Origin of the sequence: Methylobacterium aquaticum, from assembly GCF_016804325.1 — a bacterium.
Lineage (GTDB): Bacteria > Pseudomonadota > Alphaproteobacteria > Rhizobiales > Beijerinckiaceae > Methylobacterium > Methylobacterium aquaticum_C.
In genome coordinates this window covers 6,292,453-6,347,500 of record NZ_CP043627.1, presented here as the reverse complement: position 1 = coordinate 6,347,500, position 55,048 = coordinate 6,292,453, and the positions used below count along the sequence as shown (strand labels likewise).

45 protein-coding genes and 4 pseudogenes (2 of these 49 running past the window's edge) are annotated in these 55,048 nt (G+C 70.2%); 18 read left to right on the top strand and 31 right to left on the bottom strand.

Going from position 1 to position 55,048, the window contains the following annotated elements:
- Positions 1–1,143, bottom strand: the 5' portion of a protein-coding gene (locus F1D61_RS29245) for an amino acid permease (protein ID WP_203155549.1). The gene continues 327 nt to the left of window position 1, outside the view; the window shows 1,143 of its 1,470 coding nt (coding positions 1–1,143); its start codon is at positions 1,141–1,143; its stop codon lies beyond the left edge, outside the window.
- 209 nt (positions 1,144–1,352) lie between these two features.
- Between F1D61_RS29245 and F1D61_RS29240 the strand changes: the two genes are divergently transcribed.
- Positions 1,353–1,643 (top strand): ribbon-helix-helix domain-containing protein, encoded by a 291-nt coding sequence (locus tag F1D61_RS29240; RefSeq protein ID WP_203155548.1) that lies wholly within the window; start codon positions 1,353–1,355, stop codon positions 1,641–1,643.
- A 230-nt stretch (positions 1,644–1,873) separates the two neighbouring features.
- Here F1D61_RS29240 and F1D61_RS29235 read toward each other — a convergent pair whose 3' ends face one another.
- A complete protein-coding gene (locus tag F1D61_RS29235; RefSeq protein ID WP_203155547.1) occupies positions 1,874–3,511 on the bottom strand; it encodes a GMC family oxidoreductase in 1,638 nt (545 codons plus the stop codon).
- Positions 3,512–3,615: 104 nt separating this feature from the next.
- On the opposite strand from F1D61_RS29235, the gene F1D61_RS29230 reads away from it, so the two are divergent.
- The 4 genes from F1D61_RS29230 (at position 3,616) to F1D61_RS29215 (ending at position 8,529) form a co-directional block, all read left to right on the top strand.
- Positions 3,616–5,154: a tannase/feruloyl esterase family alpha/beta hydrolase gene (locus F1D61_RS29230; RefSeq protein WP_203155546.1), complete on the top strand. Its 1,539-nt coding sequence runs from the start codon at positions 3,616–3,618 to the stop codon at positions 5,152–5,154.
- 137 nt (positions 5,155–5,291) lie between these two features.
- A complete protein-coding gene (locus F1D61_RS29225) occupies positions 5,292–5,531 on the top strand; it encodes a hypothetical protein (protein WP_203155545.1) in 240 nt (79 codons plus the stop codon).
- A gap of 80 nt (positions 5,532–5,611) precedes the next feature.
- Positions 5,612–7,333: a sensor domain-containing diguanylate cyclase gene (locus tag F1D61_RS29220; RefSeq protein WP_203155544.1), complete on the top strand. Its 1,722-nt coding sequence runs from the start codon at positions 5,612–5,614 to the stop codon at positions 7,331–7,333.
- Between the two features lie 419 nt (positions 7,334–7,752).
- On the top strand, positions 7,753–8,529 hold the full coding sequence (locus F1D61_RS29215) for an SDR family oxidoreductase (RefSeq protein ID WP_203155543.1): 777 nt from the start codon (positions 7,753–7,755) through the stop codon (positions 8,527–8,529).
- A 63-nt stretch (positions 8,530–8,592) separates the two neighbouring features.
- Here the strand turns inward: F1D61_RS29215 and F1D61_RS29210 are convergent, their stop codons facing one another.
- Positions 8,593–8,784: a hypothetical protein gene (locus F1D61_RS29210; protein WP_203155542.1), complete on the bottom strand. Its 192-nt coding sequence runs from the start codon at positions 8,782–8,784 to the stop codon at positions 8,593–8,595.
- Between the two features lie 305 nt (positions 8,785–9,089).
- On the opposite strand from F1D61_RS29210, the gene F1D61_RS29205 reads away from it, so the two are divergent.
- The 3 genes from F1D61_RS29205 (at position 9,090) to F1D61_RS29195 (ending at position 11,927) form a co-directional block, all read left to right on the top strand.
- Positions 9,090–10,007: a 50S ribosomal protein L11 methyltransferase gene (locus tag F1D61_RS29205; RefSeq protein WP_203155541.1), complete on the top strand. Its 918-nt coding sequence runs from the start codon at positions 9,090–9,092 to the stop codon at positions 10,005–10,007.
- Positions 10,008–10,185: 178 nt separating this feature from the next.
- Positions 10,186–11,358, top strand: a complete 1,173-nt coding sequence (locus tag F1D61_RS29200; RefSeq protein ID WP_203155540.1) for a zinc-dependent alcohol dehydrogenase — start codon at positions 10,186–10,188, stop codon at positions 11,356–11,358.
- Between the two features lie 26 nt (positions 11,359–11,384).
- Positions 11,385–11,927, top strand: coding sequence for a cyclase dehydrase (locus F1D61_RS29195; protein ID WP_203155539.1), 543 nt, complete (start codon positions 11,385–11,387; stop codon positions 11,925–11,927).
- Positions 11,928–12,327: 400 nt separating this feature from the next.
- Here F1D61_RS29195 and F1D61_RS29190 read toward each other — a convergent pair whose 3' ends face one another.
- Positions 12,328–12,492 carry a hypothetical protein gene (locus tag F1D61_RS29190; protein WP_203155538.1) on the bottom strand — a complete coding sequence of 55 codons (165 nt, stop codon included), beginning with the start codon at positions 12,490–12,492 and terminating at the stop codon, positions 12,328–12,330.
- A 330-nt stretch (positions 12,493–12,822) separates the two neighbouring features.
- Between F1D61_RS29190 and F1D61_RS29185 the strand changes: the two genes are divergently transcribed.
- A complete protein-coding gene (locus F1D61_RS29185) occupies positions 12,823–13,722 on the top strand; it encodes a hypothetical protein (RefSeq protein ID WP_246775600.1) in 900 nt (299 codons plus the stop codon).
- Between the two features lie 21 nt (positions 13,723–13,743).
- On the opposite strand, the pseudogene F1D61_RS29180 reads toward F1D61_RS29185, so the two are convergent.
- Positions 13,744–15,365, bottom strand: a pseudogene (locus F1D61_RS29180) (hybrid sensor histidine kinase/response regulator).
- A gap of 389 nt (positions 15,366–15,754) precedes the next feature.
- Here F1D61_RS29180 and F1D61_RS29175 point away from each other — a divergent pair.
- Positions 15,755–16,282 (top strand): peroxiredoxin, encoded by a 528-nt coding sequence (locus F1D61_RS29175; RefSeq protein ID WP_203155537.1) that lies wholly within the window; start codon positions 15,755–15,757, stop codon positions 16,280–16,282.
- Positions 16,283–16,323: 41 nt separating this feature from the next.
- On the opposite strand, the gene lpxB is transcribed toward F1D61_RS29175, so the two are convergent.
- The 14 genes from lpxB to F1D61_RS29105 all read right to left on the bottom strand — a co-directional run bounded on the left by lpxB (position 16,324) and on the right by F1D61_RS29105 (position 32,173).
- Complete coding sequence (lpxB, locus tag F1D61_RS29170; protein ID WP_246775599.1) at positions 16,324–17,547, bottom strand: lipid-A-disaccharide synthase; 1,224 nt, start codon at positions 17,545–17,547, stop codon at positions 16,324–16,326.
- Entirely contained in the window at positions 17,544–18,512 is a 969-nt protein-coding gene (locus F1D61_RS29165; RefSeq protein WP_203155536.1) for an LpxI family protein, read from the bottom strand. Before F1D61_RS29165 ends, lpxB begins: the two co-directional genes overlap by 4 nt.
- Positions 18,513–18,539: 27 nt before the next feature.
- A complete protein-coding gene (gene lpxA, locus F1D61_RS29160; protein ID WP_203155535.1) occupies positions 18,540–19,358 on the bottom strand; it encodes an acyl-ACP--UDP-N-acetylglucosamine O-acyltransferase in 819 nt (272 codons plus the stop codon).
- A complete protein-coding gene (gene fabZ, locus F1D61_RS29155; RefSeq protein WP_395413591.1) occupies positions 19,355–19,810 on the bottom strand; it encodes a 3-hydroxyacyl-ACP dehydratase FabZ in 456 nt (151 codons plus the stop codon). Before fabZ ends, lpxA begins: the two co-directional genes overlap by 4 nt.
- 138 nt (positions 19,811–19,948) lie before the next feature.
- Positions 19,949–21,004 (bottom strand): UDP-3-O-(3-hydroxymyristoyl)glucosamine N-acyltransferase, encoded by a 1,056-nt coding sequence (lpxD, locus tag F1D61_RS29150; protein WP_203155534.1) that lies wholly within the window; start codon positions 21,002–21,004, stop codon positions 19,949–19,951.
- 183 nt (positions 21,005–21,187) lie between these two features.
- Entirely contained in the window at positions 21,188–23,731 is a 2,544-nt protein-coding gene (gene bamA, locus F1D61_RS29145; protein WP_203155533.1) for an outer membrane protein assembly factor BamA, read from the bottom strand.
- A gap of 377 nt (positions 23,732–24,108) precedes the next feature.
- Positions 24,109–25,269 (bottom strand): RIP metalloprotease RseP, encoded by a 1,161-nt coding sequence (rseP, locus tag F1D61_RS29140; RefSeq protein WP_203155532.1) that lies wholly within the window; start codon positions 25,267–25,269, stop codon positions 24,109–24,111.
- A gap of 157 nt (positions 25,270–25,426) precedes the next feature.
- On the bottom strand, positions 25,427–26,590 hold the full coding sequence (gene dxr, locus F1D61_RS29135; RefSeq protein ID WP_203155531.1) for a 1-deoxy-D-xylulose-5-phosphate reductoisomerase: 1,164 nt from the start codon (positions 26,588–26,590) through the stop codon (positions 25,427–25,429).
- On the bottom strand, positions 26,587–27,450 hold the full coding sequence (locus F1D61_RS29130) for a phosphatidate cytidylyltransferase (RefSeq protein ID WP_203155530.1): 864 nt from the start codon (positions 27,448–27,450) through the stop codon (positions 26,587–26,589). Before F1D61_RS29130 ends, dxr begins: the two co-directional genes overlap by 4 nt.
- Positions 27,450–28,157 (bottom strand): isoprenyl transferase, encoded by a 708-nt coding sequence (locus F1D61_RS29125; protein WP_246776016.1) that lies wholly within the window; start codon positions 28,155–28,157, stop codon positions 27,450–27,452. Before F1D61_RS29125 ends, F1D61_RS29130 begins: the two co-directional genes overlap by 1 nt.
- A 189-nt stretch (positions 28,158–28,346) precedes the next feature.
- A complete protein-coding gene (frr, locus tag F1D61_RS29120; RefSeq protein WP_203155529.1) occupies positions 28,347–28,913 on the bottom strand; it encodes a ribosome recycling factor in 567 nt (188 codons plus the stop codon).
- A 171-nt stretch (positions 28,914–29,084) separates the two neighbouring features.
- Positions 29,085–29,843 carry a UMP kinase gene (gene pyrH / locus F1D61_RS29115; RefSeq protein WP_203155528.1) on the bottom strand — a complete coding sequence of 253 codons (759 nt, stop codon included), beginning with the start codon at positions 29,841–29,843 and terminating at the stop codon, positions 29,085–29,087.
- A gap of 205 nt (positions 29,844–30,048) precedes the next feature.
- Positions 30,049–30,972, bottom strand: coding sequence for a translation elongation factor Ts (gene tsf / locus F1D61_RS29110; RefSeq protein WP_203155527.1), 924 nt, complete (start codon positions 30,970–30,972; stop codon positions 30,049–30,051).
- Between the two features lie 151 nt (positions 30,973–31,123).
- A complete protein-coding gene (locus tag F1D61_RS29105; RefSeq protein ID WP_203155526.1) occupies positions 31,124–32,173 on the bottom strand; it encodes a 30S ribosomal protein S2 in 1,050 nt (349 codons plus the stop codon).
- A gap of 725 nt (positions 32,174–32,898) precedes the next feature.
- Here F1D61_RS29105 and F1D61_RS29100 point away from each other — a divergent pair.
- Positions 32,899–33,636, top strand: a complete 738-nt coding sequence (locus tag F1D61_RS29100) for an FkbM family methyltransferase (protein ID WP_246775597.1) — start codon at positions 32,899–32,901, stop codon at positions 33,634–33,636.
- 119 nt (positions 33,637–33,755) lie between these two features.
- On the opposite strand, the gene F1D61_RS29095 is transcribed toward F1D61_RS29100, so the two are convergent.
- The 6 genes and pseudogenes from F1D61_RS29095 to ispG form a co-directional block, all read right to left on the bottom strand.
- A protein-coding gene (locus F1D61_RS29095) for an IS630 family transposase (protein ID WP_203152705.1) occupies positions 33,756–34,837 on the bottom strand; the annotation gives its coding sequence in 2 pieces (ribosomal slippage) (positions 33,756–34,345 and positions 34,345–34,837; 1,083 coding nt in all).
- Between the two features lie 90 nt (positions 34,838–34,927).
- The gene (cynS, locus tag F1D61_RS29090) at positions 34,928–35,455 is read right to left on the bottom strand and encodes a cyanase (RefSeq protein WP_203159333.1); all 528 of its coding nucleotides are present in this window, start codon (positions 35,453–35,455) and stop codon (positions 34,928–34,930) included.
- Positions 35,456–35,500: 45 nt separating this feature from the next.
- A complete protein-coding gene (locus tag F1D61_RS29085; protein ID WP_203155524.1) occupies positions 35,501–35,707 on the bottom strand; it encodes a hypothetical protein in 207 nt (68 codons plus the stop codon).
- Positions 35,708–35,786: 79 nt separating this feature from the next.
- A pseudogene (gene coaBC, locus F1D61_RS29080) lies at positions 35,787–37,006 on the bottom strand (bifunctional phosphopantothenoylcysteine decarboxylase/phosphopantothenate--cysteine ligase CoaBC).
- Between the two features lie 6 nt (positions 37,007–37,012).
- Positions 37,013–38,982 (bottom strand): annotated as a pseudogene (locus F1D61_RS29075) (potassium transporter Kup).
- 192 nt (positions 38,983–39,174) lie between these two features.
- Positions 39,175–40,500, bottom strand: coding sequence for a flavodoxin-dependent (E)-4-hydroxy-3-methylbut-2-enyl-diphosphate synthase (gene ispG, locus F1D61_RS29070; RefSeq protein WP_203155523.1), 1,326 nt, complete (start codon positions 40,498–40,500; stop codon positions 39,175–39,177).
- 330 nt (positions 40,501–40,830) lie between these two features.
- Between ispG and F1D61_RS29065 the strand changes: the two genes are divergently transcribed.
- The 4 genes from F1D61_RS29065 to F1D61_RS29050 all read left to right on the top strand — a co-directional run bounded on the left by F1D61_RS29065 (position 40,831) and on the right by F1D61_RS29050 (position 45,403).
- A complete protein-coding gene (locus F1D61_RS29065) occupies positions 40,831–41,973 on the top strand; it encodes a patatin-like phospholipase family protein (RefSeq protein ID WP_432443185.1) in 1,143 nt (380 codons plus the stop codon).
- A 495-nt stretch (positions 41,974–42,468) separates the two neighbouring features.
- Entirely contained in the window at positions 42,469–43,695 is a 1,227-nt protein-coding gene (locus F1D61_RS29060; protein WP_203155521.1) for an ABC transporter substrate-binding protein, read from the top strand.
- A gap of 310 nt (positions 43,696–44,005) precedes the next feature.
- Complete coding sequence (locus F1D61_RS29055) at positions 44,006–44,833, top strand: aldo/keto reductase (RefSeq protein WP_203155520.1); 828 nt, start codon at positions 44,006–44,008, stop codon at positions 44,831–44,833.
- 51 nt (positions 44,834–44,884) lie between these two features.
- Entirely contained in the window at positions 44,885–45,403 is a 519-nt protein-coding gene (locus F1D61_RS29050) for an acyl-CoA thioesterase (RefSeq protein WP_203155519.1), read from the top strand.
- Positions 45,404–45,601: 198 nt separating this feature from the next.
- On the opposite strand, the gene F1D61_RS29045 is transcribed toward F1D61_RS29050, so the two are convergent.
- Positions 45,602–45,745: a hypothetical protein gene (locus F1D61_RS29045; RefSeq protein WP_203155518.1), complete on the bottom strand. Its 144-nt coding sequence runs from the start codon at positions 45,743–45,745 to the stop codon at positions 45,602–45,604.
- A 139-nt stretch (positions 45,746–45,884) separates the two neighbouring features.
- Here F1D61_RS29045 and dusA point away from each other — a divergent pair, with 139 nt between their 5' ends.
- Positions 45,885–46,907 (top strand): tRNA dihydrouridine(20/20a) synthase DusA, encoded by a 1,023-nt coding sequence (gene dusA, locus F1D61_RS29040; protein ID WP_203155517.1) that lies wholly within the window; start codon positions 45,885–45,887, stop codon positions 46,905–46,907.
- Between the two features lie 90 nt (positions 46,908–46,997).
- A pseudogene (gene glgX, locus F1D61_RS29035) lies at positions 46,998–49,102 on the top strand (glycogen debranching protein GlgX).
- Positions 49,103–49,295: 193 nt separating this feature from the next.
- Here glgX and F1D61_RS29030 read toward each other — a convergent pair.
- From F1D61_RS29030 to F1D61_RS29020, 3 genes are read right to left on the bottom strand one after another with little or no spacing between them, the layout of a single operon-like run.
- Entirely contained in the window at positions 49,296–51,521 is a 2,226-nt protein-coding gene (locus F1D61_RS29030) for a xanthine dehydrogenase family protein molybdopterin-binding subunit (RefSeq protein WP_203155516.1), read from the bottom strand.
- Between the two features lie 22 nt (positions 51,522–51,543).
- The gene (locus tag F1D61_RS29025) at positions 51,544–52,512 is read right to left on the bottom strand and encodes an FAD binding domain-containing protein (protein WP_203155514.1); all 969 of its coding nucleotides are present in this window, start codon (positions 52,510–52,512) and stop codon (positions 51,544–51,546) included.
- Positions 52,513–52,523: 11 nt separating this feature from the next.
- Positions 52,524–53,198, bottom strand: a complete 675-nt coding sequence (locus F1D61_RS29020; protein WP_203155512.1) for a 2Fe-2S iron-sulfur cluster-binding protein — start codon at positions 53,196–53,198, stop codon at positions 52,524–52,526.
- Between the two features lie 363 nt (positions 53,199–53,561).
- Between F1D61_RS29020 and F1D61_RS35475 the strand changes: the two genes are divergently transcribed.
- Positions 53,562–54,116: a BrnT family toxin gene (locus F1D61_RS35475; protein ID WP_246775594.1), complete on the top strand. Its 555-nt coding sequence runs from the start codon at positions 53,562–53,564 to the stop codon at positions 54,114–54,116.
- Between the two features lie 7 nt (positions 54,117–54,123).
- Here the strand turns inward: F1D61_RS35475 and F1D61_RS29005 are convergent, their stop codons facing one another.
- Together F1D61_RS29005 and F1D61_RS29000 are read right to left on the bottom strand one after the other, a co-directional pair.
- The gene (locus tag F1D61_RS29005) at positions 54,124–54,834 is read right to left on the bottom strand and encodes an urease accessory protein UreF (RefSeq protein ID WP_432443184.1); all 711 of its coding nucleotides are present in this window, start codon (positions 54,832–54,834) and stop codon (positions 54,124–54,126) included.
- Positions 54,803–55,048, bottom strand: the end of a protein-coding gene (locus tag F1D61_RS29000) for an urease accessory protein UreE (RefSeq protein ID WP_203155506.1). It continues 255 nt past the right edge of the window; 246 of the gene's 501 nt are visible here — the last part of the coding sequence; its start codon lies off the right edge, out of view; the stop codon is at positions 54,803–54,805. The genes F1D61_RS29005 and F1D61_RS29000 overlap by 32 nt, the downstream gene beginning before the upstream one ends.

Genomic DNA, 55,048 nt, shown 5'->3' with positions numbered 1-55,048 from the left:
GAACAGGTTCGAGCGGTACGGTGTGCGCCAGGTCGGGTGGATCGCGGCGAAGAATTTCGGCAGCAGGCCGTCATTGGCCATCGAGAAGAACACCCGTGACTGGCCGTAGAGCAGCACCAGCATCACGGTGGTGAAGCCCGCGATGACGCCGAGCGTCACCAGGGTCTGGAGCCAGGGGAAGGGGGTCTGCTTGATGGCGGTGGCGACGGGAGCGGCGTCGCCCTTCATGGAGGCGTAGGGGACGAGGCCGGTGAGCACCGCCGCGAAGGCGATGTAGAGCACGGTGCAGATCGCGAGCGAACCGAGGATGCCGATCATCATGGTGCGCTGCGGGTTCTTCACCTCCTGCGCCGCCGTCGAGACCGCGTCGAAGCCGATATAGGCGAAGAACACCACGCCGGCCGCCCGCATGATGCCGCTCCAGCCGTATTCGCCGAAGGTGCCGGTATTGTCCGGGATGAACGGGACGTAGTTCTGCGCCTTGACGTAGAACAGGCCGACCCCGACCACCGCCAGCACCACCGCGACCTTCACCACGACGATCACGCTGTTGACCCGGGTCGATTCGCGCACGCCGCGCATCAGCAGCAGCGAGATCAGGCACAGGATCAGCACCGCCGGCAGGTTGACGAGGCCGTGGACGGTCGAGCCGTCGGCGAGCTGCACCGTCTCGAACGGCGAGTGCAGGAGCCGCGGCGGCAGCGTGATGCCCCAATCCTGCAGCAGCGTCGCGACGTATTTCGACCAGCTCACCGACACGGTGGCGGCGCCGACCGCGTATTCGAGCACCAGGTCCCACCCGATGATCCAGGCGACGAACTCGCCCATCGTGGCATAGGCGTAGGTGTAGGCGCTGCCCGAGACCGGGATCATGCTGGCGAGCTCGCTGTAGCACATGCCGGCGAGCGCGCAGCCGATGGCCGCGATGGCGAACGAGATCACCACCGCCGGCCCGGCATTCTCCGCCGCCGCGATGCCGGTGAGCGAGAACAGCCCGGCGCCGATGATCGCCCCGATGCCGAGCCCGACCAGGCTCCAGGGCCCCAGCGTCCGCTCCAGGCCGTGGCCGCCCTCCGCGTCCTGTCGCAGGCGTTCGATCGGCTTCGTCCGCATCAGCCCGTCCGCTGTGCTCTCCCGTGCCATGGCGTGTCCTCCTCGGATCGTTAGGGAGGAGAACGCAGCGCCACCGCCAAGGCTGCACCGTGACGCAGGAGAAGACGAGACATGGACGTCGGTCGTCGTGCCGGATGATGATTGTACGACGATTCCCTTGCCCGCGACGCATCGGCTGCTTGCCCAGCCGCCTCCCGCTTCACTATCCTTCGGGCAACGAACGTGAGGAGGACGCCCCCATGTGCCGGATCTTCGCCGAGCAGACGCCGGAGCGCTACGCCTACGAGACGCGCTCGCTGCGGATCGGCGGGCACTGCACCTCCCTGCGCCTCGAGACCGCGTTCTGGACCATCCTGGAGGAGATCGCCCGCCAGGAGGGGCTCAGCGTCGCGAAGTTCGCCACCAAGCTGCACGACGAGGTGCTGGAGCGGCATGGCGAGGTGCGCAACTTCGCATCGCTCCTGCGCTGCTCCTGCCTGATCTACGTGTCCGAGGGGAGCCGGGCCCCGGTCCTGATGGCGGCGGAGTAGACGAGGCGGGCTTTGATACCAATAGCCCAAGATGCTGACGCATCGGGCCATTGAACCATCTCGAATTGTCTATGCCAAGCCAGAGGCTTGACGAAAATTCGAGAACGGAACCAAAGGTCGTTTCCAACGACCGTTGGTATCAATCGGCCGGCCGACGCCAAGCCCGCCTGGTTCGTCGTCCCGTGGCGGATCGTCGTCGCAAAACCGGCTGCCGGTTTTGCGAAATCCGCTCAGACGGCATCCTCCAGGATCATCGCCGCGCCCTTCTCGGCCAGCATGATCGTCGGCGAGTTGGTGTTGCCCGAGGTGATGCGCGGCATCGCCGAGGCGTCGGCGACCCGCAAGCACCGGATCCCGCGCACGCGCAAACGCGCATCGAGCACCGCGCCGGCATCGTGGTCGGCCCCCATCCGGGCGGTGCCGACGGGGTGGAAGATCGTGGTGCCGAGATCGCCCGCGGCCTTGAGCAGGTCGGCGTCCCCCGCGATTCCCGGACCCGGCAGGTGCTCCTCGGGGCGGTAGCGGGCGAGCGGCGCCTGGGCGACGATGCGGCGGGTGAGCTTGAGCGAATCGACCGCGACGCGCCGGTCCTCCTCGGTCGAGAGATAGTTCGGCCGGATTTCCGGCGGGGCCATCGGGTCGGGGCTCGCGGCATGCACGCTGCCGCGGCTCGACGGGCGCAGGTTGCAGACGCTCGCCGTGAAGGCCCCGAACGGGTGCAGGCCCTCGCCCCACTTGTCGAGGGAGAGCGGCTGGAAGTGGTATTCGAGGTTGGCGGTGGCGTAGTCGGGCGAGGAGCGGGTGAACACCCCGACCTGGCTCGGCGCCATGGTGAGCGGCCCGGTGCGAAACAGCGCGTATTCGACGCCCATCCAGCCGCGCTTGATCAGGTTCGCGTAGGTGAGATTGAGGGTCGGGACCCCCGTCACCTTGTAGACCGGCCGGATCTGCAGGTGGTCCTGCAGGTTCTCGCCGACGCCCGGCGCGTGATGGGCGACCTCCACCCCCAGATCCCGGAGCCGCGCCCCGTCGCCGATGCCGGACAGTTCGAGGAGCTTCGGGGTCGCGACGGCGCCGGCCGAGAGCACCACCTCGCCGTTCGCCCGGGCGAGGTAGCGCTGCCCGCCGCGCTCGAACAGCACGCCGACGGCGCGGCCGCCCTCGACCACCACCCGCTCGACATGGATTCCGGTCTCGAGCCGCAGGTTCGGGCGGTTGAGCGCCGGTTTCAGGAAGCCGCGGGCCGCGCTCCAGCGCCGGCCGCGGCGCTGGTTGACCTGGAAGTACGACGAGCCCTCGTTGTCGCCGGTGTTGAAATCCGGGATCTTCGGGATACCCGCGGCCTCCGCGGCATCGCGGATCGCGTCGAGGATCGCCCAGCGGATCCGCGGCGGCTCGACCCGCCACTCGCCGCCGGAGCGGTGGAAGCCGTTCGGCGGCGCGATGTGGTCCTCGTGCTTGAGGAAATAGGGCAGCACGTCGTCCCAGCCCCAGCCGTCGAGGCCGAGCTGGCGCCAGCCGTCGTAATCGGCGGCCTGGCCGCGCATGTAGATCATCGCGTTGATGGCCGAGGAGCCGCCGATGACCTTGCCGCGGGGATAGGCGAGCTGGCGCCCGTTCAGGCCGGCCTCGGCCTGGGTGGTGAACAGCCAGTCGGCCCGCTTGTTGCCGATGGCGAAGAGGTAGCCGGCCGGGATGTGGAACCAGATCCAGTTGTCGCGCCCGCCCGCCTCCAGCACCAGCACGCGCCGCCGCGGATCGGCCGAGAGCCGGTTGGCGAGCACGCAGCCCGCCGAGCCCGCCCCGACCACGACGAAGTCGTAGGTGCCGAAATCCTGAAGGTCGTTGCCGGCGCCGCTGCCTGCCATCCGCGTGTCCTGCCCTGATCTCTCGTTCCGGCCGGTTTAGCGCATTCCGCTGGCGACGGCGCAAGAGGTTGCGGTTAAGCTCCCCGAAAAGCCGGGAGGGGACGATGGCGCGCAAATGGGGGATCCTGGTCGGCCTGGGTACCGGCCTGATGGCGGGGCCGGCTCTGGCCGGCGAGTGCGGCGCGCTCGCCAACCTCAGGATCGAGGCGGTGAACCTCCACTCCGCCGCCGAGGTGCCGGCTGCCGGCGACCTGCCGGCCTATTGCCGGGTGCTCGGCACGGTGCGGCCGGCGATCAGCTTCGAGGTGCGGCTGCCGCTCCAGAACTGGAACGGGAAGTATTACGGCACCGGCTGCGGCGGCTTCTGCGGGACCCTGCTGTCGGATGCGCCCGGCTTCACCAACGCGATGAATTACGGCCTGCGCCGGGGCTACGCGGCCTCGACGATGGACGGGGGCCATTGGGGCACCGGCTCGGCCGACGGGCGCTGGGCCGCCGGCGACCTCGTCGCCCGGATGGATTGGGGCCAGCGCGCGGTGACCGAGACGGCGCGGGCCAGCAAGGTGCTGGTCAAGGCCTTCTACGACCGGCCGCAGGCGAAATCCTACTTCGCCGGCTGCTCCACCGGCGGCCGCATGGCGGCGATGGAGGCGCTGAAATACCCCAAGGACTTCGACGGGATCATCAGCGGGGCGCCGGCCCTCGACTATACCGGCCTCGTCGCCACCACCTTCGCCTGGGTGACGAAGGCGAATACCGGGGCCGACGGCAAGCCGATCCTGACCACGCCCCGGGCGAGGCTGGTGACGGAGGCGGTGGCGGCGGCCTGCGGGGCGAAGGAGGCCGGGGGGTTCGTCGCCGATCCGCGGCAATGCAACTTCAAGCCGTCGTCCCTGCGCTGCACCGGCGACACGTCGGACAAGTGCTTGAGCGAGGCGGAGGTCGGCGTGCTGGAGAAGTGGTATGCCGGCCCGACCGATGCGGCCGGCCGCCCACTCTATCCGGGCGGCATTCCCCTCGGCTCCGAGGCGCATTGGCCGCGCTGGCTCACGGGACTGGGCAACGCGCCTGCGATCCTGCCGCTCTTCTCCGCCGACTTCCTGCGCTACATGGCGTTCTGGCCCTCGCCGGGGCCGGCCTATCGGGTGACGGATTTCGATTTTTCCGCCGATCCGGCCCGGATGGCGCCGCAGGCGCAGGTCTACAACGCCGCCACCTACGATCCCGCCGCCGGGGCCGTGCGGCCGGTCGCCGACCTGTCGGCGTTCCGCGACGCGGGCGGCAAGCTCCTGATCTATCACGGCTGGGGCGACCCGCTGGTCACGCCGTTCATGAGCGTCGCCTTCTACGAGGCTCTGGCCAAGGGGACGGGCGGTCTCGATGCCCTGGCCGGGACCGCGCGCCTGTTCATGGTGCCGGGTATGGACCATTGCGGCATCGGCACCGACGGGCCGGGCATCTCGGACACCGGCATCGATCCGTTGACGGCCCTGGAGCGCTGGGTCGAGGCCGGCGAGGCGCCGCGCGAGCTCGTCGCGACCAAGCGCGATGCCGGCGGCGCGGTGTCCTGGTCGCGCCCGGTCTGCGCCTATCCGCAGGTCCCGCGCTCCGAGGGGGCCGGCCTCACCTGCGCGGCGCCCTGAGGGCACCCCGACCGGCCTCGGCCGGTCGGCCTAGGGCGATTGTGTCTGCATCGATGAGGGAATTCCTCTAAAGTGTAACGTGTTAGCAATTGTTCAGGGCCGCTTTCGTGGCATCTGTGCCGCAGGGAGTGGCAGGCATGACCGACGACGCACGACCCCGGGTCCTCTCGATCACCAGTGTCACCGCCGTCAGCACGATCGATGGCGGCGATACCCTGGCGGCCGAAGTGAGCGGGCCCGATGGCGGCACGGTCTTCCTGCTGATTCCCCTCGGCGCGGCCGGTGCCCTCATCACCCAGCTCACCGATGCGGCCGAGCGCGGGGCGCAGGAGCGGCGCCTCCACAGCCAGGGGCGCCGCCCGGATACGGACGCGTGATCGTTCGAATGCGAGCGGTCGGCTGAACCGATCGTTTCATCGGACAGGCGAGAACGGACCCCCGGTCGCGGAGGTCCATCGTGTCGTTCAGGAATCGGCTCCGCTTCGAGCACCGGCTCGCCGCGCTGGTCGGCTTGCTCTGCCTCGCCCTGGTGGGGGCGACGGTGGGCGGGGCGATCTGGCTCGAGCGGCGAAGCGCCCTCCGGCTGGCCGAGGACCGTCTCGCCCGCCTCGCCGACGGCATGGCGGGGAGCCTCGACACCACCCTGCGCGAGCGGTTCCGCGAGATCCAGGTCGTCGCCGGCCTCGCCCCCCTGCGCGAGCGCTGGACCACCGATCCCGCCGCCACCCGCGGCATCCTGACCGCCATGCGGACCACGGCACCGGATTACGCCTGGCTCGGCTTCGTCGCGCCCGACGGCCGCGTGCGGGCCGGCACGGAGGGGATGCTCGAAGGGGTGGCGGTGAGCGGGCGGACCTGGTTCGAGATCGGGCTGACCCGGCCCAATGTCGGCGACGTGCACGAGGCGGTGCTGCTGAGCCGGCTCCTCGTGCGCGCCGAGCCCGAGCCCCTGCGCCTCGTCGATCTGGCGGCGCCGGTGCGCGATGCCGGCGGCGCCGTCATCGGGGTGCTGGGCGGCCACCTGAGCTGGGATTGGGCGAGCCGGGTCCGCCGCCGGCTCCTCGACGAGGGCCGGCCCGGCACCGACCTGTGGGTGCTCGACCGCAACGGGCGCGTGATCCTCGGGCCGCGCCTCGGCGCGGAGCCGTTCGGGCCGGCGCGGCTCGGTGCCATGACCGAGGCGGGGAGGGGCGTCTTCGCGGCCGAGATCGCCGGGGAGACGCGGCTGGCAGGCTTCGCCTCGGCGGCGACGGGCGAGCGGAGCGGGGTCGCCGGCGGCGATCCCGGTCTCGGCTGGATCGTGGTGGCGACGCTGCCCGAGGCGCAAGCCCTCGCGCCGGTGCAGCCGTCCCTCCGGGCGCTGCTCGGCCTCGGCGCCGCGGTCGCCCTGCTCGGCATCGCGCTCGCGTGGTCGCTCGGGCGCCGCGCCGCGGCCCCGCTCCGGCAACTGACCGCGGCCCTGGACCGGATCGGCCCCGACGCCGACGCCACGAGCCTGCCGCGGCTCGACGGGGCGCGGGAATTCGGTGCCCTCTCGGCGGCCCTGCACGCGCTTCTGCGGCGGATCGGCACCGCCGAGCGCGAGCTCAGCGACGCGACGCTCCGCTCGACCAGCGTCGCCGCCTCCTACCGGCGCCAGATCGAGGATCTGCGCCAGGTCGCCGGCACCGACATGCTCACCGGGCTCCGCAACCGGCGCGGCTTCGTCAAGCCGGCGGCGGAGGCCTTCGCGCAGGCGAGAGGCGGCCGCTGCGGTGTCGCCGTGCTGGTCGTCGACGTCGACCACTTCAAGCGCGTCAACGACCGGTATGGCCACGATGCCGGCGACGCGGTGATCCGTCATGTCGGCACGCTGCTGGCGGAGGCCGTGCGCGGCACCGACACCGTGGCCCGCTTCGGCGGCGAGGAATTCGTGGTGCTGCTCGTCGGCCTCGACGGGGCCGAGGCGGCGCAGATCGCCGAACGCCTCTGCGTCAAGGTCCGGGCCGCGGAGATCGCCCATGGCGGCCGCATCGTCGCGGTCACGGTCAGCATCGGGGTGGCGACGGTGTCGGTGCGCGACCCGGACATCCAGGCGGCGATCGCCCGGGCCGACGCCGCCCTCTACGACGCCAAGGCGCGTGGGCGCGACCGGGTCGGCATCGCGGTGGCGCGCGAGGAGGCCGGGCGGGCGGCGTGAGCCTGCGGGACCGATCGGTCCACGGGGAACCCGATCACGCCAAGCTCCGTTGTTACTCCATGAGAGTATTCACGGAGTCATGGAGGCGACAATGATGAAGGGCGGACTGCTCTGGCTGATCGGAATTCCGATCCCGATCATCCTGATCCTGTTCTTCTTGGGCTATCTCCACTGACGGAATTGGCGAGCGATGGCCGGCGGCGGCGCAGCGACGGTGCGAAAGCCGGGGCTGCGCCGCTTTCGTGCGTCCGCTGGGACGATCCTTCCTCCACCGGGCGATCGGCCTCCGGCACCCGATCGTCCCGCGTCGCTCTTGCGCGGTGCCGTCGTCGCTTGGCAGACACGGGCGGCGGACGGTTCCCCCGGATTCGGGCCAACCCCATCCCGGCAGGGCGCCGCCGCATGGGAGGAGAGACGACATGGCACAGGATCTGGCCGGCAAGATCGCCTGGGTGACGGGGGCGGGCAGCGGCATCGGCGAGGCGGCGGCCCTCGCGCTGGCGGGAGCGGGCGCCAAGGTCGTGCTGACCGGGCGCCGGGAGGAGCCGCTGCGGGCGCTCGCCGAGCGCATCGCCGCATCCGGCGGCGAGGCCGCGGTCGAGCCCGGCGACGTCACCGATGCGGCGCGCATCACGGCCATCGTCGAGGGCATCGCGTCGCGGTTCGGCCGGCTCGACGTGCTGGTGAGCAATGCCGGCAGCAACGTGCGCGAGCGGCGCTGGGACGCCCTGTCGCCGGAGGGCGCGCAGAGCGTGATCCAGGCCAACCTGTCGAGCGCCTTCTACGCCTCGCTGGCGGTGCTGCCGCTGATGCGTCGCCAGGGCGACGGCGTGCTGATCCACACCGCCTCCTGGGCCGGGCGCTACGTCAGCCCGGTGAGCGGGCCGGCCTACACGGCGGCCAAGCACGCGGTGGTGGCGATGAGCCACAGCATCAACATGGAGGAATGCGTCAACGGCATCCGCTCCACGGTCCTGTGCCCGGCCGAGGTCGCGACCCCGATCCTCGACAAGCGCCCGGTGCCGGTGACGCCCGAGGACCGCGCCCGCATGCTCCAGCCCGACGACATGGCGGCGCTGATCCTGTTCGTGGCGACGCGCCCCGGCCACGTCTGCCTCAACGAGGTGGTTATCAGCCCGACCTGGAACCGCGGCTACGTGCCGGATGCCCGCCTGGGCTCGCGCCTGGGCGCGTAGCAACGGCGGCGCGATGGCTCCGGGAGATCGCGTGGCGATCGCCCGAAGCCATGGAAGGCCGGTTCAGGCGCCCTGCGCGCCGGCCTTCTCAGCCTCGGCCTGCAATTGCAGCTCGCTCCGGTGGAGCCGGCTGAGCAGCATGAGCATGCGGCCCGGCAGGGCCGTATCCTCGGCGGTGAGCGGCGCCGCGCGGCGCCGGATCGCGGTGTCCCGCGACGAAGTGGTGGTGTCCCGCGAGGCGGGAGGTTCCCGCACGGGAGTCTGAGCCGGATCGGCACCGGATCCATCCGGCCGAACCTGCTCGCGAACTCGGGCACGCATTGGTCGATCCTTTAACGGCCGGCTTCTGGCGACCGGCGCCGCTATGAACGCCGACCGGCTGCGCCGGTTCCGTAGGGACCGGCAAGGTTTCCCTCACGGCACCTCGCTGCTGCGCCGATGCCACACCGGACGGAACCGGCGCGACTCGTGCAGCGAACGAGGCGTGGCGCGGCGAGAGAGATGCCGCGCCGGCGTGACGGGGCGGTGACGGCGGGCGGCGCGGATGCTATTGGCGCGACATGCTCGAAGGCCTGCCGCCCCACCGCCCGACCCACGTGCTGCGACTCGACACGAACGAGCGTGCCGCCCGTGCCATGACCGACCTGATCGGCGAGGTCTTCGACCCGACCGAGACCGCGGTCGCGGCCTTCGAGGCCGAGGACGGCAAGACCTGGCACCTCGAGGCCTATTTCTCGGAGGAGCCGGACGAAGAGGCGGTGCGCGAGCTGATCCGCCCGATCCTCGGCGACGCCGCCGACGAGGCGACCTTCGCGGCGATCGACCAGCAGGACTGGGTCCGCGCCTCCCTCGAAGGCCTGAAGCCGGTGCGGGCCGGGCGCATCCTGGTCCACGGCTCGCACGACCGGGGCCGGGTGCAGCCGAACGACCTGCCGATCGAGATCGAGGCGGCGCTCGCCTTCGGCACCGGCCACCACGGCACCACGCTCGGCTGCCTCCTCGCCCTCGTCGACGAGGTGAAACGGCGCCGGCCGCACCGGGTCCTCGACGTCGGCACCGGCACCGGCATCCTCGGGCTCGCCGCCGCGCGCCTGCTCCACACCAGGGTCATCGCCGGCGACCTCGACCCGGAGGCGGTGGCGACCGCCCGCACCAACGCGGCCTTCAACGGGCTCGCCAACCTGATGGCCTTCTACGAGGCGCCGGGCCTGCGCCATCCGCTCGCCCGCGTCGCCCGCGGCTACGACCTCGTCTTCGCCAACATCCTGGCCCGGCCGCTGCGGGGGCTCGCCCCCAGCCTCGCCCGCGCGGTGGCGACGGACGGCACCCTGGTGCTGTCGGGCCTGATCCCCCGCGACGTGCCGGGCGTGCTCTCGGCCTACGCCGCACAGGGTTTTCGCCTGCGCCGCCGCCGGCTGATCGAGGGCTGGGTCACCCTGGAACTGCGCCGCGGTGGGGCTGCGCCCAGGCCGTGCTGAAGGCGCGCGCCTCGCTGACACGTGCCGTGTTAGATCCTGCGGAACAGCGCCAACTTTGATCGGTTGTTCGGGCATGCCGCTTACCGGTAGGGGGTATTAGTACCCGAGCCGGGGTGGCCCGTGCGCGGACGGCCAATTCCGGCTCTTCCGCGGCACCCGCCTCGGAGACCGATCTGCCATGAAGGCCCTCGTCTGGCACGGCACCGCGGATATCCGCTGCGACACGGTCCCCGATCCGACGATCGAGGATGGGCGCGACGCGATCATCAAGGTGACCTCCTGCGCCATCTGCGGCTCCGACCTGCACCTCTACGACCACTTTATGCCGGGCATGAAGTCGGGCGACATCATGGGCCACGAGACCATGGGCGAGGTGGTCGAGGTCGGCCGGGAAAACAAGAGCCTCAAGGTCGGCGACCGGATCGTGGTGCCGTTCACCATCATCTGCGGCCAGTGCGAGCAGTGCAGGCGCGGCAATTTCTCGGTCTGCGAGCGCACCAACCGCAACAAGGCGCTCGCCGAGACCGCCTTCGGCCACACCACCGCGGGCCTGTTCGGCTACACCCACCTCACCGGCGGCTATGCCGGCGGCCAGGCCGAGTACCTGCGGGTGCCCTTCGCCGACGCGACCCACATCAAGGTGCCGGGCGGCATCCCGGACGAGAAGCTCCTGTTTCTCTCCGACATCTTCCCGACCGGCTGGCAGGCGGCGGTGCAGTGCGACATCCAGCCGGACGACACGGTGGCGATCTGGGGCTGCGGCCCGGTCGGCCAGATGGCGATCCGCTCGGCGATCCTGCTCGGCGCCAGGCGCGTCATCGCCATCGACCGGGTGCCGGAGCGCCTGACCATGGCCCGGGCCGGTGGCGCCGAGACGATCAACCTCGATGAGGAATCGAACGTCGTCGCCCGGCTCAACGACATGACGGACGGCAAGGGGCCGGAGAAGTGCATCGATTCGGTCGGGATGGAGGCGCACGCCACCTCCTCGCTCGACGCGATCTACGACCGCGCCAAGCAGGCGGTGATGCTGGAGAGCGACCGGCCGCACGTCCTGCGCCAGATGATCATGGCCTGCCGCCCGGCCGGGGTGCTGTCGATCCCCGGCGTCTATGGCGGCCTGATCGACAAGGTGCCGTTCGGTGCGGCGATGAACAAGGGCCTGACCTTCCGGATGGGCCAGACCCACGTCAACCGCTGGAGCGACGACCTGCTGCGGCGGATCGAGGAGGGGCAGATCGACCCGTCCTTCGTCATCACCCACACGGTGGGTCTGGAGCAGGGGCCGGAGATGTACCGGACGTTCCGGGACAAGCAGGACGGCTGCATCAAGGTGATGATCCGGCCATGACTCACCCCAGCACCCGCGAGGCAGCCATGACGCGCACGGTGAATCCCCGCTCCCGCTCGGCGCACGATGCGCTGGCCCGCGGCCTCGGCTGGTTCTCGATCGGCCTCGGGCTTGCCGAGATCCTGGCGCCCCGGGCGCTCTGCCGGGCGCTGGGTCTTGAGGGCCGCGAGGCCCTGGTCCAGGCCTACGGCGCCCGCGAGGTCGCGACCGGGGCGGCGATCCTGATGAGCCACGATCCGACGCCGTGGATCTGGGGCCGGGTCGCGGGCGACGCCCTCGACCTCGCCACCCTGGCGACCGGCTTCGAGGGCGACAACCCCCGCGCCGGCACCCTGGCGCTCGCCACCGCCGCGGTGGCGGGCGTGACGCTCGCCGACATCGTCTGCGTCCAGGGCCTCACGGCGGATAAGCGCCTGCCGCCGCCGGGGACCTACGAGTACCACAACCGCAGCGGCTATCCCGGCGGCCTCGCCGCCGCCCACGGCGCCGCCCGCGATTTCGCGGTGCCGCGGGATTTTCGGATCCCGGACGCCCTGCGTCCCTGGCAGGATGGGCGGCCGGTGGGGTGAGGGCATCGTCGAAACGGGGCCTGCTCGGCTGATCTCTCCAATGATCAAACCCACCATGTCTTTCCGGGGTCGCGAAAGCGGGGCCCGGAGTGACACGGTCGGCCTGACATCTGTAAAAAAACAATCAACCAGATTTTCAGAGAAGATCGGTATCACGACCTTGTCTTTCATCCCACTTTCGACCTCATCCTGAGGTGTTGGCCGATTAAAAATCGGCTGACTTCGAAGGAGGGCTCCAGAGATCGCAGCGAGATCTGGAGCCCTCCTGCGAGGCTCCTTTCAGTCGCACCTCTGGATGAGGGTGTGAATGGGACGAGCCTCGACCGAGACGAACAGGGTCTGGGACAAAAAAGAAAGGGCCGCCTCTCGGCAGCCCTCCCGCTCCGGTCCGTCCCGAAGCCTACTCTTTGTCGCCGCGGTGGATGCCCTTGTCGCGGTTCTCCTTCAGGCGGCCGTCATCCGAATGCTGCACGGTGCCCTGGTTCGGGGCGTCCGGGTTCTTATGGTTATGGCGGCCAGTGTCATCAGTATTGTGCGACTGAGACTGCTGCTTCTTGTCGGCCATATCCGTATCTCCCGTGATCTGCGGCGTGCCGCGGTGAGTGTTTCGATAACATATGATCGGGGTGCGGGTTCCTGGCCGAATCGGAGGACTGTGAAAGATCGGACGCGACATTTCGTCATTTCCTAAACGATGTCACAGGGGACTGGACGAACCGCGATCCTGAGCCAAAGCCGGCACCTCCGGGTCGGGGCGGAGCGAGACTCCGCCGAGCGGGCCGATGGCGTCCGTCGTGGGGCGACGCCCTTCGATCCCGACCGCCGCGGAGCTGTTGACGAGCGAAATGGTCGCGCCTATCAGTTATAGCACAAGCTATAATGATGAGCCGTTGCGATGTGCCGTGTCCTGTCCCCGCTTCTCGCCGGCATCGTCCTGGCCTGCTTCGCGACCGGGGAGGGGGCCGCGCCCGCCCGGGCCCAATCTCTCCCCACCGCCGCCGAGAACCTGACCCCCGGCGATCTCGACAGCGAGCACCTGTTCGGCTTCGCCGAGGGCAGCGACCTCGGCGTGCCCGGGGAGGTGGAGCTGGAATGGGAAACGAGCGGCCGGCTCGGCAAACGCCTCGGCCGCTTCCTCGCCGTCGACAGCGGGCTTGCCCTGAAGATGCCGCTGACCGGCGACTTCCGTCTCGCGCCGGGCGTCACCTTCAACGCCTCCGATATCGGCGAGCCGGCCCGGACCACCGGCGGCTTCAACGGCGGCTTCCTCGAGACCCGCCTGCGCCTGCTCGACCGCCGCGCCGCGCCGTTCGGTCTGACGCTGAGCATCGTGCCGGCCTACGGCACCGTCGATGGCGGCACGGGTATGCCGGCGCGCAGCTTCGGGACCGACGTCGCGCTGCTGGCCGACCGCGAGCTGATCCCCGGCACGCTGGTCGCGGCGGTCAATCTCGGCTTCGCGTTCTCGACGACGCAGGCAGCCGGCCTGGACGAGCGCATTCTCGGATCGGGCCTCGAGGCCGCCGCCGCCCTGGCCTACCAGGTCCGGCCCGGCCTCTTCGTCGGCGCCGAGGCGCGCTATGCCCGGACCTACGAGGGCCTGGCGCTCGACCGCCTCGCCGGGCAGGCCGTCTATCTCGGCCCCACCCTCTACACGACCCTGTCGCCGCAGGCCTGGGCCTCGTTCACCTGGAGCTTCCAGGTTGCCGGGCGGGCATCCGGCGAGCCGGGACCGCTCGACCTGTCGAGCTTCGACCGCCACCAGATGCGGCTGCGCGTCGGCTACAACTTTTGAACGGCTTCGGCTGGGCCGGCGCTACCCCACCCCCGTCGGCCCATCCAGCGTCAGCCGCACCCGGCGGGCCAGCTCCATCCGGCGATAGGGCTTGTTGAGGATCTCGAACTCGCTGCCGCCGGCATCCGTGCGCTCGATCGAGGCCTCGGCGTAGCCGGTGGTGAGCAGCACCTTGATCCGCGGCTGGCGCTCGCGGGCGGCGCGGGCCAGCAGCACGCCGTTCATGCCGCCGGGCATGATCAGGTCGGAGAACAGGAGGTCGACCTTGCCGGCGGAATCGAGCAGGTCCAGGGCCTCCTGGGGCCGTGGGCGACCAGCACCGTGTAGCCGAAATCGTCCAGGATCACCCGGGCGGTCTCGGCGACGTCCGGACGGTCGTCGACCACCAGGATCGTCTCGGTGCCGCTCCGGTCGGTCGCCCGCGGGGCGGGACGGCGCTCGGCGGCGACGGCCTGGTCGGTGGCCGGGAAGAGCAGGCGCACGGTCGTGCCCTGGCCGATCTCCGAGGTGATCCGCACCGTGCCGCCGGATTGCTTGGCGAAACCGTACACCATGGCGAGGCCGAGCCCCGTGCCGCGCCCCTCCTCCTTGGTGGTGAAGAACGGCTCAATCACCCGGGCCAGGATCTCCGGCGGCATCCCCAGCCCGGTATCCTGCACCTGCACCACCGCGTAGGCCCCCGGCCGCACCATCAGCAGCAGCGCCATCTCGTCGTCGATGGTCAGGTTCTCGGTCCTGATCGTCACGGTGCCGCCGCCCGGCATTGCGTCGCGGGCGTTGAGCAGGACGTTGAGGAGCGCGACCTCGGCCTGGGTCGGGTCGATGCGGCAGTTCCACAGATCGGGCGCGAGGTCGGTTTCCATCACGACGTGGTCGCCGAGCGTGCGCCCGGTGATCTCGTTCATGCCGCGCACGAGGGTGTTGAGGTTGAGCGCGCGCCCGTCGAGGCGCTGCTTGCGGGCAAAGGCGAGGAGCTGGTGGGTGAGCCGCGCCGCCCGGTCGGTCGCGGCGCGGATCGCCTGACCGGCGCCGAGCAGCCGGGTCGCGTCGATCCGCGGATGCTCGGCCAGCGCCAGCACCACGTCGGTATAGCCGCTGATGACCTGGAGCAGGTTGTTGAAGTCGTGCGCGATGCCGCCGGTGAGCTGGCCCAGGGCCTCCATCTTCTGGGCCTGGTGCAGGGCGAGCTCGGCGTCGCGGCGGCGCGACACGTCGAGCTGCGAGCCGAAGAAATAGACCAGCTCGCCCTTCTTGTCGTAGACCGGCGAGATGAACAGCGCGTTCCAGAAGGTCGAGCCGTCCTTGCGGTAGTTCAGGATCTCGGTCGCGAGTTCCTTGCGCTCGGCGATGGCGCGGCGCACCTCCGCCACCGTCTCGCGGTCGGTCTCCGGCCCTTGCAGGAAGCGGCAATTGGTGCCGACCAGCTCCTCCGGCGTGTAGCCGGTCATGCGCAGGAAGGCCTGGTTGGCGAAGACGATCGGGTTGTCCGGCTGGTGCGGATCGGTGACGATCATCGGCATCCGCGTCGTCTCGACGGCGGCGAAGAAGATGTCCGAGTGGGTGTCGTGGACGGCGCGCGGGCCGCGGGCAGTGACGGCGGGCCCGAGGCCGCCGAGATCCGGCTTCTCCGAAATATCCGCCATCAGAAGGCCCTCGTGCCGCCGGCTGAGCCACGCGACACGCGGTCAGGCCTCCACCATCCACGACGATGAGATAGGCGGCGACGGCGAAGATCAACAGGCCCCAAAGGATAGCGCACGATTTTCAGGGGTGCGCCTTTGCCGCGGAGGCATCATGGAACGATCGAGATTGTGCCGATGCGGTCAGGGCGTGGGCCACGCATGGATGCCGAGCTGGTCCGACCTCCGCCTCGTCTTGGGGCGATGCGGGACGCGGCCGCGAAACATCGAAAGACCCGCCGACCCGCCCGGCGCGCAGGGACGATTTTTGCCGTGGCGGCCGCCCGGTCCCGGGATTAGGTTCGCGGTGCCCGTTTCGTTTGTCCACGATTTTTGATGCCTGCGAGGTTCCGATGCAGCCCGCCACCGTCCCGGACGTGACCTTCCACACCCGCGTCAGGAACGACGCCATCGGCGGCCCCAACCCGTTCGAGTGGAAGGACCTCACCTCGGCCGACGTGTTCGGCGGCCGCAACATCGTGCTGTTCGCGCTGCCCGGCGCCTTCACCCCGGCCTGCTCGGACGACCACCTGCCGGGTTACGAGCAGCATGCCGACGCCTTCGCCGCCCTCGGTATCGACCAGGTGATCTGCCTGTCGGTCAACGACGCCTTCGTGATGTTCCAGTGGGCGAAATCCAAGGGCATCGAGAAGGTGTTCATGCTGCCCGACGGCAATGCCGACTTCACGCGCCAGATGGGCATGCTGGTCAGGCGCGGCCGCCAGGGCATGGGGATGCGCAGCTGGCGCTACTCCATGCATGTCGCGGACGGCACGATCCGGAAGATGTTCGTCGAGCCCGGCTTTCGCGATGACCCGCCGGGCGTCGGCCTCAAGGTCTCGGATGCCGGGACGATGCTCGATTACCTGAAGAGCCGGTAGCGGCGGCCGCGGCTGAGCCGAGTTGCATGGTGCAACTCAGCTCAGCTCCTTGTTCTCGCATCATCGTCGCCGCCGAACCGGTCACCACTTCGGCGAATGATGCTGAGTACGATCCGGGCGGCGCTGCGGCTCGGGTCGTCACCGTCGGGCAGCCGCATCGTGGCGTCGAGGCGGGCGAGCGCGGCCTCCTGCGCCGCCCGGGCCGGGCCGTCGGGCAGGAGGGGCCCGAGCGCCGCTGCCAGGCGCTCGGGGGTGCAATCCGACTGGATCAGCTCGGGGATCGCGTTCTCGCCCAGGATCAGGTTCGGCAGCACGATCGTCGGCACCTGGATCAGGCGGCGCACGATCACTTCCTCGATCTTCGGCACCTGGTAGGCCACCACCATCGGCACGCCGGACAAGGCGAGTTCGAGGGTCACGGTGCCCGACGCCGCGAGCGCCGCCCGGGCGCGCCGGAAGGTCGCGAGCTTGTCGGCCTCGCCGTCGATCAGGCGCGGGGCCACCGGCCAGGACGCGGCCAGACGCGCGATCAGGGCGCGGTGGCGGGTCACCGCCGGCAGCTCGACCGTGAAGGCGTGGCCCTGGGCCTGGAGCTTGGCGAGGGCCGACCCGAAGATCGGCATCAGCCGCTCGATCTCGGTGCGGCGCGAGCCCGGCAGCACCGCGAGGACGGGGCTCGGTCCCTGCCGGGTCGCCGTCTCGGCGGGACCCGGCCGCAATTCGCTCAGACGCTCGATCAGCGGGTGGCCGACATAGGTGCAGGCCGGACCATCGAGGCGGCGATGAGCATCGGGCTCGAACGGCAGCAGGGCGAGCACGTGGTCGATGTAGCCGCGCATGGTCTTCGCCCGCCACGGGCGCCAGGCCCAGACGCTCGGGCTGACGTAATCGACCACGGGCAGACCCGGCAGTTGCCGACGCACCCGGCTCGCCACCGCATGGGTGAAGCCGGGGCTGTCGATGATGACGAGCACGTCGGGACGGGCCGCCACGCAGGCCCGCACGGTCTGGCGGATGCGCCGCATCAGCAGGCGGATGCGGGCGGCGACCGCGAGGTAGCCGATCACCGCCACGTCCTCGAGCGGGAACAGCGAGTCCATCCCCTCCGCCGCCATCGCGTCGCCGCCGACGCCGGAGAGCGAGAGCGGCCTGTCCGAGAGCGCGCGCAGCGAGCGGATCAGCTTGGCGCCGAGCTGGTCGCCGGATTCCTCGCCCGCGACGAGCCAGATCGTGAGAGGACGTTCAGGATCGGGATGCGCGCTCAACGGGAGGGCTCCGGGTCGGGCGGCAAGAAAACGGGTGGCAGGGAAACGGGCGGCAAGGAAACGGGCGGCAAGGAAACGGGCGGCGAGGAATCGGGAGGCAGGCCGAGGAGGAAGAGGCCGAGGCGGTCGGCGAGCGCCACCGTTTCCGCCCGGTCGAGCACCAGGGTGTCGCCGGCCCCGACCGCGATGCCGAGGCAGCCGGCCTCCGCCGCGCGCCTGACCGTGCGCGGACCGATCGCCGGCAGGTCGACCCGGAGGTCCTGGCCGTCCTTCGCCCGCTTCACCAGCACCATCCCGGCGGGCGGGCGGCCGAGGCCGAGGGGACGGCGGGCGAGCGTCCGCGCCCGGGCGAGCATCCGGTCGGTGCCCTCCGGCCCCTCGACCGCCAGCACCCGCCGGCTCGCCACCACGGCGGCTTGTCCCACGTCGTGCGGCGACAGGCTGGCGAGCAAGGCCCGGCCGGCCTCCACGGACGCCTCCGCCGCCTCGTCGGGTCCCAGGGTGCCGAAGCGGCCCCGCGGCGCCATCAGGTTCGGCGCGAGGTCGCGCACGCCGAGCACCTGCAACCCATGCTCTTCGAGGAGCGCCAGCACGCCGCGCAGGAGGTGGTCGTCGCCGCCCGAGGCCAGCGAGCGAAGCGCCTCGCGGTTGCGGTAGGCGGCGAGCGTGTTGAGCAGCGCGGCCGGGCTCGGCCGGGCCACGGCGCCGGCGAGCGTGACTCCGGCGGGCGCCCAGGCGCACAGGGTGTCGAGTGCGCCGCGCACGTCGAGGAGATCGACCGTGGCGTCGGCCCGCCGCCGCGTCGCCGGATCGGCGAAGCCCCGGATCGCCAGCACCCGGCAGGAGCGCCCGGCGCCCTCCAGGGCGGCGGCGATGAGGAGCGGCAACCGGCCGGCCCCGGCCACGATCGCGACCGGGCGTGCCGGGCTCACGGCCGATACGGCCTTCGCCGCCGCGGCGCCCATCACGTGGCGCCCATCACGTGGCGCCCATCAAGCAGGACCCGGGGCCTCGCGCGGGGTGCAGACCGAGCGCTTGCCGCCCTCGCGGATGAAGGCCAGGATCTCCTGCACGATCGGATGCTGGTCGAACTCCGCCGCCACGTCCTCGACCCGCTCCATCAGCGTGCCTTCGAGGGCGAACAGCAGCCGGTAGGCCTTGCGCAGCGCGTGGATCTCCTCGCGGGAGAAGCCGCGGCGCTGGAGCCCGATGATGTTGAGCCCCGACAGGTGGGCGCGGTTGCCCACCGCCATGCCGTAGGGAATCAGGTCGTTCTCCAGCCCCGACAGGCCGCCGACGAAGGCATGCGCGCCGACCCGGGCGAACTGGATCACCGCGGCGCCGCCGCCGAGGATCGCGTAGTCGCCGACCTGGCAATGGCCGGCCAGCATCACGTTGTTGGAGAACACGACGTGGTTGCCGACCCGGCAATCGTGGCCGACATGGCTGTTGGCGAGGAACGCGCACCCATCGCCCACCACGGTGACGAGCCCACCGCCGGCGGTGCCGGGGTTCATCGTCACGCCCTCGCGGATCTGGCAATCGGCGCCGATCGTCAGCGTCGAGTCCTCGCCGCGGAACTTCAGGTCCTGCGGCGGGTGGCCGATCGACGCGAAGGGGTAGATCCGGGTGCGCGGGCCGATGGTGGTCCGGCCCGCCACCACGACGTGGCTCACGAGCTTCACGCCGTCGCCGATCTGGACTTGCGGCCCGACATGGCAGAACGGGCCGATCTCGACGCCGGCGCCGATCGCCGCGCCGTCCTCGACCACCGCGCTCGGGTGGATGCGGGTCTCGAACGCCTCGCTCATTCGGTCACCAGCATCGCGCCGATCTCGGCCTCGGCCACCAGCACGCCGTTCACCTTGGCCTCGCCCTTGAACCACCACATGAAGCGGCGGTTGCTGGTCTTGCGCATGTGGTACTCGACCACGTCGCCCGGCACGACCGGCTTGCGGAACTTCGCCTTGTCGATGGTCATGAAGAAGACCTTGCTCGGCTTGGCGTCGCCCTTGAGCTTGTGGGCGCAGCAGATCGCGCCGGCGGTCTGGGCCATGCCCTCGATCAGCAGCACGCCCGGGAAGACCGGGGCGGCCGGGAAGTGGCCGGTGAAGTGCGGCTCGTTGATCGTGACGTTCTTGATGCCGATGCAGCTCTCGTCCCGGTCGATCTGGACGATCTTGTCGATCATCAGGAACGGGTAGCGGTGGGGCAGGAGCTCCATCACCCGCAGGATGTCGGCCGTACCCAGTTCGGCAGGCATCTCGGTCATGGTGTCAGGCTCCCTCGTGGCGGCCCCGGACGCGCTCCGGATGTCCGGTGCGCCGTCTTTGGCGAGAAGTTCCGCGGATGCAAGCGATTTGCGGCGGGAGAACGGCGGACTTGGTCCGGCTCCCCGGCCTCAGCCCTCGCCGGCCTCGTCCCGGCTGCGCGCCGCGAGGTTCTTGAGCGTCGTCATCTCGCGGAACCACTCGCGCACGGGCTTCGCTGGCGTGCCGCCCCAGCGAGAGCCCGCCGGGACGTCCTTGTTGACGTTGCTCGATCCGGCGATCTGCGCGCCCATGCCGATGCGCAGGTGGCCGACCACCCCGACCTGGCCGCCGAGCACGACGTAATCCTCGAGCGTCGTCGAGCCCGAGATGCCGACCTGGGCGACGATCACGCAGTGGCGGCCGATGACGACGTTGTGGGCGATCTGGACGAGGTTGTCGATCTTGGTGCCCTCGCCCACCACCGTGTCGCGGCTGGCGCCCCGGTCGATGGTGGTGTTGGCGCCGATCTCGACGTCGTCCTGGATGATGACGCGGCCGACCTGCGGCACCTTGAGATGGCCGCCCGGCCCCATGGCGAAGCCGAACCCGTCCTGCCCGATGCGGGCGCCGCCATGCACGATCACCCGGTTGCCCAAGAAGGCGTGCAGCACCGAGGCGTTGGGGCCGATGGCGCAACCGCGCCCGATCCGCACGTTCGGACCGACGACGCAGCCCGCCGCCAGCACCGTCTCGGCGCCGATCTCCGCCTGGGGGCCGATCACCACCCCGGGATCGACCACGACGCCCGGCTCGAGCCGGGCGGTCGGGTGGACGAAGGAGCCGGGCGACACGCCGGTGGCCCCGAAGAGCGAGGTCGGGCGTGCCGCGCTCGGGAACAGGCGCGCGAGCACCGTCGCGAAGGCGCGATAGGCCTGCGGCGTCACCAGCGCCACCGTGCCTTCCGGCACCCGGGCGGCGAAGCGCGGGGTGACGAGGCAGGCCCGGGCCCGCGTCGTCGCCAGGGCCCCGGCATATTTGGCGTTGTCCATATAGGCGAGGTCGTCGGGGCCGGCGCTCTCGAGGGGGCTCGCTGCGCGGATCACCGCCTCGCCGTCGACGCCCGGCGGCAGGGGCGCGCCGGAGAGCGCCGCGATCTCGTGCAGGCTGACGGGACCCGCGAGGGGGAAGAAGACCGGTTCCGACATTGCCTGCTTGCCTCAAGGCCCCGCGGGCCGGATCGCGCCGGACCGCTTCATGTTCCCGTCGAGGGGAGGGCGCCCGGACTACCCGGTCGCGCCGGAGGGCACAAACGAAAACAGCCGCGGAGCTGTCTGCCCCGCGGCCGTCGAGTCCGGGGGCGGGCGCCGTCGGCGCCCGCCGGATGGAAGTTAGAAGCGCGAGCCGCCCGAGAAGCGGAAGGCCTGCGTCTGGTCCTTGCCGACCTTGCCGAAATAGGTCCCGTCGGCGCCGAAGACCTTCTGGCCCTCGTCCTTGGTGAGGGCGTAGGCGTAGTCGAAGCGGATCGGGCCGAGCGGCGAGTTCCACAGGATCGACGCGCCGACCGACGAGCGGATCGTGTTCTTGTCGCGGACGTTCACGCATTCGGGTTCGACGCCGACCGTGAGAGCGTTGAAGTTGCAAGCGCCGGTGAGCGGCGATGTGCCGTTGATGAAGCCGTCGCCGTTCACGTCGAAGGCGCGGCGGCCCTTGTAGCCGAACAGCGTACCGGCATCGGCGAAGACCGCGCCCTTCAGGCCGAGATCGCGGGGCAGGCCCCAGATCGGGAACTGCACCTCGACCGAGGCGCCGAGATAGGTCGTGCCGCCGATCGCGTTCGAGCGGGCGTCGCCCGAGCCGACGTCGCGCGGGCCGATACCGTTCGGTGCGAAGCCGCGGACCAGCGACGGGCCGAGGAAGAACTGGTCGGTGACGCGGAGGGAATTGCCCTCGGTCGGCGAGACGTGGCCACCCTGGAACTTCACGAAGCCGACGACGTCCTCGTACAGCTCCTTGTAGTAGCGAGCCTCGCCGGTGACGCGGAAGAACTTCGAGTCGCCGCCGATGCCGGCATATTCCGGCTTGATCTCGCCGTAGAAGCCGTTTCGCGGCAGCTGCAGGTTGTCGAGGGTCGAGTAGGCCAGGGTCACGCCGGCGAGCGAGGTCAGCGTCGAGCCGACCGCCTCCTTCAGGGCGATCGAGGCCTCGCCGTCATAGGCGCAGTTCGGGTACCTCGCCAGGCCGCCGACGTTCCGGCCGTTGAGGATCGTGCCCGGATCGTAGGTCTGGGTGTAGCCCGGGATCGGGAACGAGCAGTCGTTGTACGGCCGCTTCAGCGTGTTCGGGATCTTCAGGTCGGTGTTGTAGATCGAGTAGCGCAGCGTGATGCCGAACTCCTCGGTGATCGGCAGGCCGAGGCGGAGCTGGCCGCCGACCACGTCGGTCACGTAGCGGGAGTAGCGGGTCTGGTCGCTGTACTTGTTGAAGACGTCGAAGCCGGCAGCCAGGCGGTAGCCGAGGAAGTACGGCTCGGTGAACGAGAAGTCGACGCCGCGGGTGTACTGGCCGGCGGTGCCGGCGAGGCGGACGTACTGGCCGCGGCCGAGGAAGTTCGACTCAGAGACCGAGACCTCGCCGATGATCCCGTCCGCCGTCGAGTAGCCGCCGGCGACCGAGAACGAACCGGTCGGTTGATCCTCGACATCGATGTTTACGACGACGCGGTCGGGAGCCGAGCCCGGCTCGTTGGAGAACCGCACCTTCTTGAAGAAGCCGAGGCCGTTCAGGCGCCGCTCGGCCCGGTCGATCAGCACGCGGTTGTAGGCATCGCCCTCGGTGACGTCGAGCTCGCGCCGCACCACGTAGTCGCGGGTGCGGGTGTTGCCGCGCACGTTGATGCGCTCGATGTAGACCTTCGGGCCGTCCTCGACGATGTAGCCGAGGGCCACGGTGCCGGTGGCGCGGTCGCGCTCGCCGGTCGGGCGGACCTGGGCGAAGGGATGGCCGTTGCGCGCCACGGTCGTGGTGACGCCGGTCAGGGTCTTCTCGACGTCCTCGGCATTGTAGACGTCGCCGACGCCGGTGCGCAGCTCGTCGCGCAGGACGGTGCCGTCGACGCCCGGGATGCGCGAATCGACCGAGACCGCGCCGACGCGGTATTGCTGGCCTTCCTCGACCGTGATCGTGATGATCCAGCCGCCGGCGGCGTCATCGAAGCGCGAATCCGCCGAGGCGATCCGGAAGTCGGCATAGCCGTTCTTCAGGTAATAGCGCCGGATCAGGTCGAGGTCGTTGGCGAGCCGGTCGGGATCGTAGACGTCGGAGGTCTTGACGAAGCTGAGGAGGTTCATCTCCGACAGCGTCATCAGATCCTTCAGGCGACCGTCCGAATAGACCTGGTTGCCGACGAACTTGATCGCCTTGACGCCGGTCTTGTCGCCCTCGTCGATGGTGTAGACCACGTCGACCCGGCCGTTCGGCAGGTCGACGGTCCGCACCGACACCTTGGCGAGGCCGCGGCCGGCCCGACGGTAGACTTCGCGGATCCGGTCGAGGTCGGAGTTGACCTGCGCTTGGCTGTAGGGCCCGCGCGACTTCGACTCGACGATGCCCTCGAGCGTCCCCTTCTCGACCTTCTTGTTGCCCTCGAAGAAGACGCGGTTGATCGTGTTGTTCTCACGCACCGAGACGACGATGCGGCCACCGTTATGCGCCACGCGCACGTCGGAGAACATCCCGCTGGCGATCAGGTTACGGCGGCCCTCTTCGGGCGACACGCCAACCACGTAGGAGCGGACCGTCTCCGGATCGATCCGGGAATTGCCCTGAACGACAATCTGCTGCGCGAAGGCGCTGCCGCTGGCGGCGATGGTGGCGGCCATGACAATGGCGCCTTTCGCCGACGCACGCCGGCGCTTACCCGTCATCGACATCATCAAATGGCCCGTCTCATTTTTGTCGGCGCGGGCTTAACACCCGCAGACGATCACCTTCTCGCAAAGGCGAAGGCCCCTGGTCCTAGCGTCGCTTCTATCGGGAATCCCCGGCGAAGCAAACGCCACGCTCCCGACCTACAGGGATTTTGCCCACACGTTGCCTTCCTGTCACGGGCCACGGCCACGCTTTTCGCGCACCAAGGTCAGCGCGCGATGAACGGCGCGCGGCCCCGAAAGGCCCGAAATGGCACGCATTTTACGAAAATTGCAGCGATTCCCGAGGGGGTAGCGTCCGAGGGAGCGCCCCCATGCACAAAGGGCCGCCCGCGTGAGCGGGCGGCCCTGCCTGGCCGAAAACCGGTGGATCGTCCCGGGCGTCAGGTGCCGCGGTTGAAGGCGGCGCCGATATGCAGGATGTCGTTCCAGGTCGCGAACAGCATGAGCATCAGCACCAGGGCGAGGCCGATGCGGAAGCCGATCTCCTGGGCCCGCTCGCTCAAGGGACGGCCGCGCACGATCTCGACGGCGTAGAACATCAGGTGGCCGCCATCGAGCATCGGCACCGGGAACAGGTTGATGAGCCCGATCGACACCGACAGGACCGCGATCAGCCCGACCAGCGCCCCGATGCCGCCGACCTTGGCGGCTTGGCCCGAGACCCGGGCGATGCCCATCGGGCCCGAGAGCTGGTCGGCCGATTCCCGCCCGGTGATCAGCTTGCCGATGTAGCTGAAGGTCCGGTCGACGACGAAGTAGGTCTCGGTGACGCCGATCTTGAGCGAATCGAGCGCGTCGTAGCGCACGAGCTTGACGTCGGCGGCGTCGCGCGGCCCCTGGATGCCGAGCCGGCCGATGCGCTGGGTGCCGAACGGGGTCTTGTCCTCGTAGACGTCCGGCGTCGCGGTGAGCGGGGTGGTGACGCCGCCGCGCTCCACCGTGAAGTCGAGCCGGTCGCCGGCGGCGCCCGAGACGGTACGCTGCATGTCCGCGAAGTTGCGCACCGCGCTGCCGTTGATCGTCAGCACCACGTCGCCGGCCTGGAAGCCGGCGCGCTCGGCGGCGCTGCCCGCCTGCACCGCCGAGACCCGGGGCGCCACCTCGTAGCGGCCGGTGGCGTAGACGGCGCCGGCGAAGACCGCGATGGCGAGGAGGAAGTTCGCGATCGGCCCCGCCGCCACGATGGCGACCCGCTTCCAGACGTTCTGGGCGTGGAAGCTGATCGCGTGGTCGGCCGGGTTCATGCGCGCCATCGCGTCCGGATCCGGCACGCTGGCGCCGTTCATGTCGCCGACGAACTTGACGTAGCCGCCGAGCGGGATCGCCGAGATCTTCCAGCGGGTGCCGCGGCGGTCGTTGAAGCCGATCAGCTCGGGTCCGAAGCCGATCGAGAAGCTGGTCACCCCGACGCCGCACCACCGCCCGACCAGGAAATGGCCCATCTCGTGGATGAACACCACGACGGTGAGGACGAACAGGAACGGCACGATGTAGCCGAGCAGGTTCGTCGTCGCGCCGCCGACGACGTTGAGCAGATCCATGGTCACCTCGATGCGGCGCGGCGGGCCCTCCCTGGCCCGCGTCGCGGCCGCCTTGCCGATCCCGCACCATACAGAGTCCGGGGGCGCGGGAACAGGGCACGAAACGATCGTGCGTTACCTCAACGGAAGGCCTGTGAATCGAACGCCTTGACGACGCTCACGCGGCGAGCGCCGCCTCGCTCCAGTGCCGCACCTCGGCGTCGATGGCGAGCGCCTCCTCGACGTCGGCTGGCGCCGTGGGGAAGCGGCTCGCGAAATGCTCGCAGGCCCGCTCGACCAGGGCGGCGATGTCGTAGAAGCGGATTTTTTCGGCGATGAAGGCCGCGACCGCGATCTCGTTCGCCGCGTTCATCACCGTCGGCTGGGCGCCGCCCGCGGCGAGCGCGGCCTTGGCGATCCGCAGGCAGGGGAAGCGCTCCTCGTCCGGGCGCTCGAAGGTGAGGCTGCCGACGCTCGCGAGGTCGAGGGGTTTGCCGCGGGCGATCGACAGGCGGTCGCCCAGGCCCAGGCAATGCGAGATCGGCACCCGCATGTCGGGAACGTAGAGCCCGGCGGTCACCGCGCCGTCGCGCCAGGTCACGAGGGCGTGGACGATCGATTGCGGGTGGACCACGGCGTCGAGCCGCTCGGCCTCGATGCCGAACAGGTGGTGGGCCTCGATCAGCTCCAGCCCCTTGTTCATCAGGGTGGCCGAATCGATGTTGATCTTCATGCCCATCGACCAGGTCGGGTGGGCGGCGGCATCGGCCGCGCTCGCCGCGGCGATCCGCTCGCGGGTCGCGGTCCGGAACGGTCCGCCCGACGCCGTGATGGTCATCCGGGTGATGTCGTCGATCCGCCCGGTGCCGATCGACTGCTCGAGGGCGTTGTGCTCGGAATCCATCGGCAGGAGGCGGGCGCCGTATTTCTTGGCGTCGCGCATGAAGGCGTCGCCGGCGCAGACCAGGCTCTCCTTGTTGGCGAGCGCCACGGTGCGGCCCTGGCGGATCGCCGCGCAGGTGGGGCTCAGGCCCGCCGCCCCGCTCACCGCCGCCACGACGATGTCGGCCTCGCGCGTCGCCGCCTCGATCACCGCCGAGGGGCCGGCGCCGCAGGCGATGCCGGAGCCGCCGAGCGCGTCGCGCAGAGCCGGCAACCCCTGGGGATCGGCGATCGCGGCGAATTCGGCGTTCAGCTCGCGGGCGACGCGGGCCAGCGCCGGCACGTCGCGGCCGCCCGCCACGGCGCCGACCCGGAACCGGTCGCGGTGCTGGTCGAGCAGGTCGGCGGTGGAGCGCCCGATCGAGCCGGTGGCCCCCAGGACGGAAACGGTGAGGGTCATGGCTGTCCCGTGAGAGTGAGGCCGACGAGCAGGAGGCCGGCGAGGAGGGCCACGGCGAAGAAGCCGTCGAGGCGGTCCATCACGCCGCCATGGCCCGGGATCAGGCGGCCGGAATCCTTGGCGCCGTAGGCGCGCTTGAGGGCCGATTCGGCGAGGTCGCCGCCCTGGCTCATCACCGAGGCGAGGGCCGAGAGCGCGCAGGCCAGAGGCAGCGACAGCGCCTCGGTGGCGCCGAGCTGGCGCGCGCCGGCCGCCACCGCGCCGCCGACGATCGTCGCGGCGAGAAGCCCGCCGCAGAAGCCCGACCAGGTCTTCTTCGGGCTCACCGCCGGCCACAGCTTCGGTCCGCCGAGCGACCGGCCGGTGAAGTAGGCGGCGATGTCGGTGGTCCAGACCACGCCGAACAGCCAGAGCGGGCCGGCGAGCCCGATGCGGGGATCGTCGCGCAGGAGCACCGGCACCAGGGCGACGACGAGGGCGCAGGCGAGGCTCGCCGGCGCCCAGATCCGCCCCGCGGCCGGACGGGCGAGGAGCGCGAGGAGCGCGAGGCCGAGACCCGTCGCCGCCACGAGCCAGAAGGTCGGGACCGGGAGCCGCGCCCCCGCCACCACGCCGAAGAGCACGAGGCCCGCGATGGCGAGCAGCGGCCGGTGGGGGGCGGTGCGGGTGATGGCGAGCCACTCGCCCACCACCGCGAGGCCGGCGAGGAACCAGACCACCGCGAAGATCCACCCGCCGTTCAGCGTCGCGCCCAGCACCAGGAGGCCGAGCACGATCCCGGAGACCGTGCGGGCGCCGAGCTCCGTCGCCGGCCAGGCCGGACGGCCCGTCCCGGGGGCCTTGATGCCGTTCTCCGCCATCACCCCGCCCGGGCGCTGAGGCCGCCGAAGCGGCGGTCGCGGCTCTGGAACTCGCCGATCGCGGCGAGGAAGGTGGCGTGGTCGAAATCCGGCCAGAAATCCGGCACGAACACGAACTCGGAATAGGCGGTCTGCCAGGTCAGGAAATTCGAGACCCGCTGCTCGCCGGAGGTGCGGATGACGAGGTCGGGATCGGGGATGCCGTCGGTGTCGAGGGCGCCCGTCATCGCCGCGGCGTCGATCGCCTCGGGCGAGAGCCGCCCCTCGGCCACCGCCCGGGCGAGGGTCTGAACGGCGCGCAGGATCTCCTGGCGCCCGCCATAGTTGAAGGCCACGACCAGCGTCAGCTTGGTGTTGCGGGCGGTGCGCTCCTCGGCCTCGCGCAGGAGGCCGGCGATGTCGCCCGGCAGGCCGTCGCGCTCGCCGATGATCCGCACCCGCACGCCGTTGGCGTGCAGGTCGGCGAGGTCGCGGCGCACGAACAGCTTGAGCAGGCCCATCAGGTCCGCCACCTCGGCGGCGGGCCGGCGCCAGTTCTCGGAGGAGAAGCTGTAGATCGTGAGGTAGGGGATCCGGAGGTCGATCGCCGAGCGTACGGCGCGGCGCACCGCCTCGACCCCGCGGCGATGGCCCTCGACCCGCGGCAACCCGCGGCGGGCGGCCCAGCGGCCGTTGCCGTCCATGATGATGGCGACGTGGCGCGGCATCGCCCCGCCCGGGGAGGGTGCGCCCGCCGGGCCGGGCACCGACTGGCCCTGACCCTGGTCCTGGTCTCGGCCTGCCTCCAGCAGGGTCACCGTCTCGCTGTCGCCTGCCATGCTGGCCCCGACCCCGGCGGAGCCGCCCCGCGGCTCCGCGCTCCCCACGCGCTCTCGTCCGTCATGCCGGCCTGGATCTCAGACCTGCATGATCTCCTTCTCCTTGGAGGCCAGGGTCTGGTCGACCTCGGCGATGTGCTGGTCGGTCGCCTTCTGCACCTGGTCGGCCTGGCGCTTCTCGTCGTCCTGGCTGATGGCGCCGTCCTTCTCCAGCTTCTTCAGGTGGTCGAGGCCGTCGCGGCGGACGTGGCGGACCGCGACGCGGGCCTCCTCGGCATATTTGTGCGCGACCTTGACCATCTCCTTGCGGCGCTGCTCGTTCATCTCGGGGATGCGCAGGCGGATGGTCTGGCCTTCCGTCATCGGGTTGAGGCCGAGGTCGGATTCGCGGATCGCCTTCTCGACCGCCGCCACCATGCCGCGGTCCCAGACCGAGACGCTGAGGAGGCGCGGCTCCGGCACGCTGATGGTGGCGACCTGCGCCATCGACATCGCGGCGCCGTAGGCGTCGACCTGGATCGGGTCGAGGAGCGAGGGCGTGGCCCGCCCGGTGCGCAGCGAGCCGAGGTCGTGCTTGAGGGAGTTCAGCGCGCCCTGCATGCGCCGCTTGATGTCGTTGAGGTCGAAGGGGGGAGGGGTAGCCATTCCTGCGCGTCCCGAGCCGTCTGGAGGAGAATGGGAGTGAGGGCGCGCCCGTGACGGGGCCGCCCTGATCCGGCTTCAATGAACCAAAACCCGACCTGCCGCAAATCGTTACGAGCGGCGATCGGCCGGGTGGGGTGCCTTTACGGCGCCGTGACCGCTCGGATGAGCGCCTTACGGCGCCACCAGGGTCGAGCGGGCGGCGCCGGTGAGGATCGCCGTCACCGAGCTCGGCGCGTGGACCGAGCCGACGATCAGCGGCAGGCCGCCGTCGCGGGCGAGCGCGAAGGCGGCGGTGTCCATCACCTTGAGGTCGCGGGCGATCGCCTCGTCGTGGCTCAGGCGCTCGTAGCGCACGGCGTCCGGATTGGTCTTCGGATCGGCGGAATAGACGCCGTCGACCTGCGTCGCCTTCAGCACCGCGTCGCATTTCAGCTCGGCGGCGCGCAGGACCGCGGCGGTGTCGGTGGTGAAGTACGGGTTGCCGGTGCCGCCGGCCAGGACCACGACCTGGCCCTTGTCGAGGTGGTGCAGGGCGGGCTGGCGGGCATAGGTCTCGCAGATCGTCGGCATCGACACCGCCGACATGGTGCGGGCGGTGACGCCGGCGGCGTTCAGCGCCGTCTCGAGCGCCAGCGAGTTCATGACCGTCGCCATCATGCCGAGCGAATCACCCGTGGCCCGGTCGATCCAGCCCGCCGCCGAGACCCGGGCGCCGCGGATCACGTTGCCGCCGCCGACCACGAGCGCGATCTGGAAGCCCTTGTCCACCGCCCGGGCGATGTCGTCGGCGAGCGAGGCCAGGGTCGGCGGGTGCAGCCAGTAGCCGTCGGGGGCGGCCAGCGCCTCGCCGGAGAGCTTCACCAGCACGCGGCGGAAACGGGTCGAGCCTTGCTCGGGCAGAGGCTGGTCCGACGACGGTAGTTCGGGCATGGGCGCTCCTCTGGCCGCCCGCGGGGACGGCTGTCGGCGTCAGGTGTCGTTACGAGTCGGCCGGGTTCTAGCCTGTCGATCCCGGCCCGTCGAGGCGCCGGCCGACCGGAATCGGCCCGGCCGGGCGGCCGGCAGGCGGGCACGAAAAAGGGGGACCCGCCGCGCGGGTCCCCCTCTCAAGATCTTCACGCGCTGCGCGAGCCGATCAGCCCTTGGCGGCCGCAGCGACCTCGGCGGCGAAGTCCGGCGCCTCTTCCTTCTCGATGCCCTCGCCGAGCGCGTAGCGGACGAAGCCGGTGAGCTTCACCGGGCCGCCGGCCTTGCCCTCGGACTCCTTGAGCACCTGGGCCACGGTCTTCGACGAGTCGTGCACGAAGGGCTGATCGAGGAGGGTGACCTCCTTGTAGTAGCTCTTCAGGCCGCTCTCGACGATCTTGGCCAGCACGTGGTCCGGCTTGCCGGCGTTCTTCTCGCGCAGGATGTTGCTCTCGCGCTCGACCGTGGCGGCGTCGACGCCCGAGGCGTCGAGCGCCACCGGGTTGGTCGCCGCGACGTGCATGGCGATCTGGCGGCCGAGCTGGCTCAGCACCGTCACGTCGCCGGCCGATTCGAGGGCCACGAGCACGCCGATCTTGCCGAGACCCTCGGAGACCTGGCCGTGGACGTAGGAGGCGATGACGCCCTTCTCGACCGACAGCTTGGCGACGCGGCGCAGGGTCATGTTCTCGCCGATGGTGGCGATCAGCTCCTGCAGCTTGTCCTTGACCGTCGTCTCGGCGCCCGGGAACTTGGCGGCCTCGAGGGTCTCGATGCTGTCGCCGGCGGTGAGCGCCAGCTTGGCGGCCTCGCGGACGAAGGCCTGGAAGCCGTCGTTGCGGGCGACGAAGTCGGTCTCGGAGTTCACCTCGAGCACCGCGGCGTGGTGGCCGGCGGACTCGACCGCGACCAGGCCCTCGGCGGCGACGCGGCCGGCCTTCTTGGCGGCCTTGGCGAGGCCCTTCTTGCGCAGCCAGTCCACGGCCGCCTCGAGGTCGCCGGCGGTCTCGTTGAGGGCCGACTTGCAGTCCATCATGCCCGCGCCGGTCTTCTCGCGCAGCTCCTTGACCATCGCTGCCGTGATGTTGGCCATCGTGGGATCCTCTCGATTGGCGCCCCGGCGCCGCGGGAGGCGCGGCGCGGGTCGGCGGAATAAAGGGAACCCGGCGCCGTGGCGGCGCCGGGCTTGGAAGAGTCGTCAGGTCCGCAGGGTCGACGCGCCCCGCGCGAGAACCGTGCCGGCGTTACGCGGCGGCGGCGGCCTCGACGAAGCCGCGGGCCTGGTTCACCCAGCCGTCGCGCTCGAAGCGGCCGTTGAGCTTCAGGTCGGCATCGACCTTGGCGATGTCGTCGGCGGACATCGCGGCGATCTGCCAGTAATGGTAGATGCCGGCGTCGTTGAGCTTCTGCACCAGCTGCGGGCCGACGCCCGTGAGCTTGGTCAGGTCGTCCGGCGCGCCGCGGGGGGCGGCCAGCAGCTCGAAGGGCTCGCCGACATACGGCTCGGTGACGTCGACCGGCACCACCTCGGGCTCGTTGGCGAGCGCCGGCAGCTCCTCGGCCATCGGCTCGTCGGACTCGCCGAGGTCGATGCCGAGCGCGCCCTGGCCGCGCGAGATGCCGTCGATCGCCGCGCGGGCGACGAGGTCGCAGTAGAGCGCGATGGCGCGGCCGGCATCGTCGTTGGCCGGGACGACGTAGGTGATGCCGTCCGGGTTGCAGTTGGTGTCGACGATGGCCGCCACCGGGATCTTGAGGCGGTTCGCCTCCTTGATCGCCAGCTGCTCCTTGTTGGTGTCGATCACGAACAGCAGGTCGGGCACGCCGCCCATGTCCTTGATGCCGCCGAGCGCCTTCTCGAGCTTGTCCTTCTCGCGGGACAGCATCAGGCGCTCCTTCTTGGTGAGGCCCTGGCCGCCGCCGGCGAGGGTCTCGTCGACCTTGCGCAGGCGCTGGATCGAGCCCGAGATGGTCTTCCAGTTGGTCAGCGTGCCGCCGAGCCAGCGCGAGTTCACGTAGTACTGGGCCGAGCGCTTGGCCGCGTCCGCGATGGTGTCGGCCGCCTGGCGCTTGGTGCCGACGAACAGCACCCGGCCGCCCTTGGCGACGGTGTCGCTCACCGCCTGCAGCGCCTGGGCGAGCGCCGGCACGGTCTGGGCGAGGTCGATGATGTGGATGTTGTTGCGGGTGCCGAAGATGTACGACTGCATCTTCGGGTTCCAGCGGTGCGCCTGGTGGCCGAAGTGGGAGCCGGCCTCGAGCAGCTGGCGCATGGTGAAGTCGGGAAGGGCCATGGTCTGTGTTCTCTCCGGTTGTCACCGCCGCGGAGGAAGCGACCGGTGCCAGAGGCGATGGGCCAAAGGGCGACCGGCCACCGGAAACGCCTCATTCAGGCATGAGGCCGACTCCGCGTGTGGGATGGGCGGGCCTTTATCCGATCGCGAGAGGGATGGCAAGGTGAGGCGGGACGCCGGCGGCCGGCGCAGGTTGCGGCTCCGGCCGCGGGCGGCGTCGCTTCGGGGGCGGCACTCCGGGGAGATCCGGCGCTGCCTGGCTTGGCGCCGAGGTTCTGCACTTCGTCGTTGTTCGCGCGAGCGCGCCTGGGCTATCGGTCGCAGCACGGGTGCTCGCATGGACCGGTCCGCGCCTTGAGGATCGGATCATCGATTAGGATCGGATCATCGAATGGCCGGCCACCGAGCGGATCCATCCTCCGATGCCTCGACGATTCGAGATGATATCGAGTCAACTCGCCCGCGCCGGCATTGGGCGACGCCGGTTTCCGCATCGCGACGCCGTCGATCGCAAATCGGATGACCGGCAGGCACCCTATGTCGTCCTCGTCGCCGGCAGGGCGTCGTCTCGATCCTGCCGACAGCGTTCGGACCAAGCGAGAGATCCAGCCGTGACATGTTGGCCATAGCGGCAAAGACTTTGCCAGATGGTAGGGGGAGCAACGATGTCAATATTACATGTGAATTTCGCGGGAAAGACATTCGATTTAGATAGTTCGGACGGAATGGACGCCGTCGCGCAGCAAATCGCAGCCGGAGTGTACGAGGCGCCGCTTCCATTCTTGATGATGGCGACATTGCTGCGGGTGGATGGTGCCTTTATCGACGTCGGGGCAAATACCGGCATCTACTCGATCATGGCTTCGGTCCTCGCGCCGGACAGGAAAGTCATCGCATTCGAGCCGCTGCCACCGGTGCTCGACATTTTCCGCAAAAATCTTTCCATCAACGGCTTGCAGGACAAAGTCGAAGTCCATGAAGTCGCTTTGAGCGACAGGAACGGAGTCGCATCGTTACATATTCCCGATCCGCGTCACGGCCTCGTCGAGACCAGTGCGTCGCTGGAAAGTGAATTCCAGCAGCCTCACTCCATCATCGAGGTGCCGGTGAAGCGGTTCGATGACGTGAACGTGTCTGATTTCATCGGTGTCATCAAGGCCGATATCGAGGGACATGAATACGCATTCTTGAATGGCGCCCGCGAGACGATCATGCGGGACCGTCCGATGATCTTTGCCGAGGTCGTTGGCCCGGCAAAGCGCGGCCCGATGAACGCCCTTTTGCACAACGTCGGCTATCTGGATTTCAGGCTGCGCCCGGACATGGCGATCCATGACGGGGAAGTGCTGTTCGACAACGCGGCGTGGAATCACGCCCTGGTTCCGATCGAGCGACTCACGAAATTCAAGGAGGTCTGCGACGCCTGCGGCCTTCCGATGTTGCGCCGTTTCCACCTCTCATAGCGCGCGTGGAGCGGCCGGTCCCACGACTCCGTGTCGTGGGAATCGCTTGATCGGACGCCGTCGGACAAATCGAATAAAATATTTTACCTCAATCTATTTGATGGGTGATACCAACGGCCCTAAAGTTTGACCTGTGCCCAGTCCCGCGCGGTGATGGAGGTGACGAGGTCTGGGTCGTTGGCGAAGAAGTTCCAGGCGTCGCAGCAGGCGTCGACGATCTGCTGGTAGGTGCGGTAGACCCGGTGGGCGAGCTTGTTCTGGCGCAGGTACTGCCAGACCAACTCGATCGGGTTCAGCTCTGGAGACGAGGCCGGCAAGTGTAGCAACGTGATGTTGTCCGGCACCACCAGGCCGCGCGGGCGAGGCTTCTTGGCGGTGCCGTGATAGCCAGCCCCGTCCAGCACCAGGATCGCGTGCGCGCCGGGCGCCACCTGCCGGCTGATCTCGGCCAGATGCAGCGACATCATCGCGGTGTTGACCGTCGGCAGCACCAGAGCCGCGCTGGTGCCCCGCGCCGGGCAGGCCGCTCCGAACAGGTATGTCCACTTGTAGCGCTGGTCGCGCGGCGCTCGCGGGCGTGTCCCCTTGCGCGCCCAGACCCGCGTCAGCGTGCCCTGCTGGCCGACGCGGGCCTCGTCCTGGAACCAGATCTCGAGCGGCTTGCCGTGGGCGGTCTCGGGGAGGAGTTCCGTCACCCGCGAGGCGAAGGTTTTTTAAAAGCCTTCTGTGCCGCCTCGTCGGCCTTGGGATGCTGCGGGCGCACCGAGAGCCGCACGAAGCCGAGCTTGGCCAAGTGCTTGCCGACCGTACGCTCGTGCATCTCGACCCCGAACAGCTCCCTGATGCGCGCCTGCAGGTCGACCCGGCGCCAGCGCACCACGCCATCCGTGTCCACGTCCGGCCCCGCCTCGACCAGGGCGGCGAGTTGCTGCATCTGCTCGGGCGTCAGCTTGGCGGCGCGGCCCGGCGCCTTACGGTCGCGCAGACCCGCCAGACCCTCGGCGTTGTAGCGATGCACCCAGTCGCGCAGGGTCTGGCGGTCCATCCCACAGGAGCGGGCCGCTCTGGTGCGGTCGGCGCCCTCCAGCACCAGAGCGAGCGCCAGCATCCGACGGGCCGCCGGAATGCTCGGTGCCTTGGAGGAGGCCGCGCGCAACTCCTCGGCGGTCAAATCCGTGCGGGTGATAGCGATCCCGGCCATGGCGATCTCTCCTGATCCGGCAACCGAATCAGAAGCCAAGCCGCGGAGCAACACGCCGAGTCACACTCACCGGCCGTTGGTATGACATGCTCATGGTTCCCTGAAACCGTATTCTGGAACGCCCTCCTCGTTGCCATAATACTTGTACGGAAGAAATTTGCCCGACATCTGGAGTTTCACCCGGTCGCCCTTGGTGTTGGGCTCGCGCTCCATCGTCATGTTGAAGTCGATCGCCGACATGATGCCGTCGCCGAACTCCTCCTGGATCATTTCCTTCCAGGTGGTACCGTAGACCATCACCAGCTCGTAGAAGCGGTAGACCAGCGGGTCGGTCGGCGGCATCTGGGGGATCGAGCCGCGATAGGGCGCCTCGTTCAGCATCCGCTCCTCGGCCGCCGAGAGGCCGAACAGGGCGGCGGCCTTGGCGGCCTGGGCCTTGGGCAGCTTCATCTGGCCCATGCAGGCGGCGGTGATCAGGATCGGCGAGATCCCGCCGATCTCGTCCTGGATGTGCTTCCAGGTCCAGCCCTTCTCGCGCTTGATGTCGAGCAGCTTTTCCGTGAGGTCTTCGCGCGTCGTGGGCGCTCTCCCCCTGGGTGACGGATCCCGGGCAAGGATCGCCGGCCCGGGCCTCGGTCGGCAAGGGGCGTGCAGGAGGAGGCTCTAACGCCGCTGCTCGCACAACGTCTTCACATAGGTCCCGGCCTCGGTGCCGCGGCCCGAGCCGGCGGCGATGGCGGGCCCGAGCAGCAGGCATTCCTGCGGCGTATGGGCCGGCTGGGTGATCACGTCCTGGGCGGTGGCGCGGGTGCAATCCTTCGCCGCCAGGGAGGAGGCGCAGATCAGCGTGACGACGAGGATGGTGGGCAAGGCGACCTCCCGGCTGGGGAGGTGGTAGCATAATGCCGATCGGGTCCGCGCAAACCTCCCGGACCGGAGGTATCTTGCCTCAGGGGGAGGGGGCCGACGCGGCGAGCCGCGCGACGAGGCGGCGGGCCACCTCCTCCTTGGGCAGGACCGGCCAGGTCTCGAGGCTGCCGTCGCGGCCGATCAGGTGGACGCTGTTGCGGTCGCCCCCCATCACGCCGGTGGCGGCCGAGACGTCGTTGGCGACGATGAGGTCGCAGCCCTTGCGGGCGATCTTGGCCCGGGCATGGGCGATCACGTCGGTGGTCTCGGCGGCGAAGCCCACCACGAGGGGCGGGCGCCCCTGCACCCGGCGCGCGATCGTCGCCAGGATGTCGGGATTCTCGGTGAGCGCGAGGGGAGGGGGCCGTCCGGTCCCTTCTTGATCTTCTCGTCGCCGAAGGCGACCGGGCGCCAGTCGGCGACGGCGGCGGCGAAGACCGCGATGTCGGCGGGCAGGGCCGCCTCCACCGCCGCCAGCATCTCGCGGGCGGTCTCGACCCGCACGACCGTGACGCCGGGGGGATCGGGCAGCGTCACCGGGCCCGAGACCAGGGTCACCCGGGCACCGGCCTCAGTGGCGGCGGCCGCGATGGCGTGTCCCTGCTTGCCCGACGAGCGGTTGGCCAGATAGCGCACCGGGTCGATCGGCTCGTGGGTCGGCCCGGAGGTGACGAGGAGGTGGCGGCCCGCGAGGGGCTTTTCGACCGGCGGCCCCGCCAGCAGCGCCTCGACCGCGTCGGCGATCTCGTCGGGCTCGGCCATCCGGCCGGGACCGGTCTCGGCCTCGGCCATCCGGCCGGTATTGGGCCCCACCACCGCGACGCCGTCGCCCTTGAGCAGGGCGAGATTGCGCTGCGTCGCCGGGTGCAGCCACATCCGCACATTCATCGCCGGCGCGATCAGGATCGGCAGGGTGGTGGCGAGCAGGACCGTCGAGGCGAGGTCCGGCGCGTGACCTCCCGCCATGCGGGCCAGCGTGTTGGCGGTGGCCGGCGCCACCACCACCGCGTCGGCGTCGCGGGCGAGCTTGATGTGGCCGATATCGGCTTCGTCGGCCCGGTCGAACAGGTCGGTATGGGCGCGCTGGCCGCTGAGCGCCGCGGCGGCGAGCGGGGTGACGAATTCCTGCGCGCCCTTGGTGAGCACGCAGCGCACCGAGGCGCCGCGCTCGCGCAGGCGCCGGATCAGGTCCAGCGACTTGTAGGCCGCGATGCCGCCCCCGATGACGAGGAGGATCCGTCTGCCGTCGAGGGCGCCCATCCCCGGCTACACCGTCACCTGGGTGCCGACCTCGACCACCCGCCCGGTCGGGATCTGGAAGAAGTCCGTCGCGTCGTTGGCGTTGCGGGCCAGCGTGATGAACACCCGGTCCTGCCACAAGGGCATGCCGGACTGCGCCGCCGGGCGGATCGAGCGCCGGGACAGGAAGAACGACGTCGCCATGATGTCGAACTTGAAGCCCTGCTTGCGCAGGAGCGCCAGGCCCTTCGGGATGTTCGGCGATTCCATGTAGCCGAACTTCATCACGACCTTCCAGAAATGCGGGCCCATCGGCTCGATCCGGACCCGGTCGGCGTCGTTGATGCGCGGCAGGTCGATGGTCTTGACCGTGAGCACGACGTTCTTCTCGTGCAGCACCTTGTTGTGCTTCAGGTTGTGCAGGAGGGCCGCCGGCGCGGTCTCGGGGTCGCTGGTGAGGAACACCGCCGTGCCGCGGACGTGGTGCGGCGGGCTCTTCTCCAGCATCGCCACGAGCTCGGTCAGCGGCACGTCGGTCTTGCGGGTCTTGTTGAACAGGATGGTGACGCCGCGCACCCAGGTCCACATCAGCAGCACGAGGCAGCCGGCGAGCAGCAGGGGCATGTAGCCGCCCTCGAACACCTTGAGCAGGTTGGAGGCCAGGAACAGCAACTCGACGGCGATGAACGGCACCATGACGGCGCCGGCCGCCAGCGGCGACCACTTCCAGACCCGCCACAGCACCAGGAAGGCGAGGCCGGCGGTGATCAGCATCGTGCCGGTGACGGCGATGCCGTAGGCCGAGGCGAGCGCCGAGGAGGAGCGGAACAGCACCACCAGGATCACCACGCCGACCATCAGCAGCGTGTTGATCTGCGGCAGGTAGATCTGGCCCGAATGCGATTCGGAGGTGTGGCGGATCTCGAGCCGCGGCAGCAGGCCCAGCTGCACCGCCTGGCGCGAGAGCGAGAAGGCGCCGGTGATCACCGCCTGGCTGGCGATGACGGTGGCGGCGGTGGCGAGCAGCACCATCGGCAGCAGGCCCCATTCGGGACGAGCTGGTAGAACGGATCGGTGACGTCGGGATTGGCCAGCACCAGGGCGGCCTGGCCGAGATAGTTGACCGCGAGCGCCGGCCCGACGAGGACGATCCACGCGGTCTGGATCGGCCGGCGGCCGAAATGGCCGAGATCGGCGAACAGGGCCTCGGCCCCGGTCACCGCCAGGAACACCGCGCCGAGCGCGACCAGCGCCCCGGTGCCGTGGCCGAGCAGGTAATGCACCGCGTGCCAGGGATTGAGCGCCCACAGCACCTGCGGGGTGCGGGCGATGTGCGGCAGGGCCGCCAGCATCAGCACCGAGAACCAGACCAGCATGATCGGGCCGAAGAACGTCGCCATCCGGGCGGTGCCCCGGCTCTGGACCAGGAACAGCGGCAGGATGATCGCGATGGTGATCGGCAGGACGTAATGGTCGAGGGCGGGGGTGACGAGCTTCAGGCCCTCCACCGCCGACAGGACCGAGATCGCCGGGGTGATGATCGCGTCGCCGTAGAACAGGGCGGCGCCGAACAGGCCCAGCATGAACACGATGTGCGAGCCGCCCAGCGCCTTGCGGGCGAGCGCCATCAGCGAGAGGATGCCGCCCTCGCCCTTGTTGTCCATCTGCAGGAGCAGCAGGACGTACTTGATGGTGACGATGAGGACGAGCGCCCAGAGCAGCAGCGAGACGGTGCCGAGCACCTCCTCGCCGGTCAGCACGCCGTCGGCCCTGCCCGGCGCCAGGGCCTCCCGGAAGGCGTAGAGCGGGCTCGTGCCGATGTCGCCGTAGACGACGCCGACCGAGCCGAGAAACAGGGTCCAGAAGCTCGCCTTGGCGTGGCCGTGGCCCTCGGCCTCGTCGACGCTGCCGGCCTTGGTCGGCGGGCCGCCGCTCTGCGGGGTGAGGCTGTCGGGCGGCGCGGCGGAGCCGTCCGTGGGTGCGGCTGACTGTGTCATGTCTGATCGGGGATGCGCCCGCGGGCGGCCGGAATTGCCGCCAAGCGCGCTGATGGGCAGGGTGGCGGGCTCGAATCCGTATCGGCCCGGCGCGTCCGCCGGGCCTGATTGTGGCAGGATTGTAGCACGGGCCCGGAGGGGCGCAAGGCGGTCCCCGCCTGCCCCGCCGGCAACCGGCCCTGCTGGTGTGCTTTACTCTGCGGCGCTGCGGCGGCCCAATCCGTCCTTGGTGCCTTGGCCGAAGCGGCGCTCGATGTAGTCGATGACGATGCCCTCGAAATCCTTGGCCAGCGTCGCGCCGCGCAGGGTCATCGCCTTCTTGCCGTCGATGAAGACCGGGGCGGTCGGGGTCTCGCCGGTGCCGGGCAGCGAGATGCCGATATCGGCGTGCTTCGACTCGCCCGGGCCGTTGACGATGCAGCCCATCACGGCGACGTTGAGGCCTTCCACGCCCGGATAGGTCTTGCGCCATTCCGGCATCGAGGTGGTGATCCAGTTCTGGATGTCGCGGGCGAGCTCCTGGAACACCGTGGAGGTGGTGCGGCCGCAGCCCGGGCAGGCGGCGACGAGCGGCACGAAGGTGCGGAAGCCCATCGTCTGGAGCAGTTCCTGGGCCACCTTCACCTCGACGGTGCGGTCGCCGCCGGGCTCCGGGGTGAGCGAGTAGCGGATCGTGTCGCCGATGCCTTCCTGGAGCAGCACGCCGATCGCCGCGGAGGCCGCCACGATGCCCTTGGTGCCCATGCCGGCCTCGGTCAGGCCGAGATGGATGGCGTAGTCGGAGCGGCGCGCCACCTCGCGGTAGACCGCGATCAGGTCCTGCACCGCCGAGACCTTGGCCGAGAGCACGATGCGCTCCTTGGGCAGGCCGATCTCCACCGCCCGGTCGGCGGAGAGCAGGGCGGACTGCACCATCGCCTCGCGCATCACCGCGCGGGCGTCGCGCGGACGCGCCGAGTTGGCGTTCTCGTCCATCATGTGGGTGAGGAGCGCCTCGTCGAGGGAGCCCCAGTTGGCGCCGATCCGCACCGCCTTGCCGTAGCGGGCCGCCTGCTCGACGATGGTGCCGAACTGCAGGTCCTTCTTCTCCTTGAAGCCGACATTGCCCGGGTTGATCCGGTACTTGGCCAGCGCCTCGGCGCAGGCCGGATGGTCGGTCAGGAGCTTGTGGCCGATATAGTGGAAGTCGCCGACCAGCGGCACGTGGACGCCGATGCGGTCCAGGCGCTCGCGGATCTTCGGCACGGCCGACGCGGCCTCGTCGCGGTCGACGGTGATGCGCACGACCTCGGAGCCGGCCCGGGCGAGGGCGGCCACCTGCGCCACCGTGGCGTCGATGTCGGCGGTGTCGGTGTTGGTCATCGACTGCACGACGATGGGGGCGCCGCCGCCCATCACCACCGCGCCCTCGCCCTCGCCGATCCGGACGCCGACGGTGCGGTGCCGGGGGCTCGGGCCGGCGATCTCGGGAGCGGCGTCCGCCGGGGCGGTCGCGGCGAGGGCTTCCATGGCTTCCATCGGATACCTTCGGGGTCGTTCGCTAGAGTCTTTGGGGTCGCATCAGTCGCGGCGTGACAACCGTCTAGAGCATTTCCGGGCGCGGTGGAAATCGCTTCGTTCGTGCCGAGAAACCCCGGTCCGATCAACGGCCTCGCGCCGGCCGGGCGCGGGACGCGGCCCGGAATGCCGCGACATCCTTGCCGTACCCCTGACCCGGAACCCCGTCGCGACCGCGTCGTCTTAGCTGATGGTGACGCGTGCCGGCGTCAAGCGCATGACGCTGTGCCGTCCGGCGCGACGTTGCGGCGCACCATTTGCTTTTGCAGTGCAGCACACCACATCCCCGGCATGACCGACATGATCCTACCCCAGCAAGCTGAGTCCGGCGGGGCGACGATCCCCGACGCGTCTCCCGAGCCCCCCGGCCACACGGCCTCCGGCCCGCATGCCGCCTCGGGTCCTCTCGGCCGCGGCCTCGCCGGCCCCCGGGCCGAGAAGCCGATCGCCCTGGCGCTCCAGGGCGGCGGCGCCCACGGCGCCTTCACCTGGGGCGTGCTCGACGCCCTGATCGAGGATGGCCGCCTCGCCTTCGAGGCGATGACCGGGGCGAGCGCCGGCGCGATGAACGCCGTCGTGATGGTCGATGGCTGGCTGCGCGGCGGCCCCGACGGGGCGCGCGAGCGCCTGGAGGCGTTCTGGCGCGAGGTCAGCCTCGATGCCGACCTGCCGCGGGCGCAGCAGAACGTCGTCGACGGGGTGCTGAGCTTCTGGAAGGCGACTCCGGTCGGGGCGTTCTGGAACGCTGTCGCCAGCCCGTACATGGCCAACCCGCTCAACATCAATCCGCTGAAGCGGGCGCTGGCCGACACGGTCGATTTCGAGGCCGTGCGCCGGGATGGTCCGGCCGACCTGTTCATCTCGGCCACCAACGTCTGGACCGGCAAGATGGCGGTGTTCGAGCGGCCGGACCTGACGATCGATCACCTGATGGCCTCGGCCTGCCTGCCGACGGTGTTCCAGGCGGTGGAGATCGACGGCGTGCCGCATTGGGACGGCGGCTATCTCGGCAACCCGCCGCTCTATCCGCTCTATCAAGGCTCCCGGTCCCCCGACATCCTGCTCGTCCAGATCAACCCGGTCGAGCGCCGCGAGACCCCCCGCAGCCCGTCCGAGATCCGCGACCGCCTCAACGAGATCACGTTCAACGGCAACCTGATGCGGGAATTGCGGGCGATCGACTTCATCGACGGCCTGATCGAGGAGGGCGTGCTCGGGCGCTCGAACGCCTACAAGCCGGTGCTCCTCCACCGCATCGACGGCAGCGGCGGCGCCCTCGACGACGCCTCGGCCTCCTCGCGGCTGCGGGCGCAGTGGCCGTTCCTGCTCCATCTGCGCGACGCCGGCCGCGAGGCCGCCAAGGCGTGGCTCGCGCAGAACTACGACGCGATCGGTCGGGAGAGCACCCTGGACCTGAAGGCGATGTATACCTGAGGGCGGCGGCCTGTCGGGTGCGTGTTTTTGATGGAAAGGGATGGCCCGGGTGAACCCCTCCCCCTCACCGGGCCAGCGGAGTCACACGACTTCTTTGAGAAGTAACTCTCTGAAAACGTACGCGCTTTCCCCTCCCCCTTGTGGGGAGGGGCTAGGGGTGGGGGTGGTGCCGCGTAGAGCGACACGGTGCCTCCTGCACCACCCCTACCTCCAGCTCCTCCCCACAAGGGGGGAGGAGCGCGCTACCTTTGATTGGGGAGGCATCGGACCGAGATGTGTGACTTCGCTTACCCGCAGAGGGGGGAAGGGGGAAAACCCGCGCCAGTCTTGTCCCAGAACAGCCCTGCCGCCCGCGGAGAGAGGCCCCCAGCTTTCTCAACCACGCCGCGCGGTCCCGCATCGACGCCGCCCCGCACCCCTGACATACAAGGCCGCGAGCCGGCCGATCCGGGCCGCTGACAAGATCTGACAAAAACACCCTGGGAGGTCCCCCCGATGTCGTTCCGCTCAACGGTCGCCGGCGCCGCCGGCTTGGCCTTGTCGCTGGCCCTGTCGCCGGCCCTGAGCCCGCCTGCGCTGGCGCAGGACACCAAGGCGCCGATCAAGATCGGGGTGCTCAGCGACATGAGCGGGCCCTTCGCCGACCAGGCGGGCACCGGATCGGTGGTCGCGGCCCAGCTCGCCGTCGAGGATTTCGCCAAGGAGGCCGGCGAGCTGAAGGTCGAGGTCGTCTCGGCCGATCACCAGAACAAGCCCGATATCGGTCTCGCCACCGCCCGGCGCTGGCTCGACCAGGACGGCGTCTCGACCATCGTCGACCTGCCGAACTCGGCCGTGGCACTGGCGGTCTCCAACCTGATGCGCGAGCGCCACCGGGTCGCCCTGGCCTCCAGCGCGCTGACCTCCGACCTCACCGGCAAGGCCTGCGCGCCGACGACCGTGCAGTGGGTCTCGGATACCTGGGCCCAAGGGTCGGCCACCGCGCGGGCCATCGCCGGCCGCGGCCTCAAGTCGTGGTACTTCGTCACCGTCGATTACGCGCTGGGCCACGCCCTCGAGCGCGATGCCACCGTGGCGCTGAAGGCGGCCGGCGGCAGCGTGAAGGGGTCGAGCAAGCACCCGCTCAATGCCGGCGACTTCGCCTCGCCGCTGCTCTCGGCGCAAGGCTCGGGCGCCCAGGTCCTGGCGCTCGCCGATACCGGCGCCGACATGATCAACGCCGTCAAGCAGGCGGCGGAGTTCGGGGTGATGCCCGAGATGCGGCTCGCCGCCCTGTTCGTGCAGCTTTCCGACATCCATGCGCTCGGCCTCAAGGCGGCGCAGGGGCTCCAGCTCGCCAGCGCCTTCTACTGGGACCGCACCGACGGCACCCGCGCCTTCGCCAAGCGCTTTGCCGAGCGCATGAACGGCCGCATGCCGACCGAGAACCATGCCGGCGTCTATTCCTCGACGCTCGCCTACCTGAAGGCGGTGCGCGACACCGGCACGATCGAGGGCGAGAAGGTGGTGGCGGCGATGCGCGAGAAGCCGATCGACGATCCGCTCTTCGGCGCCGTGACCGTGCGCCAGGACGGCCGCGCCGTCCACGACCTGTTCCTGTTCGAGGTCAAGGCGCCGGCCGACAGCAAGGGCCCGTACGATTACTACAAGCTGATCTCGACCGTGCCGGGCGACCAGGCGTTCCGGCCGATGGCCGAAGGTGGCTGCCCGCTGGTGAAGTAGCCGGGAGCCTCGTCCGACGAAGTGGAGACCGGTTCGTCGGACGAGAGTGCTGGAAATCGAAGACTTGGAGCAGCGACCGATTGCGGCGCCATGCGACATGCTGGACGGTCGATCCGCGGCATCGGATCTTCCCACCCTCCACCTCAGGATGAGGCCGCGGGTAGGAGGGGTCGGAGCCGCGCGTTAACGGCCCTGTTTTGTCCCTTGTCGCTGCACGATCGGGCGCTGCTTCAAGAACCTCGACATCGGCGGGGCTCCGACCCAGATCATGAGTTCGCGCTCCTGTCAGGCCCTGCCGAAAGTCCCGCCCATGTCCGACGCCGTCCTGACCCTCAACGACGGGAAGCGCATCCCCCAGCTCGGCTTCGGGGTGTGGCGGCTCTCCGACGAGGAGGCCCCGGCGATCGTCGGGGCCGCCTTCGAGGCGGGCTACCGCTCGATCGACACCGCGGCGATGTACGGCAACGAGGCCGGCATCGGCCGCGCCATCGCGGCGTCCGGGCTGAAGCGGGACGAGATCTTCGTCGCCACCAAGGTCTGGAACGACCGCCACGGCTTCGACGAGACCCTGCGGGCCTGCGACGAATCCTTGAGTCGTCTCGGCCTCGACCATGTCGATCTCTACCTCGTCCACTGGCCGGTGCCGCAGCGCGATGCGTATGTGGACACCTGGCGCGCCCTGATGCGCCTGCGCGAGGATGGCCGCGCCCGCTCGATCGGCGTCTGCAACTTCACGGTCGAGCACCTGACGCGCGTGATCGACGCCACCGGCTCGACGCCCTCGGTCAATCAGGTCGAGCTGCATCCGCGCTTCCAGCAGACCGCGTTGCGCGCCTTCCACGCCGAGGCCGCCATCGTGACCGAGGCCTGGGCGCCGCTCGGCCGCGGCGACGTGCTCGACGATCCCGCCATCCGGGCCATCGCCGGGAAGCACGGCCGCAGCCCGGCCCAGATCGTCCTGCGCTGGCACCTGCAGAACGGCGTCGTGGCGATCCCCAAATCGGCGACGCCGTCCCGCATCCGCGAGAACCGGGAGATCGGGGATTTTGCCCTCGATGCCGACGATCGCGCCCGCCTCGGCGCCCTCGACGATCCGGCCGGGCGGATGGGGCCCGATCCGGACACGTTTGGCGCGTGACCGCGGCTTGATCGCGGGAGCCGGGCGGGCTTACGCTGGCCGCTCCCCCGAATGTCGAAGAGGCATCCCGTGAGCGGCCGCACGCCCCCCGAGACCCGCGCCGCCTACCGGCGCTTCGTGCCGATCACCACCCGCTGGGCCGACAACGACGTCTACGGCCACGTCAACAACGTGGTCTATTACGCCTTCTTCGACACGGCGGTGAACAGCGTGCTGATCGCCGACGGGGCCCTCGACATTGCGAACAGCCCGGTGATCGGCCTCGTGGTCGAGACCGGTTGCCGCTACTTCCGCTCGATGGCGTTTCCCGACCGGGTCACCGCCGGAATTCGGGTCGCGCATCGCGGCAATTCGAGCGTGCGCTACGAGGTCGGGCTGTTTCGCAACGACGACGCGGACGCCGCGGCGCAAGGCCACTTCGTCCACGTCTATGTCGACCGCGCGACGCAGCGTCCGGTGCCGCTGCCCGAGGCGCTGCGGCGGGTGCTGGAGCCGCTGGCACCGCTCGGCCGTCCGGAGACCGAAAACGGCGCCGGCTCCCCCTCTCCCCGCGGGCGGGGAGAGGCCTGAGGTCCGACGGGGCCCAGGAAGCCCTCGCGGCGAACCGCAGGTTCGCCGCGAGGCTGGAGGGGGCCGGAGGAGCCCCACTCGTCGAGACCCCTCGCCCTCGCCCTCGCTCCGGCTTGCGCCTCCGCTTGCTGTGTCTCCTGAACGGAGAGGCAGCCCTCCTCTGTCCGCTTGCCCGGCAAAGCCCCGGGCGCGGACCGTTCACGCTCCCGCTTCGCGATCCGCGAGTTGGCCGCCGCCTTGGCGACCGGACATCGTCGTCTCGCGGTGGGTGGCGCCGGCCTGCCTGATCGCCACCTGAGCGTGGTACCCGATGGATCCGTCCTTGCGCTTGCGCTCGACCATGGTTCCCGCGATGCCCGCACGCGCGGTACAGCATGGGTCCGCGACGTGCCGGATTGCTGTACTTTCGACAACAAACCGGCTCAAAACGCCGGAAACGCCTTCAAGTCGGATAGCGCGAGGGTCGCATCAGGTGGCTGCCATGGTTGAAAAAACGAGCGGTTTCAGTCCTTGGCGCTTTTCGATCGCACCGATGATGGACTGGACCGACCGCCACTGCCGGGCGTTCCACCGCACCCTCTCGGCCCGCGCGCTCCTCTACACCGAGATGGTGACGACAGGCGCGGTGCTGCACGGGCCGCGGGAGCGGCTGATCGGGTTCGATGCGGGCGAGCATCCGGTGGCGATCCAGCTCGGCGGGTCGGATCCCGCCGACCTCGCGTCCGCCGCGCGCATCGCTGAGGAGTTCGGCTACCGCGAGGTGAACCTCAATGTCGGCTGCCCCTCGGACCGGGTGCAGGACGGGCGCTTCGGCGCCTGCCTGATGCGCGAGCCGGCCCTCGTCGGCGACTGCGTCGCCGCCATGAAGGCGGCGGTCTCGGTGCCGGTGACGGTGAAGTGCCGCATCGGCGTCGACGACCAGGATCCGGACGCCGCGCTCGACGCGCTGACCGCGTCGGTCCGGGCGGCCGGCGTCGACGCGCTGATCGTGCATGCCCGCAAGGCCTGGCTCAAGGGCCTGTCGCCGAAGGAGAACCGGGACATCCCGCCCCTCGATTACGGCCGGGTCCACCGATTGAAGGCCGCGAATCCCGATCTTCCGGTCGCCCTCAACGGCGGCTTGCAGGACCTCGCGACCGCCAAGGCCGAGCTCGATCCGGCGGACGGCATCGCCCTCGACGGGGTGATGCTCGGCCGCGCGGCCTATGCCGAGCCGTCCCTGCTCATCGGCGTCGATCCCGACCTGTTCGGCGCGCCGGCGCCGGTGGCCGATCCGTTCGCGGCGATCGAAGCCTACGAGCCCTACATCGCGAGGCGGCTCGAAGAGGGCCTGCGCCTGCACGCCATGACCCGGCACATGCTCGGCCTGTTCAACGGCCGGCCCGGGGCGCGGCCGTATCGCCGCCACCTCTCGGTCGCCGGCACCCGGCCGGATGCCGGCCTGCACACCCTGCGGGAGGCGGTGGCATTCGTCTCCCGGGAGCTCGCGGACGCGGCCGCCTGAGGATCGAGGCCAGGCTCCAGCTTGGCAGCCGGCCGGCCTGCGGGCATGGTCCGGTTCCGAACGCCTGTGCCCGAGGGAATGACGGACCGGATGATCGCACTCGATGACGGCGCCGCGGGCCCGCTCGGCGCCCATTTCGACGGGCGCGGGGTCAATTTCGCGCTGTTCTCCGCCCACGCGACGGCGGTGGACCTCTGCCTGTTCGACCCCACGGGACGGGTGCAGACCGACGTGGTCCGCCTGTCGCGCCGCACCGACGACGTCTGGCACGGCTATCTCTCGGGCGTGCTGCCGGGCCAGCTCTACGGCTACCGGGTCCACGGGCCCTGGGAGCCGGGGCGCGGCCACCGCTTCAACCCGCACAAGCTCCTCCTCGATCCGTACGCCCGCGAGATCCACGGCCGGGTGCGCTGGCACGACGCGCTCTATCCCTATCGCCGCGGCGGCCACCGCGAGGACGCCCTCGACCGGCGCGACAGCGCCCCGATGATGCCGAAGGGCGTGGTCACTGCGCCGGAGGCCCCCGTCCACGACGATCCGCCCCTGCGCCATCCCCTCGTCGACAGCGTGATCTACGAGGCGCATGTCCGGGCCCTGACCCAGACCCATCCGGGCGTGCCCTTGCCCTGGCGCGGGTCCTACGCGGCGCTGGGCCACCCGGCGATCGTCGATCACCTCGTGCGCCTCGGCGTCACGGCGATCGAATTGCTGCCGATCCAGGCCTTCGTCGACGACCGCTTCCTGGTCGAGAAGGACCTGACCAACTTCTGGGGCTACTCGCCGCTCAACTATTTCTCGCCCGAGCCGCGCTATCTCGGGCCGGCGGGCGCCGCGGGCTTGAAGAGCGCGATCCGCCAGCTCCACGCCGCCGGCATCGAGGTGCTGGTCGACGTGGTCTACAACCACACCTGCGAGGGCGACCATACCGGGCCGAGCCTGTCGTTCCGCGGCATCGACAATGCCAGCTACTACAAGCTGAACCCCGAGGATCCGCGCCGCGACGTCGACTGCACGGGCTGCGGCAACACCCTCGACGTGGCCGTGCCGCGGGTGATGCAGATGGTGCTCGATTCCTTGCGCCACTGGGTCGAGGCGTACCGGATCGACGGGTTCCGGTTCGATCTCGCCTCGAGCCTCGCCCGCGCGCCGCACGACTTCACCCCCCGGGCTGCCGTGCTCCAGGCGATGGCGCAGGACCCGGTCCTGTCCCGGGTCAAGCTCATCGCCGAGCCGTGGGACATCGGCATGGGCGGCTACCAGCTCGGCGGCTTCCCCGTCGGCTGGAGCGACTGGAACGACCAGTTCCGCGACGCCGCCCGCGGCTTCTGGCGGGGTGATTCCGGCCAGTTGCCGAAGCTGACCCAGGGGCTCACCGGCTCCAAGGAGATCTTTTCCGCGTCGGGCCGGGGGCCGTCGGCCAGCATCAACTTCATCGCCTCGCATGACGGCTACACGCTCGCCGACGTCGTCGCCTACGAGGAGAAGCACAACGAGGCCAACGGCGAGGGCAACCGCGACGGCCACGGCCACAACGTCTCGCGCCATTACGGCGTCGAGGGCCGACCGACGATCCGGCGATCCTGGGCGTGCGGGCGCGCCAGAAGCGCAACCTGCTCGCCACGATCCTGCTGGCGCAGGGCGTGCCGATGCTGCTGATGGGCGACGAGCGCTCGCGCAGCCAGGGCGGCAACAACAACGCCTATTGCCAGGACAACGCCACCTCCTGGGTCGATTGGGAGAATGACGGCGGCGACCCCGCGCTCACCGAGTTCGTGCGCCATCTCCTGGCGCTACGCCGCGACCACCGGGCTTTGCGGCGCCGGAAATTCCTCACCGGCGAGACCGTGGCGGCGGGCGGCCTCAAGGACGTGCACTGGCTCTCGCCCTGCGGCGCCGAGATGGATGCCGCCGCCTGGGGCGAGGCCGAGCGCCGCGCCTTCGGCATGCAGATCGGCAACGATGCGCCCGACGGGCGCCGCCTGCTGATCCTCGCCAATGCGGGCGAGGCGCCGATCGACTTCCAGCTCGCCAAGGTCATCGGCGGGCCGTGGACGCCGCTCTTCGACACGACGGTGCCGGATGGACGGCCGGTCGCCCGGGAGGCGGTGCGCGCCGGCGGGATGGTGCGTCTGTCGGAGCGCGCGCTCCTGGTGCTGGCGCGGACCACCCGCGGGGCGAAGGGTGGGGCGGCGTGATACCGAGCAGGCGCGCCACGCCTTGGCCCGGACGGTCCTGCGCCGAGGGGGATAAGAGTTCGTCGTCTTATACCAATGGCCCAAGATGCTGACGCATCGGGCCATTGAGCCATCTTGAATTTTCTATGCCAAGCCAGAGGCTTGACAAAAATTCGAGAACGGAACCAAAGGTCGTTTCCAACAACCGTTGGTATTACGCCCGCCGCTGCCCCGTCTCCTTCGCGACGAACCCCTCCAGGATCTTGTCCAAGGTCAGCGGATAATCCCGGATGCGAATGCCCGTCGCGTTGTAGACCGCATTCGCCACCGCCGCCCCGGCGCCGCAGATGCCGAGTTCCCCCAGGCCCTTGCTCTTCAGCGGGTTCGCCTTGTCGTCGAGCTCGGGCAGGAACACCGCGTCGATCTCCGGCAGGTCGGCATGGACCGGCACGTGGTACTCGGCGAGGTCGTGGTTGACGAAGCTGCCGGTGCGCGGATCGACCTCGATCGCCTCCATCAGCGCGGCGCCGACGCCGAACACCATGCCGCCGATCGCCTGCGAGCGGGCGGTCTTGGGGTTGAGGATGCGCCCGCCGGTGAACACGCCGAGCATCCGCCGCAGCCGGATCTCGCCGGTATCCGCATCGACCCCGACCTCGGCGAAATGCGCGCCGTAGGAATACTGCGAGAACTTCTTCTCGTTCTCGCCAGGCTTGATCTCGCCCTCGGCCTCGAGACCCGGCCCGATCAGGTCGCGCAACGAGGCCGTGCGGTTGCCCGAGGTGATCCGGTTATCCGCGAAGACGGCGTTGTCGGGGTTCAGGTCGGTCTTCGCCAGGAGCTGCCGGCGCAGATCCTCGCAGGCCATGTAGAGCGCCGAACCCGACGAGGCGGCGCCGAACGATCCGCCGGAGCCCGACGACATCGGATCGGCGGTGTCGCCGAGGATCATCCGCACCTCCGAGACCTTCACGCCCAGCATCTCGGCGGCGATCTGGCTCAGGATCGTGTAGGTGCCGGTGCCGATATCGGTCATCGCCATGCGGGCGGTGAGCGTCCCGTCGGGGGCGAGGCGCACCCGGGCCTTGGCCGGCTGGAGCGGGTTGAGCCGGGCCGCCGCCGCGACGCCGGTGCCGACCATCCACTGGCCGTCGCGCACCGAAGCGGGCTTGGGGTTGCGCGCGTCCCAGCCGAAGCGGCGCGCGCCCTCCTTCAGGCAGGGCACGAGCTGGCGGGTCGAGAACGGGACGTGCTTTTCCGGGTCCTGCGCCGGCTCGTTGCGGATGCGCAGCTCGATCGGATCGAGGGCCAGGGCCTCGGCCAGTTCGTCCATGGCGCATTCGAAGGCCAGCATCCCGACCGCCTCGCCCGGCGCCCGCATCGAGGAGGCGGGCAGCAGGTTGAGGTTGGCCAGGCGATGCGCCGTCAGGCGGTTCGGCGCCGCGTAGAGCGAGCGGGTGACGTTGGCCGAGGTCTCGAAGAAGCTGTCGCCGGGGGCGGTGTCGGACCAGGATTCGTGGGCGATGGCCGTGAGCTTGCCGTCCCGGTCGGCGCCGAGGCGGACCCGCTGCACCGTGCCGGAGCGCCGCGTCGTCGTGGTGAAGACCTGCTGGCGGGTGAGCGCGACCTTCACCGGCCGGCCGTCGAGGTTCTTCGAGGCCAGCGCCGCCAGGATCGCGTCGGCCTGCGGCTGGAGCTTGCCGCCGAAGCCGCCGCCGACGAAGCGGCTGATCAGCCGGACATTGTCCTTCGGTAGCTTGAACACCGAGGCCAGCGCGTCCTGGCCGCGATTCGGCATCTGGTTGGCGGTGATCAGCGTGACCTTGTCGCCCTCCCAGGCCGCGATCGTGGCGTGCGGCTCCATCATCGCGTGGCTCTGCACCGGGGTGGTGTAGCGCGCATCGATCCTGACCGGGGCCGCGGCGAAGCCGGCCTCGAAATCGCCGAGGGACGAATCCGGCGGCGTCCGCGCCTTCTCGGGCTTCTTCGCCGCCTGGAGCGCATCGGCGAGGACGTAAGATCCGGCCTGCTCGTCGTAAGTCACCCGGATGGCGGCCGCCGCGGCGCGGGCCTCCTCGAAACTCTCGGCCACCACCAGCGCGACCGGCTGGCCTTGATGCCTGATCTCGGTGCCGGTCAGCAGCGGGCCGACCTGCTCCTTCTTCTCGCCCTGCGGCGGCACGTTGCGGTGGGTCAGCACGTGGACGACGCCCGGCATCCGCTCGGCGGCGGCCGTGTCGATCTCGCGGATGCGACCCTTCGCGATCGTCGCCGTGACGACGAAGCCGTAACCGGGATTCTGCATCTCCCGGCTCTCGTAGGCGTAAGGAGCGCGGCCGGCGACCTTGAGCGGGCCGTCGACCCGGTCGATCGGCTGGCCCACCGGGCCGTCGGGATGCGTGTCGAGGGGCGTGACGCCGATCGGCTGGCTCATGTCCATGGCTGTTCTCCGATTCGGGCGATCAAGCGCGCATCGCGTCCGCGACCGCGGCCGCGAGGGTGCGCTTGGCGAGCGGGATCTTGAAGTCGTTGGCGCCGTAGCCGCGGGCGCCCTTCAGGGCCGCCTCGCCGGCGGCACCGACGCCCTCGCCGACCAGGGCGGCTTCGGCTTCCGCCACCCGCCAGGGCTTGGGGGCGAGGCCGCCGAAGGCGAGGCGGGCCGAGCGGATCGTGTTTCCGTCGGCCTCGATCACCGCCGCGACCGAGACCAGGGCGAAGGCGTAGGACGCCCGGTCGCGGACCTTGCGGTAGACGTGGCGGCCCTTCACCGGCGCCGGCAGGGTCACGGCGGTGATGATCTCGCCGGGGCTCAAGGTGGTCTCGATCTCCGGCGTGTCGCCGGGCAGGCGGTGCAGATCGGCGATCGGACGCTTCCGCTCGGTGCCGTCCGGCGTCACGGTCTCGACCGTGGCGTCGAGCGTCCGCATGGCGACCGCCATGTCGGACGGGTGGGTGGCGATGCACTGGTCGGAGGTACCGACCACCGCCAGGATGCGGTTGAACCCTCCGATCGCCGAGCAGCCCGAACCCGGCTGGCGCTTGTTGCACGGCGTCGCGGTGTCGTAGAAATACGGGCAGCGGGTGCGCTGGAGCAGGTTGCCGGCGGTGGTCGCCTTGTTGCGCAACTGGCCCGAGGCCCCGGCCAGCAATGCCCGCGAGAGCACGCCGTAATCGCGCCGGACCCGCTCGTCGGCGGCGAGATCGGAATTGCGCACCATCGCGCCGATGCGCAGGCCGCCATCCTGGGTCGCCTCGATCCGGTCGAGCGGCAGGCGGTTGACGTCGACGAGGTGGGTCGGCGTCTCGATCTGGAGCTTCATCAGGTCGAGGAGGTTGGTGCCCCCGGCGATGAAGCGGGCATTCGGCTGCCCGGCGACGGCCTTGGCGGCCTCCGCCACGCTGGCGGGGCGCTCGTAGGTGAAAGCCTTCATGGGTCGCCCCCTCAGAGCCGGGTCGGGGCGCCGCCGGCATCCCGGATCGCCGCGACAATGTTCGGATAGGCGGCGCAGCGGCAGATGTTGCCGCTCATCCGCTCGCGGATTTCCGCGTCGCTCAAGGATACCGGGGCGGTGAGGTCCTGCGTCACGGTGCTGGGCCAGCCGGCCTTGGCCTCGCTGAGCATCCCGGCGGCCGAGCAGATCTGGCCCGGCGTGCAGTAGCCGCACTGGAAACCGTCATGCTTGACGAAGGCGGCCTGGAGCGGGTGCAGGCGGTCGCCCTCGGCCAGGCCCTCGATGGTCCGGATCTCGTCGCCCTCGTGCATCACGGCGAGCGTCAGGCAGGCATTGATCCGTCGGCCGTTCACCAGCACCGTGCAGGCGCCGCACTGGCCGTGGTCGCAGCCCTTCTTCGAGCCGGTGAGGCCGATGCGCTCGCGGAGCGCATCGAGGAGCGTGGTGCGCGGATCGAGATCGAGGGGCCGGGCCTCGCCGTTGACCTGGAGGGTCACGGGCAGGCGGGGCGTCGCCGCCTCGGCGGCGAGGGCCGGTGGCGCGTGCGGGGCCGGCGAGGGCGCGGCCTGGACCCGGCCGGCAAAGCCCAGCACGGCCGCCGCGGCGACGCCGCTCTCCAGAACGCTCCGGCGCGTCAGGCGCGGCGCGGAATCGGATGTGTCCATGGTGCCTCCCGGCCGAACGAGGTAGCGGCGCGAAGGCGCCTGCGCCGGCTCGGCCGTTGGGCCGCGACGCGATCGCTCACCAAACGTTTCGGAGGGTGGACAGGTCCCGGCCAGGGCCTGGGTGCGGCATCGCGTGCTGAGCCGGCACCTCTCGGAGTGCAATCCCACGAGGAGATCTGTGCCACCCGCTTATCATCTGGCGGATGGTCGTTGACCTAGAGCACTTCACGATCGCGTTGCAATCGCGAAGCTCTCTAGGTCGTTGATTTTGCCGCATTTTCTGCGACGAACCGGTATCCACTTCGTCGGAAAATGTTCTAGCGTCATGTGATTGTATGGCCGGCAAATCATCGAGGGCGGATCGTGCGGTTCGAATGGGATTCCGCCAAGGCTCGCAGCAACATCGTCAAGCACGGCGTGTCCTTCGACGCTGCGATGGCGGTTTGGGACGACCCGCTCCACGTCATCGTGCAGATCGCATCGAGGCGGGCGAGCAGCGCTGGCACGCGCTCGGGATGGTGGGAGCGGTGGCAATTCTCGTCGTGGTTCACACGTATCCGGATCCGGATGACGATTGTATCATCCGCATCATCGGAGCCCGGCGCGCGACCAGCCATGAAAGGAGGCGCTATGAGCAGGACGGCGCTGAGCGCGGAGGAACTGGAGCGGTTGGCAGCCCTCGCGGCCCGGCCGGATCATGAGATCGACACCGACGATATCCCCGAGGCGCCCGCCGAGAATTGGCGTGAGGCGCGCCGGGGTTTGGGCCACTCTCCCATGGAACGAGCAATGACGATCCCTATCGATGGCGATGTCGTGTCGTGGTTCAAGCGGCACGCCTCTGACGTCGGGTATCAGGCCGAAATCAATCGCGTGCTGCGCCGCTACGTCGACGAGGCCGTGAAACGCTCCGCTTGACGGCGCGTCACGACCGGAAGATCCGCGTATATTGCGTCTCGTGCCGGAACGAGCCGAGATCGAGCCGTATCGTCGCGGTCCCGGCCTCGTCGAGGGGCAGATCCTGCACCGCCCGCGCCAACGCTGCGGCCCGGGGCATCAGGGCGGCGACCACCCGCGTGCCGGCGGTCTGGCCGACGGGGGCGAGGCGCAAGGATGCCGAGACGAGGTTCTGCAGGAAAGCCGCCAGATAGGCCGCCAGCACCGTGCCGCATTCGAGCCCATGCGCACCTGCGGCGGCGCCGACGGCCACCGGGTAGGCCACCGGCCCGTCGAGATGCGGGGCGAGACCCGCGAGGCGCGGCACGTCCCAGGCGGCGCGGGTCGCGTCGAGGAAGGAGCGGCCCTGCTGACTGGTCTCGAGGTGCAGCTCCCGCGAGGGGCTGAACGCCAGGGCGAGGTCGTTGACCGCCGCCAGCTTTTCGGAATCCCCCGCCGCCGCGGCCCGGTGGGCGTGGGCGGCCAGGATCGCGTCGCTGCGGCCGGCCCCGTGCTCCAGCACGTCGGCGAGCCAGTCCCGCAAGCTCGCCTCGTCGCGCACGTCGCCGGCCTCCACCGCCCATTCGAGGCCGTGCGAATAGGCGTAGGCCCCCACCGGATAGCCCGGGGAGAGCCAGGCGAGCAGCATCAGGGCGTCCGGAACCCGTTCAGCCATGGGAATGGTCGTGCCCATGGTCATGGTGATGGTGCCCGTGACCGTGGTCGTGAGAATGCCCGCCCGCATAGGCCCCGCCCTCGGGCCGGAACGGCCGTTCCACCGGGGTCGCGCTGCCGCCCAACCCCTCGACCATGGCCGCGAGCACGTGGTCGTGGGCGATCCAGAGCGCGTCCGGGCCGATCTCGGCCGGGATGTGCCGGTTGCCGATGTGCCAGATCAGCCGCTTGAGGGCGTG

Bases quoted from the DNA above. Each gene is read 5' to 3' on its own strand.
- F1D61_RS29240 (WP_203155548.1), top strand. From the start codon at position 1,353: ATGTGCCGGATCTTCGCCGAGCAGACGCCGGAGCGCTACGCCTACGAG.
- F1D61_RS29235 (WP_203155547.1), bottom strand. From the start codon at position 3,511: ATGGCAGGCAGCGGCGCCGGCAACGACCTTCAGGATTTCGGCACCTAC.
- F1D61_RS29230 (WP_203155546.1), top strand. From the start codon at position 3,616: ATGGCGCGCAAATGGGGGATCCTGGTCGGCCTGGGTACCGGCCTGATG.
- F1D61_RS29225 (WP_203155545.1), top strand. From the start codon at position 5,292: ATGACCGACGACGCACGACCCCGGGTCCTCTCGATCACCAGTGTCACC.
- F1D61_RS29215 (WP_203155543.1), top strand. From the start codon at position 7,753: ATGGCACAGGATCTGGCCGGCAAGATCGCCTGGGTGACGGGGGCGGGC.
- F1D61_RS29205 (WP_203155541.1), top strand. From the start codon at position 9,090: ATGCTCGAAGGCCTGCCGCCCCACCGCCCGACCCACGTGCTGCGACTC.
- F1D61_RS29200 (WP_203155540.1), top strand. From the start codon at position 10,186: ATGAAGGCCCTCGTCTGGCACGGCACCGCGGATATCCGCTGCGACACG.
- F1D61_RS29195 (WP_203155539.1), top strand. From the start codon at position 11,385: ATGACGCGCACGGTGAATCCCCGCTCCCGCTCGGCGCACGATGCGCTG.
- F1D61_RS29190 (WP_203155538.1), bottom strand. From the start codon at position 12,492: ATGGCCGACAAGAAGCAGCAGTCTCAGTCGCACAATACTGATGACACT.
- F1D61_RS29185 (WP_246775600.1), top strand. From the start codon at position 12,823: ATGTGCCGTGTCCTGTCCCCGCTTCTCGCCGGCATCGTCCTGGCCTGC.
- F1D61_RS29175 (WP_203155537.1), top strand. From the start codon at position 15,755: ATGCAGCCCGCCACCGTCCCGGACGTGACCTTCCACACCCGCGTCAGG.
- F1D61_RS29165 (WP_203155536.1), bottom strand. From the start codon at position 18,512: ATGGGCGCCGCGGCGGCGAAGGCCGTATCGGCCGTGAGCCCGGCACGC.
- lpxA (WP_203155535.1), bottom strand. From the start codon at position 19,358: ATGAGCGAGGCGTTCGAGACCCGCATCCACCCGAGCGCGGTGGTCGAG.
- fabZ (WP_395413591.1), bottom strand. From the start codon at position 19,810: ATGCCTGCCGAACTGGGTACGGCCGACATCCTGCGGGTGATGGAGCTC.
- lpxD (WP_203155534.1), bottom strand. From the start codon at position 21,004: ATGTCGGAACCGGTCTTCTTCCCCCTCGCGGGTCCCGTCAGCCTGCAC.
- bamA (WP_203155533.1), bottom strand. From the start codon at position 23,731: ATGATGTCGATGACGGGTAAGCGCCGGCGTGCGTCGGCGAAAGGCGCC.
- rseP (WP_203155532.1), bottom strand. From the start codon at position 25,269: ATGGATCTGCTCAACGTCGTCGGCGGCGCGACGACGAACCTGCTCGGC.
- dxr (WP_203155531.1), bottom strand. From the start codon at position 26,590: ATGACCCTCACCGTTTCCGTCCTGGGGGCCACCGGCTCGATCGGGCGC.
- F1D61_RS29130 (WP_203155530.1), bottom strand. From the start codon at position 27,450: ATGGCGGAGAACGGCATCAAGGCCCCCGGGACGGGCCGTCCGGCCTGG.
- F1D61_RS29125 (WP_246776016.1), bottom strand. From the start codon at position 28,157: ATGCCGCGCCACGTCGCCATCATCATGGACGGCAACGGCCGCTGGGCC.
- frr (WP_203155529.1), bottom strand. From the start codon at position 28,913: ATGGCTACCCCTCCCCCCTTCGACCTCAACGACATCAAGCGGCGCATG.
- pyrH (WP_203155528.1), bottom strand. From the start codon at position 29,843: ATGCCCGAACTACCGTCGTCGGACCAGCCTCTGCCCGAGCAAGGCTCG.
- tsf (WP_203155527.1), bottom strand. From the start codon at position 30,972: ATGGCCAACATCACGGCAGCGATGGTCAAGGAGCTGCGCGAGAAGACC.
- F1D61_RS29105 (WP_203155526.1), bottom strand. From the start codon at position 32,173: ATGGCCCTTCCCGACTTCACCATGCGCCAGCTGCTCGAGGCCGGCTCC.
- F1D61_RS29100 (WP_246775597.1), top strand. From the start codon at position 32,899: ATGGACGCCGTCGCGCAGCAAATCGCAGCCGGAGTGTACGAGGCGCCG.
- ispG (WP_203155523.1), bottom strand. From the start codon at position 40,500: ATGGAAGCCATGGAAGCCCTCGCCGCGACCGCCCCGGCGGACGCCGCT.
- F1D61_RS29065 (WP_432443185.1), top strand. From the start codon at position 40,831: ATGACCGACATGATCCTACCCCAGCAAGCTGAGTCCGGCGGGGCGACG.
- F1D61_RS29060 (WP_203155521.1), top strand. From the start codon at position 42,469: ATGTCGTTCCGCTCAACGGTCGCCGGCGCCGCCGGCTTGGCCTTGTCG.
- F1D61_RS29055 (WP_203155520.1), top strand. From the start codon at position 44,006: ATGTCCGACGCCGTCCTGACCCTCAACGACGGGAAGCGCATCCCCCAG.
- F1D61_RS29050 (WP_203155519.1), top strand. From the start codon at position 44,885: ATGTCGAAGAGGCATCCCGTGAGCGGCCGCACGCCCCCCGAGACCCGC.
- F1D61_RS29045 (WP_203155518.1), bottom strand. From the start codon at position 45,745: ATGGTCGAGCGCAAGCGCAAGGACGGATCCATCGGGTACCACGCTCAG.
- dusA (WP_203155517.1), top strand. From the start codon at position 45,885: ATGGTTGAAAAAACGAGCGGTTTCAGTCCTTGGCGCTTTTCGATCGCA.
- F1D61_RS29030 (WP_203155516.1), bottom strand. From the start codon at position 51,521: ATGGACATGAGCCAGCCGATCGGCGTCACGCCCCTCGACACGCATCCC.
- F1D61_RS29025 (WP_203155514.1), bottom strand. From the start codon at position 52,512: ATGAAGGCTTTCACCTACGAGCGCCCCGCCAGCGTGGCGGAGGCCGCC.
- F1D61_RS29020 (WP_203155512.1), bottom strand. From the start codon at position 53,198: ATGGACACATCCGATTCCGCGCCGCGCCTGACGCGCCGGAGCGTTCTG.
- F1D61_RS29005 (WP_432443184.1), bottom strand. From the start codon at position 54,834: ATGACCATGGGCACGACCATTCCCATGGCTGAACGGGTTCCGGACGCC.